Below are 54696 nucleotides of genomic sequence, written 5' to 3' on the forward strand. Positions count from 1 at the left end.
GGTACGCCGTGTAGGCGACACCCGACGCGACCGTGATGAGCAGGATGCCGGGCAGCAGGTAGTTCACGTACGACTCGCCGCTGCCGGTCTGGATCGCCCCGCCGAGCACGTACACGAACAGCAGCATGAGCGCGATCGGCGTGACCGCGGTCGTGATGATCGTGTCGGGGCTGCGGAGGATGTGGGTGAGCGACCGACCGGTGAGCACACCGGTGTCGCGGATCACGTGGGTGGTCATCGCGGGTCTCCTTCCGATGTCGCGCGCTCGGATGTCGCGCGCTCGGCGGGTTCCGGCTCTCCGACGAGCGCCAGGAACACCTCCTCGAGCGTGGGCTGCTTCTCGACGTACTCGACCTTCGCGGCGGGCAGCAGCCGCTTCAGCTCGGCGAGCGTGCCGTTCTGGATGATCACCCCGCGGTGGAGGATCGCGATCCGGTCGGCGAGCTGCTCGGCCTCGTCGAGGTACTGCGTGGTCAAGAGCACGGTGGTGCCGGATGCCGCGAGCCCGGTGATCGCCTGCCACACCTCGATGCGCGCCTGCGGGTCGAGCCCGGTGGTCGGTTCGTCGAGGAAGATGACGGGCGGGTCGCCGATGAGGCTCATGGCGATGTCGAGCCGGCGGCGCATGCCGCCGGAGTAGGTGCCGGCGCGGCGGTCGCCCGCGTCGGTCAGCGAGAACCGGGCGAGCAGGTCGTCGGCGATCGCCCCCGGCTCCTTCAGGTGCCGGAGCTTCGCGACGAGCACGAGGTTCTCGCGCCCGGTCAGCACCTCGTCGACGGCGGCGAACTGCCCGGTGAGGCTGATCGACTCGCGCACGTCGCCCGGCGCCGCGCCGACGTCGAACCCGTGCACCGACGCGGTCCCCGCGTCCGGCTTCAGCAGCGTCGACAGGATGCGGACGAGGGTCGTCTTGCCCGCGCCGTTCGAGCCGAGCAGCGCGAAGATGCTCCCGGGCTGCACGTCGAAGTCGACGCCGCGCAGCACCGGCACCTCGCCGAACGACTTCTCGACGCCCTGCACCCGGATGGCGGGGGCGGTGGCGGTTGCGGTGGTCATCGCGGTTCCTTCCGTTCGGCGTCGTCGATCGCCGTGATGAGGCGTGCGCGCTCCTTGTCGATCCAGCGGGTGCCGCCGTAGGCCTGGGCGAAGGTCTCGGCGAACTCCACGGGGTCGTCGCCGACGATCTCGCGGAGCGGCATCCGGTCGGTCGCCGCCCGCTCGAACAGGTCGGCGAGGTCGACGAACATCGTCACGAGCGTGTCGCCCTCGGTGATGCCGCCGTAGTACATGAAGTACCGGTGCAGGGCCTGCGCGGCGGCGCGGTAGGGCTCGGGGAGCCCGTCGATGCGAGCCTTGGCCTGCTTGTACTGCTTCTTCTGCTCGAGCGAGCCGGTGAGGGCTTCGATCCACTTGGCGGCCATGTCAGTCGTCTCCTTCGGTGTCGTCGTGGAGCTGTCCGATGCGCTCTGCGAGGAAGCTCCAGGTCCTCCAGAACTCGTCGAGGTACGCGCGCCCCTGCGGGTTGAGCGAGTACACCTTGCGGGGCGGCCCCTTCTCGGAGGGCACCTTCTCGACGTCGACGAGTCCGCGCTGTTCGACGCGGACGAGCAGCGCGTACACGGTGCCCTCGACGATGTCGCTGAACCCCTGCTCGCGCAGTCGTGCGGTGATCTCGTAGCCGTACGCCGGCCGGTCGGCCAGCAGCGCGAGCACGATGCCCTCGAGCGTGCCCTTCAGCATCTCGGTCATCTGCTTGCCCATCAGCGCCTCCTCTCGGTACTCGGTGTCACTGGGTACTGGTAGATAGTAAGACGGAGTACCGGTAGATAGCAAGACTGAATACCGAATCCGTTCGGTCGGCGGATGGATCCGCAAGCCCCTGCCCGCGATCAGGCGGCCCGCCTAGCATCGGGGCATGTTCTTCTTCGTCGGCGTCTTCCCGCGCGAGCGGCAGATCGCCGCCGCAACGCTGCGCTGCGAGCACTGCCACGAGGTGGCCCAGCAGCGATTCCTCGAGGCGGGCAGTCGCCTCTGGGTGTTCTTCATCCCCGTGTTCACGTTCGGCCGCACCTACGTGATGGTCTGCTCGAACTGCGGGTGGGCGACCGAGCTCAGCCGCGACGCGGCGATGCGCGCAGCGGCGGTGACCGGGGCGCGCTGACCGTGGGCGAGCGGATGACGCGACGCGGGGGAGTCCTCGCCGTGGCCGCGACCGCGTGGGTGCTGCTCGGGTGCGCGCCGAGCGGGCCGCCGTCGAGCGGGTCCGATGCGACGCCGGACCGACCCCCGGCATCCGACCCGGACGACCCGGACCGCACCGGCGGCTCGTTCGCCGCGGTCGGCGACTCGATCACGGATGCCGACAGCCGGAACTTCGCCGCCGGCGAGATCGGTCCGGCCTCGTGGGCGGCCTACGTCGTCGACGCCGGGGTCGTGTTCGCCGGCGGCTGGGCGGAGTGGGGTGCGACGACCTCGCGCATGGCGGACGCGGCCGCCGCGGTCGACGCGGACACGCTCGTCGTCCTCGCGGGGACGAACGACGTCGCGTTCGGCATCCCGTTCGCCGAGACGTCGGCGAACCTGGAGCGGATCGTGGACGCGGTCGGGATCGACGACGTCGTCGTCTCCTCGATCCCGCCCATGGACGCCTACCCGCAGGGGCCCGTCGAGTTCAACGAGCAGCTCGAGGAGTTCTCGGACGAGCGCGGCTGGCGCTTCGTCGACGCCGCCGCCGACCTGCGCACCTCCGACGGCACGTTCCGGTCGGGGATGTCGTTCGACGGTCTCCACCCGTCCGAGGATGGAGCCCGCATGCTCGGCGAGGCGATCGCCGATGAACTCGTCGCCGGCTGAGCCTCAGGCCGCTACCAGATGACGGCGATGGCCGCGTTGGCGAGCGTCAGCAGGCCGATCGGCCAGAAGATCGCCGGCGAGACCGATCCGCTCTTGCGCTGACGGGCGGCGCCGATGCCGAGCAGTGCGCCGATGATCAGCAGGATCACGAGCTTCGTGCCGATCTTGGCGTAGTTCAGGTCGCCGTCGAGACCCCACGGCGCGGCGAGCGCCAGGCCGGCGACGGCGGCGATCGCGAGACCCCAGTGCATGACCCGCGTGATGCCCCGCTTGCCGTTGACCAGTTCGACGACCCAGGCGCCGAAGAGGACGGCGAAGCCGACGAGGTGGATGAGCACGACGATATCGCGAAGGGTCTCCATACCTGCAGGTTACCGGGAACGGGCGGGCGGGCCGTGCAATGTTCGCGCGTTTGACAGCGTTCGCACTAGTGAGAATAATGGGTGCGACGACGAAAGGACTCCGCCATGGCCGACATCCGCCTCACCGACGGACACCTCGAGGTGGCACTCACGCGCCGCGAGAAGATCGCCGGCCTGCTCGGCGACCTCCGTGTTCCGGTAGCCGCTATCGGCCACGTCGACGTCGTCGACAACGCCTTCGACGCCGTCCGAGGGCTGCGCGCCCCGGGCCTCGCGATTCCCGGGCTCACCCGCGTCGGCACGTGGCGCGGTCGCGGTCGCCGCACCTTCGTGGTCGCGCGCGCCGGGCAGCCGGCGCTCGTGGTCGACCTCGAGGGGCAGCGATACGACCGGCTGGTGCTCTCGACGACGGATGCCGCGTCGCTCCGCGACCGGCTCCGGGCGGCGGTGCGCTGAGCGATGGCCGGCCCCACCGACACCGTCGAGCTGGTCCTGCACCCGGTCCGGCTCCGCATCATCCAGGCCCTGCTCGGCGGGCGCCGGCTCACGACCGCCCAACTCGGCGACGAGCTGCCGGGCGTGACGACCGCGACGCTCTACCGGCAGGTCGCCACGCTCGCGGAGGCCGGCGTGCTCGTCGCCGTCGACGAGCGCCGGGTCCGCGGCGCCGTCGAGCGCACGTGGGAACTGCAGCTCGACGCCGCCCGCATCACCGGCGACGACCTCGCCGGGATGACGCCCGAGGAGCACCGCCGCGCGTTCGCCGCGTACGTCGCCGGGCTGCTCGCCGGGTTCGACGGGTACCTCGCCCGCGGCGACGTCGACTTCGAACGCGACCGCGTCGGCTACCGGCAGGTCGCGCTGTGGATGACCGACGACGAGACGGACGAGTTCATCGCCGGCCTCCGCGATCTCGCCTCGCGCTACGCCGGCAACGGCCCGGGCGACGGCCGGGTTCGCCGCGTGCTGTCGACGGTCCTCATCCCCGACGCGACGGACGCCGACCCGGCACCCGCGCCCACCTCTTCCGCCTCTTCGACCTCGACGGGAACGACATGATCACCGCCTCGACCCCGACCTTCACCGAGACCGCCGTCGACGTCGCCGTCGGCGACGTGCGCCTCGCCTGCACCCTCGCCCTCCCCGCCGAAGCCCCGCGCGCGGCGGCGCTGCTCGTTCCCGGGTCGGGACCGGTCGACCGCGACAGCGACCACCCGCGCATGCGCCTCGGCATCACGCGTGAACTCGCGCACGCGCTCGCCGGTGCCGGCGTGGCGAGCCTGCGCTACGACAAGCGCGGCGTCGGCGCGTCCGGCGGCGACTTCCTGAGCGCCGGGCTCAGCGACAACACGTCGGATGCCGCTGCCGCCCTCGCCGCGCTCCGCGAGCGCCTGCCCGGGGTGCCCGTCGTACTGGTGGGCCACAGCGAGGGCGCGATCATCGCGACCCGCCTCGCCGCGAACGAGCCGGACCTGGCCGGCACCGTGCTCCTCGCCGCACCGGCCGTCGTGGGGGAGCGGATGCTCGCCTGGCAGGCCCGGCAGATCCTGCCGACGATGCCGAGGTTGGTCCGCGGCATCCTGCGGCTGCTTCGCATCGACCTCATCGAGAAGCAGCGCCGCAACGTCGAGCGCTTCCGGCAGAGCACGACCGACGTGATCCGGCTCGAGGGTCGCCGGGTCAACGCCAAGTGGCACCGGGAGCTCATCGCCTACGACCCGGCTCCGGACCTCGCGCGCATGTCGATGCCCGTCCTCGCGATCACTGGCGACCACGACCTCCAGGTCGACCCCGACGACCTGGAGCGCATCGCCGCGACGGTCGCGGGCCCCGTCGAGATCGACCGGCCCGAGCGCCTCACGCACCTGCTGCGACGCGACGCCGGCGACACCGCCTCGTTCGCGGCGTACCGGTCGCTCGTCAAGCAGCCCGTGGACCGCGAGCTGCTCGACCGGGTCTCGTCGTGGGTCGCGGCGCGCGGCCACGCGTCCGACGGGGGCGCGGCCGGCGCCTGACGGCTCTTGACGATCGCCGCTGCCGGGTCGAGGCTGATCGCATCCGTCATCCGCGAAGGCGCGGATCACACGGGAGGGAGCGACCTGCATGGACGTCATGACCGAGGAATCGACCGAGAAGATCGCCCGAGCGTTCTCGAGCCACCGCTTCGACGTCGCGCTGCCCCGCCTCGCCGACGACGTGATCTGGACCGTCGTCGGCTCCGATCCGATCGTGGGGCGGAAGAAGGTGAAGAAGGCCGTCGAGCGCACGGCGGCGCAGCTCGCGGAGGTCACGACCGAGTTCCAGCGGTTCCGCAGCGTCGTCGGCGAGGACAGCGTGGTGGTTGACAGCCTCGCGCGGTACACGGATGCCGCGGGCGACGTGTCAATCGTGGCATCCTGCGACCTCTACGACTTCGACGGCGACGGATGCATCACCGAGATCGTGTCGTACACGATCGAACTGCCCAGCTGATCGGGCTCCGGGGGCGCCGCTCGGTCAGAGCGGCAGTGCCCGGTCGTCGACGACGGTCTTCATGACCAGCGTCGACTGCACGCGCGCGACGCCCGGCAGTGCCGAGAGCTTCTCGTCCCACAGGCGCTCGTACGCGCGCAGGTCGGCGACCGCGACCTGCAGCAGGTAGTCGGGGTCGCCGAACAGGCGCAACGCCTGGGTCACCTCGGGGATCTCGGCGACCGCCGCGTCGAACGCGGGCACGGTGTCGCGGTTGGCCTGCGCCATCGTGACGAACACGAGCGCGCCGAAGCCCATGCCGACCGCGTTCGGGTCGATGACCGCCCGGTACCCGGTGATCGCACCGGACGCCTCGAGCGCCCGCAGCCGGCGGTGCGTCGGCGACATGCTGAGGTTCACCCGCTCGGCGAGCTCCGTGAGGCTCAGCCGGCCGTCGCGCTGCAGCTCGGCAAGGATCTTCCGGTCGATGGCGTCCACAACGTGAATTCTTCCACGAATGCCGCGCGGCGAGGTTGAATACGGCAGCGGCTGCTCTCGCGGCATCCGTACCGTTCTCGTGTGGACATGCAACTGCTGATCGCCGCCGCGGTGATGATGGTGCTGATGGTCGTGCTGCCCGGGCCCGACTGGGCGTACCTGATCGCGTCGGGGATGCGCGAGCGGAGCGTGCTGCCGTCGCTCGCCGGCATCCTGCTCGGATACCTCGCCACGGTCGCGGCGGTCGCGCTCGGCGTGGGTGCGGCGGTCGCGGCCCTGCCCGGGTTCATCGTCGCGCTGACGTTCGCCGCGGCGATCTACCTCACCTACCTCGGCGTGCGCGTGCTGCGGCAGCCGCCCGTCGCGGTCGCGGTCGCGGGCGCCGGCAGGATCGGGGGAGCGGTCGCGTCCGCCGCCGGCGACGTGCCCGCGGCATCCGCTCGACCGTGGCTGCGCGTGCTGCAGGGCGCCGGCGTCAGCGGGCTGAACCCGAAGGGGCTGCTCGTGCTCGTGGTGCTGCTGCCGCAGTTCACGGATGCCGCGGGCGCCTGGCCGATCCCGGTGCAGCTCGCGGTGCTCGGCCTGATCTTCGTCGGCGCGTGCGCGCTCGTGTACTCGCTCGTCGGCTACGGCGCGCGAACGGTGCTGCGGCTGCGCCCGTCGGCGATGCGGCTCGTCTCGCGCGTCTCGGGAGCGGCGATGATCGTGCTCGCCGTGGTGCTCGTGGTCGAGCAGGCGGCGCACCTCGTGGCGTGAGCCGCGGGGTGCCGCGCGACCGGGTTGGGCCGATCGCCGCGTCGCGGCCGGGAAGCAGTTCGTCCTCCTCGGAGTCGGTACCGAAGTACCGGGCGAGTGCAGCCGCGCCGTCCGCGCTCGGCCGGCCGGTCAGGTCGTGACGTCGCGCGGACGCGTCCGCCGCCAGGCGAGCACCGCCATGACGACCCAGCCGAGGGCGAGGACGGCGCAGCCGACGGCCCAGACGCGTGCATCTTCCGTCAGTCGTGTCTCCGGCCTGGTCAGTCGAGCTCGCGCAGCACGGTGGTGCGCTCGCTCGGGGTGTCGCCGGTGTTCACGACGCCCTGCGGTTCGATCAGGATCGCCGAGACCTCGCCATCCGCCTTCGGGCAGTGCTCGACGCCGCGCGGCACGACGTAGACGTCGCCGGGGCCGAGCTCCACGTCGCCGTCGCGCAGCTGGATCACGAGCTGACCCGACAGCACCATGAACAGTTCGTCGGTGTCGGGGTGCGAATGCCAGGTGAACTCGCCGAGGACCTTCACGACCTTGACGTCGTAGTCGTTCACGCTCGCGAGCCGGCGGGGTTGCCAGTGCTCCGAGAACGAGTCGAGGGCGGCGTAGACGTTGCGGACCTGAGCGCTCATCGTCCGATCGTCGCGCGGGGCGGCGCCGGTTCGCAATGCTCGGGTTCGGCGGCCTCGGGTTCTGGGGCCTCGGGTTCAGCGGCGGCGGGTTCGGCGGCGCGAACCTGCCGGCGGGCCGGCGCGTTCGCGATGAAGACGCCCGCCACGAGCACCGCGCCGCCGACCGTCTCCCACACGTTCGGCACCTGGCCGAGCAGCAGCGCCGCGGAAGCCATCGCCACGACGGGGGCGAGCAGCACCCACGGCACGACCGACGCCGAGCGGTTGCGGGCGAGCAGCCCGTTGAAGATCGCGTAGCCGATGAGGGTGCAGAGCCCGGCGGTGTACAGCGTCGAGAGGATGGGTCGCCAGCCGAACGCCGCGATCCCGGCGGCGATCGCGTCGGGGCCCTCGATGATCGCCGACAGGCCGAGCGCCGGAAGCGGCACGACGAGCGCCGACCACACGGTGAGCGACAATGCCCCGAACCGTCGGGCCGGTGCGACCGGCCCGGCCCGGCGCGCGATGACGTTGCCGACCGCCCACGAGAGCGCGGCGAGCAGGCACAGCACGACGGCGAGCGCCGGAGCGTCGCCGCCGCGTCCGAACGCCACGACGCCGAGCCCGACGGTGCCGATCGCGACGCCGGCGGCCTGCAGTCGGGTGGGCCGCTCGCGGAGCGCCAGCGCGGCGACGACGATGGTCAGCACGACCTGCGCCTGCAGCAGCAGCGCGGCGATGCCGGGCTGCAGACCGAGTGCGATGGACGTGTAGAGCAGCGCGAACTGCCCGAGGCTCATGAACAGTCCGACGCCCACGACGGTGCGCCAGCTCGCCAGCGGGCGCGGCACGACCACGACCGCGAGTGCGACGACGGCGAAGCGCACGGCGACGAAGAACACCGGGGGGATGCCGGCCATGCCCCAGTCGATCACGACGAAGTTGAACCCCCACATCGTCGCCACCAGCGCAGCCAGCAGCATGTCGCGTCTCGTCATGGCACTACTCCAGCGCGTGGCATCCGGAAGCACCAGCGTTCATTTCTTCATCTGAATCGGTAGCATCGCTGCATGATCGATCTCGAAGGCGTGGTCGCGCTGCGTGCGGTGGCCACGAACGGCAGCGTCGCCGCTGCGGCCGACGCGCTCGGCTTCACGCCGTCGGCCGTGTCGCAGCAGATCAAGCGCCTCGAGCGCGGCACCCGGGTCGCCCTCCTGGAGCGCGCCGGTCGCGGCGTCGTGCTGACGGATGCCGGTCGGCAGCTCGTCACGTCATCCGCGAGCGTGCTCGCCGACCTCGAACGCATCGAGGCCGACCTGCAGCTCGCCGGCGGGTCGCGAGCCGACAGCGCGGAGCGTCGGATCACTGGGGAGGTGCGCGTCGGCGCCTTCTCGACCGCGGTGCGCGGGCTGCTCGTCCACGTCCTCGCCGACCTGCAGTGTGCGCATCCCGACCTGCGCGTGCCGCTGCGCGAGAGCGAACCGTGGGAGACCGTCGCGCTCGTGGCATCCGGTCAGCGCGATCTCGGCATCGTGCACCGCTGGGGCGGCGTGGCGCTCGCGATGCCCGGGCACCTCGTCGAGACGCCCCTGTTCACGGATGTCGCGGACGTGATCCTTCGGCGCGAGCACCCGCTCGCCGACCGCGCCGAGCTGACGCCCGCCGACCTCGCCGACGAGCGCTGGATCGCGACCTTCGACTCGACCATCTGCCGCCAGTGGCTGCGCCGCCTGTTCGACGGCGTCTCGAACGCGCCGCGCATCGTGCACGAGTCGATGGAGTTCGAGAACCACCTCGAGCTCGTTCGCGCGGGCCTCGGGGTCGCCCTCGTGCCGCGCCTCGGCCGGTCGCCGCTGCCCGACGACCTCGTGGCGATCCCCACCGCCGACCCCGCATCGGTGCGCGACATCGCCGCCGTGCACCGCCGCAGCCAGGCGGATTCGCCCGCGCTGCAGGCGGTGCTCGACGCGGTGCGAGCTGCGGTGCGGGGGCGCGCACTGATCGGGCGTTGACACGGCACCGCGTTGCACGCAGGGTGGCTGCATGAACCGTCCTGTGCGGATCCTTTCCATCGACGGCGGAGGAATCCGCGGCTACATCCCGGCGCTCGTGCTTGCGGAGGTGGAGCGACGGGCAGGCGTTCACGCCGCGACGCTCTTCGACCTGGCCGTGGGAACGTCGACGGGGGCCATCATCTCCATCGGGCTCTCGGCGGGCATCCCGGCGACCGAGCTGGCTGAGTTCTACCCGCGATACGGCGCGCGCATCTTCGGTCCTGAGGCTGACACGTTGAGCGGGCGCGGGATGACCTTCTTCGATCGGATGAACAACGCCGGGCGGACGGTCGGCGCTCCATTCGGAGGAAACGCAAGGTTCGGCGGAAACGCCCGGCACGCTGCCGCGGGCCTGGAGGGTGTCCTCCAGGAGGTGCTCGGTGATCGCAGCGTCTCGAACGCAGGGCTCGAGCTCGCGGTCACCAGCTTCGATGCAGAAGCCAACCGCCCTGTCGTCATCAGTCGGCGAGACGCGGTCGCCGACCCCACGTGGGATATGCCGCTCTGGGCGGCGGCTCGCGCGACGTCGGCCGCCCCGACCTACCTGCCCCCGTACGTGCGCGAGTGGGCTGGTCGAGAGTGCCGCTTCATCGACGGCGGGGTCTGGGCGAACAACCCTGCGGGCGTCGCTCTCGCCGAGTCGTTGCCGCTGACGGCGGCTCGCGGGTTGACCGGGGACTCCGTCGTGATGCTGTCGCTCGGCACCGGTGTGCCGAAGAGCTCGGCAGTGTTCGACGAGACAGGCAGCTGGCTGGGATCGGCGCAGGACCTGGTGAGGATGGCGACGGCCACCACGGCCGGGCACACGCTCGCGGTCCGGGCGCTGGGCCCCTCGCAGGTCACCCGACTCCAAGTCGAGGACGATCGCGTCGCGGGGAAGATGGACGACCCATCGCCTGCTCGCCTCGGCATCCTGAAGGCCGCGACCGACGAACTGCTTGCGCGAAGCGGCGCCGCGATCGACGCCGTGCTGGCACGACTCCGCGCGAGCTGACGTCGGACTTCCGGAGCTATGGCGACCGTCGTTCGCTCACGCCCCGGAGTTGCTCCGGCAGCCCCTTGAGCGCCTCGACGATGTCATTGAGTGCCTGCGTGTCGAATCCGTTTTCGGCGAGCGTCATCGCGCCGTCGCCTGCGCCGCCGATGCCCGAGAGCAGGCCTCCCCAGGCCGCAAGACGCCGGGAGGCCAGGTCAGGCCCGAGCTCGAGGATCTGCGGCAGCCTCGTGACGAAGTCGTTCACCCGCAGCGCGACATCGAGCGCGTCCACCGCGAGGCTGGCGAGTTGCTCGGGCTGGACCCATCCGCGCGCTTCGCCGACGACCGGATCGGCGACCAGCCACTGCCGGCCGTGTTGCGTGTCGAACGCCATGAGCAGCCGGCGGCTCAGGTCGCCAGCCGTACTCGCTTCGAGCATGGAGTACACGTCCGGCCAGTGTCTGGCGAGGAGCCCGGCCAGCGCATCGCCGTAGTCGGCTCCGCCGAGCACCGAGAGCAGGCCCTCGGGAGCGGAATCGATGCAGGCGGCGTGCAGATCGAGATCCTCAGTGGCCGCGATCCGGTAGACGCAGAGACGCACGGGCAGGGCGGAACCCGAGCGGTCCTGCAGTTGCAGCAGCAATTCGCTGAACCATTCGAAATGTTGGGCCTTCAGCCCCGGACCTATCTGTTCGACCTTCCCTCGCTCCGGAGGATCCTCCACGGCGGCGAACAACAGGCGTGGCGCCCGCGGGTCGTCGAGTTGCAGGAATAGTGGATCGCAGACCTTCATTCGCTCGTGCATTCGGGCACCCCTGCGCCGAGTTTCGCGTGGCGGTGTGGCCTTCGGCACGCAACTCGGTCCAATTGTCCAGCGACGGCCGCCGGCCACGGTTGAGGTGGATGTCGTGCGCGGTCATGCTGGTCGTATGGCCCGCCATTCGGGTTCGGACCGCGACCTGGCGATCTACGAGGCGCAGCGCGCGCACGAGCTCGAGCTCAACAAGGCGACCGCTGCATTCGAGCATGCGGTGTCCTCGCCGCTGTTCCTCCTGAACGGCGGCGCCGCCGTCGCGTTCCTCACCCTGCTGGGCGCCGTGTCGGCGCCCGACTCGACGCTCGCACTGCGGGTCGAGTTCGTCGCTCCCGCGGTGTTCGCCTGGGTCCTGGGTCTGACGGCCGGAGCGGCGTGCGTCGGCTTCGGCTACCGGGCGCAACGCGAGTTCACGAAAGCGGTCTCGTTCCGGCGCAGGCACTTCGAGCGGGCGCTCGTCGACCGCTCCCCACTCGACTTGGGGCCGCTGGCTGAAGCGGACGAGCTGATGCGCGCGGGTAAGCGCATGCAACGGTGGTGGTGGCGGATGTACGTGGTGAGTCTCGCGTTCTTCGTCGTGGGGGTCGCGGTCGCCACGCTCGCGGTGGTCCGACTACCGAGTTGACCCTCGGCGCTCAGCCGGGCCCGCGCCGCCCGAACACCCCCGCGAACACCGCATGCAGCAACGGCACGACGGATGCCACGATGAGCGCCACACCCCAGCCGGGCTCGTCGTCCCGCAGCAGGATGCCGCCGAGGAAGAGGCCGACGAACACCACCGCCGACACGATGCGGCCGGCGACGCGCTCGAGGCGTGTCATCCGCTGCTCGATTCGAGGCGACTGCGCAACGAGCCGGCCCGACTCGACGCGGTCGACCAGCCCTTCGAGGCGGCCCGGCAGCCGCCAAGCGGTGCCGGCCACCGACAGTGCCTCGCGCCCGACGGTCTGCACGAGGCCGCCGCGCTGGTCGCGCAGCAGCTGCGCGGCGTAGGGCTCGACGGCGTCCCACAGGTTGAACTGGGGGTCGAGGGTGCTGCACATGCCCGAGGTCAGCGACATGGCGCGGATGATGAGCAGGAAGTTCTCGGGCAGCTGGAACGGCAGCGACCGCACGACCTCGCCGAACTCGATCGCGAAGCTGCGCAGCTCGCGCTCGTCGACCTGGGCGAGCTCGGCGAAGCCCATGCCGCCGAACCGCGCGAACAGCTCGGTCATGGCCCGCTCGAGCTCGTACGTCTCGGCGGTCGGCAGCAGGAAGCCGACGCCCTGGATGGCCTGCACCAGGCGTTTCCCGTCGCGCGCGGCGACCGCGAGCATGAGCTGCTGCAGGCCGCGGCGCAGGCCGTCGGGCACCTCGCCCATCATGCCGAAGTCGATGAAGGTGAGCTGCCACGCCGGCGCCGCGGCATCCGTCGCCCCGAGCGATGGCGAAGCCGAAGCGGATGCCGCGGGCCCGGCGACCGGCGTCACGAAGATGTTGCCCGGGTGCGGGTCGGCGTGGAAGTACCCGTCGCGGAACAGCTGGTCGAACATGACGGCCGCGAACTGGTGCGCGACCTGCTTCGGGTCGATGCCCGCCGCGACGAGCGCCGCGCGGTCGCTGATCTTGATCGCGGTCACGTCGGCGAGCGTGAGCACGCGGCGGGTGGTGCGCTCCCAGACGACCTCGGGGGCGGCCACGCGCGGGTCGTCGGCGAAGTTCGCGGCGAACCGCTCGGCGTTCTGCGCCTCGTGCAGGTAGTCGATCTCCTCGAGGCTGGTGGTGGCGAACTCCTCGACGAGCGCCGGCAGGTCGACGCGGTTCGCGACGAACCGCACGCGGCTCAGCCATCCGGCCACGCGGCGCAGCGCCGCGAGGTCGACGTCGACGATCACCTCGATGCCGGGCCGCTGCACCTTGACGACGGCCTCGTCGTAGCCCATGTCGCCGGCGTCGACGGGTGCGAGCCGGGCGCGGTGGGCTTGGCCGAGGGATGCCGCGGCGAGCGGCGTCGGGTCGAACGACGCGTACGCCCGCTCGAGCGGCACCCCCAGCTCGGCCTCGGCCAGGCGCCGGATGTCGTCGAACGGCACGGGCGGAACTTCATCCTGCAGCCCGGCGAGCTCACGCGTGATCTCGGGCGGCAGCACGTCGAGCCGCGACGACATGTACTGGCCGACCTTGATCATGAGGCCGCCGAGGTCGACGGCGAGCACGTGGAAGCGCTGCGCGATGCGCGTCATCCGTGCCGTGCGCCCGCGGGCGACGAACTTCGTCAGCCCGAAGCGGGTCAGGACGAGCTCGTACCACCACGTCTGGACGATGTAGCGCGCGGCGAACCGCAGGATCCTCCGGTAGCGGGCGCGCGTGTTCCCCACATCGGGCATCCTGCCTGTCGGATGCCGACGTGTCGAGGCCACCGAGCGTCAGTCCTGGGCGAGGATCGAGTAGAGCCGTCGACGCGCCTCGTCGAGGATGTCGACCGCCTGCTGCACCTGCTCGGGCGTGCCCGTGCGTCCCACCTGGGCTGCGGCCTGCGCGAGGTCCATGCCGGACTTGGCGAGCGGCCCGGCGTGACCGAAGTCGCGACGGCTGCTGCTGCCGCTGCTGGTGCTGCCGGTCGGCCACGGCGCGCGGTCAGCGGATGACGCGGCCTCGGCCCTGCCCATCTCGGTGAGCGTGTACGTCTTGCGGCCGCCCTCCTCTTCGGCGGTGATGAGTCCCTCGTCGGCGAGCAGCTGCAGCGTCGGATACACCGAGCCCGCGCTCGGCTTCCACACGCCGCCGCTGCGCTCGGAGATCTCGCTGATGATCTGGTAGCCGTGCATCGGCTTCTCGGCGAGGAGCGCGAGCACCGCTGTGCGGACGTCGCCCTTGCCCATGCGCGGCGCGACCTTCTGCTCGAACATGCCGCGCAGCTGCTCCATCGCCTCCCACAACCCCTGGCCGGGGCCGCCCTTGCCGCCCCAGTTGCTCGAGCCGCTGCCGAACGTGCTGCCGAATGGATCGCTCATGATGACCTCCCTGAACCGGGGCCCTGATCGGGTCTCGACGATATGTCAACGATATATCGGTGAGTGACTGCGGTGGTCGTGAATTGGCTGGGAGACCCGGGCGTCCTAGTTGGCGTCGTCCATGCCGGTGGCGTGCACGGATGCCCCGTGGCATCCGGCCTGCTTCCAGTCGTAGTCCTCGCCGAGCGGTTGGTCGGGGGCGCCCCACATGGCCTCCTCCCACCCGGGAGTGCGGGCGTCGTTGAAGGCGTCGAGCTCGTCGACCACGTCGAACGTGTCGCCGTTCTCCCAAGTCTGCCATATTGCGACGTAGGCAGCCTTGAACCCCTTCTCGGCCATGCACACGGCGTCGAGGTGATTCTGCATCAGGATCGTTTCGACATCGACGTCCCCCCACTCCTCGACGAACTCCGCTGACGGCCGCGGAATCAGGGCGAGGTCGGAGGTCTCGTCGTACACGGTGTACCCCAGGATGGTGGCGATGCCTCCGGGCTCGGGTTCGACCGCAGCGGCTGCCGGTGCCGGCGACGCACTCGGATCAGCTCCGGTGGTCGACGGCGTCGGGACCGCCGCCGAGTCGGGCGCGGGCGGTGACGTGTCCGAAGCCGACGCGAACGCAGCGGTCTGCTGTTCGAATCCGTTGATCTCGGCGACGGCGGCCGCGGTGAGCACCCCGCCGGTTCCGAGGACGATGGCGGCGCCGACGGCGCCGACCGCGAGCGCGACGCGGTGGCGCGGTGTCCATCGCTTCGTTCGCTGTTCCTCGCGGCGTCGTTCGTCGTCGAGCAGGTGCTGCAGGTTCATCGGGTTTCCTCTCCGGCGGGTAGGGATGCCGCGGACGCTGCCGAGGAACGGCGCACCGGGTTCGACCAGTAGGCGGCAGCGGCGAGGCAGAGGATCGCGACGCCCGTGCCGATGGCGTAGGCGGCCGTTTCAAGCCACGTCACTCCGTTGATCACGAGGAGCGCGGTCGCGCTGATGTAGTACAGCGCCTGAACGCTCTTCGCGAAGATCAGCACCCCGGTGACGGCGAGCACCGCCGCGCCCCAGTGCCGGGTGCGTCGGTGCCCGAGCAGCGCGACGGCGATGAGCGCGACGGAGCCGAGGGCGATGGTGAGCGCGGCCGAGTCGGGAATGGAGCTGATGTCGTCGATCACCAGTGCACGTACCTGCCGGGCCGCGATGAACGCGCCGACGGCGACCTGCACGACGCCGATGACGGCGACGGCGGCGAGGAGGAGCCCGTCGACCCGGAGCGGCACCAACCGGATGCCCTCACGTCCGGTGAGCTGCGTGCGCCGCCAGCTGAGATCGGCCGGGATGCCGCGAAGCATCCGCCCTCGGAGCGCTCGGGCGGTCGCACGCCGGCTGATACCGCTCTCGGCTGCCCACGTCGTGTGCTCGTGCAGATCGGAGAGGATCTCCTGCTGCCGGCGGGCGGCGATGACCGGGTCGAGCCCGGCCGTGTACCGGAGCGACCAGCGCAGGGACGAGCGGGCCGCGCGTTCCACCGCGCGGCCGTCCAGGCCGGTCACGCGAGGGCCTCGCCGGTCACGGTGCCGCGCTGCTCGGCGCGGACGGCCGCGCGAAACGCGGCCTCGCCGGCCCCGGTGACCCGGTAGAGGCGGCGGCGCGGGCGCCCCTCGGCCTCGGCCCGTTCAGGCGCTTCCCACTCGGATTCGAGCAACCCCGCGGTCTCCATGCGGTTCAGGGCGCGGTACAGGGCGCCCTGCGAGACCAGAGCGGAGTCGTCCCGTTCGGCGAGCGTGCGGGCGAGCGCGAAGCCGAAGAACGAGCCTTCGCGCGGCTGGATGGTGAGGCCCGCATCGAGGATCGCGAGCTCGATCGGGAGGAGCACTCCCGGGCGTCGTCGTGGCATGGAGGCGACTATACGCACCTATGTGCGTATAAGACAAGGCCGAGAAATGACCACGCCCTCTCGACGCGGTCGGCGCCGCACGTCAGGCTGGGCGACAACGACGAGAACGGAGCACTTCGATGACCATCACGCAGTCTGACCGCAGCACCGGTGACATCCTCGGTTTCGTCGTGTCCGGCGACGTGACGAAGGCCGACTACGAGGTCCTGACGCCCGCGGTCGAGGCCGCGGTCGAGGAGCACGGCGAGGTGAAGCTGATGCTCGACCTCACCGATTTCCGGTGGGAGAAGGTCGGCGCGTGGGGTGCCGACCTGCGCTTCGGTCACGAGTTCCACGAGAAGGTCGCGCGCATGGCGATCGTCGGCCACAAGAAGTGGGAGGAGGGCCTGGCGCATCTCGCCTCCCCGTTCTACGCGCGGGAGGCGGCGTACTTCGAGGACGAGGATGCCGCCTGGGCGTGGCTCCGGAGCTGAGCCCGGGTGGCCGGATGTGTCGTTGCACGAGGGCCAGGGCTCACGCGGTGGCGAACGCCGACTGGGTGAGCCGCTCGGACGCCTCCCAGACCCGGGCGGCGTCAGCCGCACTGCGTAGCGGCGGGTAGAGCCGCTGCACGGCCGGCGGTCCGCCGAGGTGACCGAGTCCGCGCGGTCCGTACAGGGTTCCGCCTTCGGCCGACGGGTCGGTCGCGGCCATGAGCGCCGGCAGCGACGCGGAGTCGAGGGTGCCGATCACGATCCCTCGGGCCGAGAGCGCGCGGATCAGCCGGATCGCCCGCGTGTCCTCGTGGCGGTCGAGCTCGGGTCGCGCGGCGAGCAGGCTCGTCGGTGCCACCCCCGGGTGCGACAGGTTGCTCGTGATGCCCCACCCGCCCGCGCGACTCCGACGGTCGAGTTCCAGGCCGAACAGCCCGAACGCGATCTTGGATCGGCTGTACGCACGTTGACCGTCGTAGTGGCGCTCCGAGTCGAGGTCGTCCCAGTCGATCGCACCCCGTCGCGCCGCGATGCTGACCTGCGATGTCACCCTGGCTCGCCCCGCACGCAGCAGCGGCGCGAGCCGGGCGACGAGGGCGAAGTGGCCGAGGTGGTTGGTGCCGAACTGCAGTTCGAAGCCGTCGGCTGTCACCTGCCGCTCCGGTGGCGTCATGACCCCCGCGTTGTTGATGAGGATGTGGATGGGCTGCCCCTCGGAACCTAGGGTGTCCGCGAGCGCGGCGACCGAGGCGAGCGACGACAGGTCGAGGTGTCGGAGCGACACCTCGGCGCCCGGAACGCGCTCGCGAATACGCGCGACTGCCTGCTCGCCCTTCGCGGGGTTGCGGACCGGCAGGATCCCCTCGGCACCCGCCGCAGCGAGTCGCTCGGCGATCCTCAGTCCCATGCCGTCGCTCGCCCCGGTGACGACCGCGCGCTTCGCGGTCAGGTTGGGAATGTGGATGTCGATCGTTCGCCCGGTCATTCGAGTCCTCCTCGTTCGTGGTCATCCCACGGTCGACCGTCCCGGACGCGGCATCCAGAGACTGTCGATCCTCGGTTCGCGACGCCCAGGTACCGCCGCGGATGGTGGGACGGATGATCCGTGGTTCCGGGCATCCGAGCGAGGTAGAAACGAAGCAGCACTGCGAGACGAGGTTCACCATGATCGATCGGGCCGGGTTGGCGGAGTTCCTCCGCAGCCGTCGTGAAGCGCTGCAGCCCGAGGATGTCGGCCTGCCTCGCGGTCCACGCAGGCGGACGACCGGGCTCCGACGCGAGGAGGTCGCGTCGCTGTGCCACATGTCGACCGACTACTACTCGCGCCTGGAACAGGAACGCGGACCGCAGCCCTCGCCCCAGATGCTTGCGTCGATCGCGCTCGGTCTGCACCTCTCGCTCGACGAGCGCGACCATCTCTTCCGGCTCGCAGGACAGAACCCGCCAGCGCGCGGCGAGGTGAGCACGCATATCAGCCCCGGATTGCTGCGCATCCTGGACCGCTTGAACGACACGCCCGCCGAGATCGTCACCGAACTCGGCGAGACGCTGCGGCAGACGCCGATGGCGGTGGCGCTGACGGGGGATGCCACGTCGTACACGGGGCCCGCCCGCAGCGCGGGGTACCGATGGTTCACCGACCCGGCCGCCCGAAATCGATACGCGCCGGAGGAGCACGCGTTCCTCAGCCGGATGTACGCATCGGGCCTTCGCGAGATCGTCACGATGCGCGGGCCGGACTCACGTGCCGCGTATCTCGCGGGGTTGCTCCTCGAGCAGAGCGACGAGTTCAGACGCGTGTGGGACGACCATGAGATCGGCGTGCGCCCGCACGAGGTGAAGCACTTCATCCACCCCGAGGTGGGAGCCCTCGAGCTGACATGCCAACGGTTGATGGACCCCGATCAGGGCCATTCGCTGCTCGTGTACACCGCGATCCCCGGAAGCGAGAGCCACGACCGGTTGAGCCTGCTCGCCGTCATCGGCGCCCAGACGCTCAGCTGATGCCGGGTACCGGCGACACGTGCGTGCCGCCAGGTCCGAGCGTCGAGATCAGCCGGCCGCCGTGGCCACCGGCGGACGCGGGTCGCGCGCGAGCCACGCCTCGATCACGCCGAGCGCCGAGCCGGCGATACCGGCGCCGACGACGTCGAGCGGGAGCCCCTCGTAGGCGGGGGTGCCCGACGTCGCGATGCCCTCCTGCACGATCGACTCGATCCGCGCGCGCAGCCGCGCCATCACGACCGCCGAACCCTGCGGCCCGAGGACCCGGCGATACACCTCTGCGTTCTCGTCGAGGTGGGCGAGGTAGTCGACGAGGGCCTGGGGCGGGTCGGCGGTGGGCTCGGGGGTCTCCGGCAGGTTCGCCCGCGCGAGTCCGGCCGCGGCGTCGAGCGCGTCGGCGAGCAGGGTCTCCTTGTCGGAGTAGTGCTGATAGAAGCTGCTGCGGTTCACGCCCGCGCGGGTCGCGATGTCGGCCACCGTGACCTCCTCGAGCGGATGCTCCCGCGCGAGCGCGAACAGCGCCTCCTGCAGTGCGCGGCGGGTGCGCTCGACTCGGACGTCCACAGGGTGATTCTGGCAGTCGCACCGCTGCGGAGTCTGCGACTTCGCCGACGGATGTCGGATTTCCGACATCCGTCGGGTACTCTCGTTCGGGCTCGACGGTGCGCCGAACACCTCGTGATCCGGAAGGCGGCTCCGACATGGCAGAACTCCTCTACCGACTCGGTCGGCTCGCCTCGCGACGGTCCTGGACAGTGATCACCGGATGGATCGTGACCCTCGCGCTCGCCGCCGGCGCGTTCCTCGCCTTCGGCGGCACGCTGACCACCACCATGAACATCCCCGGTACCGAGACCGAGCGGGTGACCGAACAGCTCACCGATGAGCTCGACGGTCTCGGGGGAGCGACCGGGACGGTCGTCTTCCGAACGGAGGATGGCAGCACCTTCACCTCGTCGCAGGAGGAGCAGATCGGCGAGCTGCTCGACGGCATCGCCGGGATCGACCGGGTCGACGACGTCGTGAACCCCTTCGCCGCGGCATCCGAGCGCGCCGAGCAGGAGCAGCAGCTTGCCGACGGCGCCGCGCAGCTCGACGAGGCGGAGCAGCAGGTCGCCGACGGCAGCTCCCAGCTCGACGCCGCCGAGGCGCAGCTCGACGCCGGACAGGCCCAGCTGGACGCGGCCGTCGCGCAGGCGCAGAGTGACGGCACGTACGCGTTCGCCGAGGCGCAGTTCGCGGCGCAGCAGGCCGAGCTCGACGCGAACCGCGCGCAGCTGGACGCCCAGCGCGCCGAGCTCGAGGCCGGTGCGGCCGAGCTGCCCGGCCAGCGGAGCCGGCTCGAGGACGGGCAGCGGCTCGTCGACGCGGCATCCGAGATTCGCACCGTCTCTGCCGACGGCGCGACCGCGGCCGGCGCCGTGTTGTTCGAGGACGAGCTCTTCTCGCTGTCCGATGAGACGAAGGCGGCGGTCGCCGGTGAGCTCGACGGCGCCGACATCGACGGCGTCTCGATCGACTACTCGTCCGAGATCGCGTCGAGCATCGAGGGTCTCCTCGGGCCGGGTGAGATCGCCGGCGTCGCGCTCGCGCTCCTCGTGCTGATCCTCATGTTCCGGGCGTTGCTGCCCGCGGTGATGCCCATCGTCTCGTCGATCATCGGCGTGGGCTTCGGCGTCGCGGGCTCGCTCGCGTTCTCGGGTGTCGTCGACATGACGTCGGTCACGCCGGTGCTGGGCGTCATGCTCGGGCTGGCCGTCGGCATCGACTATGCGCTCTTCATCATGAACCGCCACCGACGGCAGGTGCTCGCGGGCATGGAGATCCGCGAGTCGATCGCCCTCGCCAACGGCACCTCCGGCAACGCGGTCGTGTTCGCCGGCTCGACCGTGCTCGTCGCGCTCCTGGCGCTGAACGTCACGGGCATCCCGTTCCTCGGCGTGATGGGCACCGTCGGCGCGGTCTGCGTGCTCATCGCCGTGCTCCTCGCGGTGAGCTTCACGCCCGCAGTGCTCGGGCTCATCGGCATCCGGATCGTCAACCGCCGTGCCCGCGCGCAGATCGGCCACGAGTCGCACGCGCGACCGGAACTGAAGCCCATGGGCACCGGTCGCGCACTCCTGCGCGCGGCGCTCGCGATCATCGTGCTGCTCGTGGTGGCGATCCCGGCCCTCTCGATGCGGCTCGGCCTGCCCGACGGCTCGTCCGAGGCCACCGACTCGACCCAGTACCAGGCGTACGCAGCGGTCGCCGATGCGTTCGGCGCCGGCCAGAACGGTCCGCTCCTGGTCACCGCGGCCCTGCCCGACGGCATCGCCGAAGACGAGGTGACGGCGACGCAGGCGGACCTCGCCGACCTGCTCCTCGAGCAGGAGGATGTCGTCGCCGTCGCGCCGGTCGGCGTCTCCGACGACCGCGACTTCCTGGCCTTCCAGGTCGTGCCGGTCGACGGCCCGTCGAGCGTCTCGACCGAGCAGCTCGTGCACGAGCTCCGCGACCTCTCACCAGTGTCCGGCGAGGCGGCGGGTGCGGATGGCGACATCGAACTCGGCGTCGCCGGCCAGGCGAGCGGCAACATCGACATCTCGGAGAAGCTCGCCGGCGTGCTGCCGGTCTACCTGGCGCTCGTCGTCGGGCTCTCGCTCATCATCCTGGTGCTCGTGTTCCGGTCGATCCTCGTGCCGCTCGTCGCGACCGCCGGCTTCGTGCTCTCCCTCTTCGCGGCGTTCGGCGCGATCGTCGCCATCTTCCAGTGGGGATGGCTCGGCGCCGTGTTCGGCGTGCACGACCCGGGCCCCGTCCTGAACTTTGCGCCGATCATCATCATGGGCGTGCTGTTCGGGCTGGCGATGGACTACCAGCTGTTCCTCGTCTCGGGCATGCGCGAGGCGTACGTGCACGGCGTGCCCGCGCGCACGGCGGTGGTGGCAGGTCTCCGGAACGGCCGAGTGGTCGTCACCGCGGCGGCGATCATCATGACGGCCGTGTTCGGCGGGTTTGTCTTCTCGCACCTCGCGATGGTGCGACCGCTCGGCTTCGGCCTCGCGATCGGCGTGCTCTTCGACGCGTTCATCGTGCGGATGCTGCTGATCCCGGCCGTCATGCACCTGCTCGGTCGGTCGGCGTGGTGGCTGCCCAACTGGCTCGACCGGATCCTGCCCAACGTCGACGTCGAGGGTGCCGCGCTCGAGCGGTCGCACCCGGTGCACGGTGCTTCGGCGGCCGCAGTGGGCGGCGGGAGCGGCGACGCGGCGGGCGTCGAGCTCGCGGGGGAGGATGCTGCCGGGGCGCGCATCCGGAGCTGACGTCGGGGCCGACGCCGCGCTGTTCAGCGTGTCGCCGCGAGCGCGCGCACGGCGCGCTCGACCGCAGGACAGACATCGAGTTCGGGATCGATCGTGAGTCGATGCAACACCAGGCCGTCGCCGAGGGCCATGAGGGCGCGCGCCGCCGGCACGGGGTCGGGGATGCCGGCCGCGGCGACGAGCCGGTCGGTCCACTGCTCGAACCTCGGCGGTGCGGGCCATCGCGTTGCTCGAGCGGGCGGATCGCGGCGTGGAGTTGACGGTCGATTGAAGATGGCGGTCGCAGTTGCATCTTGATTGCGATCAAGTTGGATGTCGACCGCCGGTAGAGCTGACGGACGCGCAGTCCAGCTGGCGACCCTCGTCGTCACGACTTGGCGTGAGCCCCGGCGGTCACGAGCGCTCCCGGCATCGCTGCGCCGCTTGAGTAGTCAACAGTGCGCAGGCGCCGGTGAGAAGTCGATGACATCGCGCACAACCGCGACCGTGTTCAGTTGCCCGGCGATCGCGCGGTCGCCTCGACCACATTCGTGCAATCACCCGTCGGGTGCGCTGGTCGCATGCTCATCGAGCTGCGCCATCGTGGAGTCGCATCCGCTCGCAGGCGCCCTCTGAGCTCAGGGGACCGCCTGACTCTAGGAACGCGAGTCGAACAGTACCGAAGAGGCGACGACATCGCCTGCCTCCTCAATGTCAATCGCCTCAGACCGTGTTGCGGTCCCTACCCGCCACACGGCAGGACGCGAACTCACCCGCGGTGCTGCGACAAGAAGGCAAGCCAGGGAGAAGATCTTTGGTCCTGACGGGGCGAAGAGCAGACGATAGCGCAGACCAGCCGAGAAGCTGAGCGACTCAAGCGCGCCATATGGTTCGGCAAGTGATCGCACGTCGTAGTGAAAGAGAGCCGAATTGGCGGGCGCGTCGAAAAGAGGGGTGTGCATCCGTGCCGCCTCCGCTGCGAACCGAGCATCCTCGCTATCGCTGACGAACGCCCATGTCTTCGTGGGCTCCACCAATTCCGTCAGACCCAACGCGCGATGCGGCTCAAGTCCCAGACCTACGACGAGGCCGACGGGAATCGAAGGCGAGCGAAGCTCGCCGGCGAAGTAGTCCGAAACTGGCCCAGCGTTGAGCGCCTCGACTCGCCTCGCAGCCTTCGAGCTGGAGTCAAATGTCGCCGGACAGTATAGGAACTGAACTTCGAACGGGTGTTGGGCGGACAACGTCCAGAGGACCTCGACTACGGTTGCAAGCGTGCGGCGCGCCATGCTGCTGATATCGACACAAATTCGACCGGCGCCGCCGCGTCCCGCCAAGGCGCGGTGAAGAGCCTCGCGCAGGCTGGACGCTGCTATGAAAGTCCATCCCTCGATCTCGTAGAGCAGCCGGTTCGCCTCTAAGGCGCCGCCGGCAGGCGACTTGTACGTCACTGCGAGCTTGGTGCCGCCCTCCACCCCTAGACGGGCCACGTAGGAGGAACGGGTCTCGTACCCGCATACAGCAAGCACGACATCGAAACTTGAGCCGCGTTCAAACGGATGGTCGATGGGCTTCATTCGATCTCCAGCTCGAGCGGTACTGAGTCAGGATGCGCAGTCGGGCGCCGCCTCTCCATCTGCTTGACGATGCGACTCAGACTTACGTCCTTCCCTAGGCGAAGCGGAAACTCCTTGCGGTCTCGGATTGCCAGAAGGTAAGCGAGTCGGAACCGCTGACCGTGGAAATCCGAAAGTACCGCCGGGCTTCGCCGATCTCGTACATGAACGAACGCTCCGGCGTAAAGGCCCATGATCAAAGAATCAATCGCGGATTGACCCACCGCGCGATCGACAGTGAATCCATTCTGTGGGTCTGCCGTGAATTCCGAAGAGTTTTGAGCATGAAGATGCACCGCGATCGCGTCAACGAGATCGACCACTGGGATCGCTGGAGCTGCAGTTTGCTTGCTCGGGAGTACGCGGAGTAAGGCCTCGAATCGATTTGCCAAGGACACTAGGGCGTCATACTGGAATCCCGGTCCTACAGTTTGGGTACTTTCGTCGAAATAGTTGAGCATCTGTGCGAAGGCCGTTTTGATCCAACGCGGGTTTCCCTCAAGCATCGTCATTACGGCGTCGGCGCCGGTAAATGGTTCGAGATGCTTCTTTCGGCTCCTCCGGACTGGATGTCCGTGCCTGAAGTCCAACACCGAATTCCTGAAGACCAGAAGGGGGAAGACTTTACGGACTGTGGCGGAGCGCTGATTGTAACTCAACGTCTCGAGCGCGTTTACGTCGATATGACGGTCGCGTAACCATCGCGAGAATGCGGCGTCCTGCCGCTGCGCTTCAACAATGACTCGCTTCATCTCCTCCTCGGTCGTGCGACGCGCGCGAGGGTCTCGAGACAGAAACGACGTGCCGAGTGCACGTGGCATCGAAACCCAGGGAATTCCTCGGGAGCGAAGGCTCTCGCGCCACAGACCACTCGTGAAGCTGTAGATATCCCGTCGATCTTGGCCGGAGAGGTAGACGGTTTGAAAATCGTGACCCGGAACCGGTGACCCGCTGGACCCGTAATAGTGCATGTACCGATCGAACGGGCTCATCGAGATTTTCAGGATCAAGTCGCCGGCGCCACCCCGAACGAACCGCGTTACAAGAGCGTGAATCTCGCCGGGTGCCAACTCCATCTCATCAAGAAGCAGTGCCCAGCGTCTGTCGCGCTCGCCAGTCAATCGGTTGAAAGCCCGGATACCGATAGTCAATAGTGCGAAGCTGTCAGCGCTCGCGATCGGGTGCGTCTCGAAGGACTCTCCGCCTGCGAGACGGGCGATGATTAGATCGAGAGCAGCCTGAAGGCCAAGGAAGCTCGGATTCGACTCCGTCAAGCCCCAAGCGGAAGCACACTGTCGAGCGAGAGCGACCTCCTCATCATGGGTCAGCAATACGGGAAGATGGGTAGACGCCCGCTGGACGCGGTGCGCCTTTGCTCGATACATCATCGTGTCGACGAGGGCGTACAGCATCTGCGCCGTAAACGCAGCTCTTGCGTTCGTCCGGGTCACTTGACTTGCCCACAACTCGTCTGCGGGCAGGAAGACCGAGGCATAGTCAATCTGTTCGCGGAACACCTCGGACTCGCTGCCGCTCCACGCCATAAGACTTTCGCCCGTCAACATTCGGAGAAGCGTGGTCTTGCCGCTTCCTCTCGGGCCGATCACATAGCAATGGTCGCCCCCGGCGATAGATGCGAATGATGGCGGCATTACGAAAGAGTTTGCAATTTCTCCAGCGGTAAGCCGTTTTGCATTGAAGGTGTCGAAGCCTGGGACGTTCTGCACCGTTCTCACGTCCTCCGTGATAGTTGAACAATTTGCTGTTGACGATCCCTTGTGAACATGAACCCCCGTGCCTCCAGGTGGTCCTCGAGGTGCGTGAAGTCTCGCGGCAACATATACGGAAGCTGTGGTACGGCTGCAGTCAGTTCCTCATAGGACACGAATTCGAGGGCATCGGTGTCCATATGTTGGATCAGTCGGTCGCCCACCTGCCTAAAATCTTCGGCGCATCCGAAACCACTCGTGCCAGGTAACCCGGCACCAGTACGTTCCGACAGATGCCAACCCTCGCCGTACCCCCAGGTGAAACTGCGCACTGTCCCGACGATGCTAGGAGTCTGCGGATCGGAATCAGCGATCACGTCAACGAAATGAAACTGATTCCGGGTAACCGTGTTGACCGGGCTCCACAATTTTGCGCCCAGGCTTGCGGCGCACATTACCAGCGGGCCATTACTCGAAGCGCTCACTGCATTTACAAGTTGGGGGATGTGTTTGTGGCCGTGGATCACGATCCAGCGGCCAGCCAGAGGGTGCCGGCTGAGCAGATCGATCAGATCACTTCCTCTGCGCATCGGCCCGTAGCCGTCATGGAGATAGCTGCGGAGCTGATGCTCCACGGGATGGTGGTGCACGACAGCCACGTTTAGCTTCTCGGTCGACGAGCGCAGATATGCATCGATTTCGTCTTCCATGGTCTCCGGGAAGCCGCCCCTGTCCACCGTGGTCATGTACTCTTCCCATTCTGCGTCACCTTCGCTCGCGTGGGCTGGGAAAGGAGGGAAATCGGCGGTTGAATCAATAAGGAGGAAACGGTGGTCGGCTTCCTCGATGACCGCCCAGCCATGTGCCCAGAAGGAGTCGTCTAGTGCAGGATCGCCTGTTGGAAAGGTCGGAATTAGATTCTTGAGGAGTGCGCGAGGATCTGACGCGGGGCTGTGCGAGACCACGTCATGGTTGCCGGGCACAGCTATTAGCTTCGCCTGCAGCTGTCGCGCCAGTGCCTGAGCCCTCCGCCACCCGTACGACAGTCCAAGAGCCTCAGCCTGATTGGCGATATCGCCAGGGGCGATCAGATAGTCGCACTGCAGCTGGAGTTCTTCAACGAGCTGAGTTAGGTCGCTCAGAGGTTGTTCGCCACGCCGGGCAACAGGCGGCTCCGACAGGACATGCGTCCATTCGCCGTTCCGTTCTCCGGCGTGTATGTCCGACATGATTGCTATCGTGAGCCTAGCCACGCATCATTCCTTCGACCAGGGCATCGCTCAGTACCAGCAGTTCGGCGCTCGGGCCACGCATAGACGAGCGAGCGGACATGCTCGAATATCGTACCGCCGACTGCATCACGAACCCGTCATACAACTCGCGCACCGACGGATGGTCGGCGTTGGATAGGAGTACGAATACGCCGCGGTCGTTTAGTTTCCGAACAACGGACGCGAGTCGGCGCTGGTCCTCCCACCGGAAGATGCGGGCGTTGTAATCGACGAAGCCGTTCGAGCGATGGCCGGCGACATACGGCGGGTCGAGGTACACCAGGTCACCCTCGGCACAATTCTCTAGGGCCTGTTCGAAGTCGCCTGTCTGCAATCTGGCTTGGTGGAGAGCGCGGGACGCCGCGTTCAGGTTCTCTCTCGTAGCGACGATCCCCGACTTGGGGCGCCCATAGGGAACGTTGAACTTGCCTTGCTGGTTGACGCGATACAGCCCGTTGAAGCAGAGCTTGTTCAGGTAGATGAATTGCGCGGCTGAGTCGACGGGATCGGCGAACGTTGTCGAGCGGATCGTGTAATACGATTCACGATCAGTTTCCCAATCCTGAATTCGGTCGTACACTGCATCAGGATTCAGTTGGACCTGCCTATAGCAGGAGATCAGCGGCTCGACCGTGTCGGACAGGGTCGCTGGCTGGCCCTCCGCGATGGAAAAGAAGACGGCACCGGAACCCACGAAAGGTTCGTAGTAGTGCCCGAAGCCCTTCGGAAGCAGATCGGTAAGGGCTGCCAGCAGCCACCGCTTGGACCCCGCCCACCTTAGAAATGGAACGGTACTGACCTGCAGGTCCGCCACGCGACCTCCCACGGTTCGACCTGCTGTCACGCAATTCGTAGACATCCTATCCATCGATCCGCCCGGGGATAGCCGGGAATACCCCGGTCATCCCTGCGTTGAACTTGAGCGTACCCAACTCAAGTTCCCAGGAGGACCTAGGTGCCCGACAACTTCAACGAGGCCGGCGCGAGCTCGTTCGACGAGTTCCTGAGCCGCTACCTCGCGGGTGAGCAGGCCAGGCAGGCGCGGTCGATCGACCTCAGCCGGTTCCTGACCTCGCGCACCCAGAGCATTCTGCAGCGCGCTGGACGCTTCGCGCTCGAGCGCGGGCAGACCGAGCTCGACGCACTGCACATCCTGCGCGTCATCGTCGAGGACGAGTCCGTCGCGCAGGCGATCACGCGCGTCGGCGCGAGCCCCGAGCGCATCATCACGGCGACCGAGGCGCGGCTGCCCGCGGCATCCGACACCGCCGACGCCAACGCGGCCATGATCACCCCCAGCGCCAGCCGCGCGCTGTTCCACGCGTACCAGGTCGCCCGCTCGAGCGGATCGACGTACATCGATCCCGAGCACGTGTTCTTCGCGCTCGTGCTCGGGCAGGACGCCCCCGCCGGGCAGGTGCTCGCGCGGGCCGGCGTCACCGCCGACGCACTCGCGGCCGGGCTCGGCGAGCACGTGGCATCCGCTCAGGGTGACGGCACCGACACCGCGAACGACGGGTACGGCGAGCAGACGGATGCCGCGGTATCCGCCACCCCCATGCTCGACAAGTTCAGCATCGACCTCACCGAGCGCGCCATGAACGGCGAGCTCGACCCCGTGATCGGCCGTGCCGACGAGATCGAGCAGACCATCGAGATCCTCAGCCGCCGCACGAAGAACAACCCCGTGCTGATCGGCGAGGCCGGCGTCGGCAAGACCGCGATCGTCGAGGGCCTGGCCCGCGCGATCGTCGAGGAGAACGTGCCCGAGGCGCTGCTCGGCAAGCGGGTCGTCGCGCTCGACCTGCCCGGCATGCTCGCCGGCACCCGCTACCGCGGCGACTTCGAGGAGCGCCTCACCAAGACGATGGAGGAGATCGCCGAGCACCGGGGCGAGCTCATCGTGTTCATCGACGAGGTGCACACGGTCGTCGGCGCCGGTGGTGCCGGTGAGGGCGGCATGGACGCGGGCAACATCCTGAAGCCCCGCCTCGCCCGCGGCGAGCTGCACCTCGTGGGTGCGACCACGCTCAAGGAGTACCGGACCATCGAGAAGGACCCCGCGCTCGAGCGCCGGTTCCAGCCGGTCAAGGTCGGCGAGCCGTCCATCGAGGACTCCGTGCTCATCCTGCAGGGCCTGCGCCCCGCGTACGAGGACCACCACGGCGTCACCTACACCGACGACGCCCTCCGCGCCGCCGTCGAGCTCAGCGCCCGATACCTCACCGACCGCGTGCTGCCCGACAAGGCCATCGACCTCATCGACCAGGCCGGCGCACGCCTGCGCCTCAAGCTGGGCGTGAAGGTGGATGTCTCGGCGCTGATCGAGCGCCTCGCGGAGCTCGAGGCCGACAAGAACGCGGCCGTCCGCGCCGAGCACTACGAGGAGGCGTCGCGCATCCGCGACGAGATCTCGAAGGTGCAGGCGAAGCTGGATGACGCGACGGCGCGCAACGCTGGTCGAGTAGCGGAGCGAAGCGGAGCGTATCGAGACCCGTCTGGGGAGGGTGATCTCGGTACGGGCGCTGGAGCGCCCTACTCGACCACCGTGGGGGAGCCCGAGATCGCCGCCGTGATCTCGCGGGCCACCGGCATCCCGGTCAATCGGGTTACCGAGGGCGAGCGCGAGCGTCTCGCGAATCTCGAGGGCGAGCTGCACGCCCGGGTCATCGGGCAGGATGACGCGGTCACCGCCGTCTCCCGCTCGGTGCGCCGCAACCGCACCGGCATGGGCGACGCGCGTCGGCCCGTCGGGTCGTTCCTGTTCCTCGGGCCGACCGGCGTCGGCAAGACCGAGCTGGCGCGGGCGCTGGCGTCGTCGCTGTTCGACGACGAGGGCGCGATCATCCGCTTCGACATGAGCGAGTTCGGCGAGCGGCACACCGTGTCGCGGCTCGTCGGCGCCCCTCCCGGCTACGTCGGCTACGACGAGGCCGGACAGCTCACCGAACGCGTGCGGCGCAACCCGTACTCGATCGTGCTGTTCGACGAGATCGAGAAGGCGCACCCCGACGTGTTCAACCTGCTGCTGCAGGTGCTCGACGACGGACGCCTGACCGACGGCCAGGGTCGCACGGTCGACTTCCGCAACACGGTGGTGATCATGACCTCGAACCTCGGTTCGGAGTTCCTCGCGTCGCGATCGGGTGCGCTCGGCTTCGTGGCGTCGACGGATGGCTCGGGGTTCTCGTCTGCCGACGACGTGCGTGCTCGCGTGATGGGCAAGGTGCGCGAGGCCATGCGGCCCGAGTTCCTGAACCGCATCGACGAGATCGTGCTGTTCCAGAAGCTCTCGGCTTCTGAGATCGCGCAGATCGTGCGCCTGATGCTGGGCGCGACCGAGCGTCGACTGGCCGCTCGCGAGATCGGCTTCGAGGTGACGGATGCCGCGGTGGCGCTCCTTGCGGAACGCGGCTACGAGCCCGAGTACGGTGCTCGCCCGCTGCGTCGCCTGATTCAGCGCGAGATCGACGACCGCATCGCTGACCTCCTCGTCACCGGCGCCCTCGGCGACGGCGAGGCGGTGCGGGTGGATGCCGCCGACGGCAAGTTCGTCGTGGCATCCGTGCCCAACGCGACGGTGTCGCTGCCCAGCGCCGCCTGACCCGCCCGACTCACCGGCGCAATCGTGCAGAAACGGTGCCTCCGCCTCCCGCGGAAGGCACCGTTTCTGCACGAGAGCGGCGCACCGGCGCCCACGACAGCGGGCGGGCGCGCTAGCGTGCCGCCGCGTCGAGGTGCGCGACGATCGCGCCCTCGACGTCGGCCCACGGCGGGTACGGGAAGACGTGGCCGACGCCGCCGAGCCAGAGGTGCGCGGCATCCGGAATCGACGCGGCGAGCCGCCGCGCGTGCTCGAACGGGATGAAGTCGTCGTCGGTGCCGTGCACGACCAGGGTCGGCACTGCGAGCGTCGCCAGGGCGGCGGTGCGAGACCGGGTCGCGGCGACCGCGGCCTGATGCTGGCGGAACGCCCGGAAGTTCAGTCCGTTGCGGTGGCGGAGGTCGTACAGGACCAGCGCGGCGTTCTCCTCGACGTCGACGCCGTCCGGACCGAACGCGCTGATCATCTTCGCGATGCGCTCCTTGACGAGCGCGCGGTCGCCGCCGCGAAGCCGGTACTTCAGCAGCGGCAGGTTCCGGATGGCGAGGAGCGCCAGCTGCCCCACCCGCGGTTCGGGTAGGGTCGGGTCCGTCGGATCGGGTGAGGTCGACATGAGCGTGAGCGACGCGACCCGGTCGGGCGCGAGGATCGCTACCTCCTGGGCGACCATCCCGCCGAACGACAGCCCGACCAGGTGCGCGCGGTCGGTGCCCGTCGCGTCGAGGACGGCCACCGCGTCACGGGCCAGGTCGAGGAGCGTGTACGGGTGCTCGGGACTCCACTCGGGCAGCCAGTCCGACGCGCCGGTGCCGCGCTGGTCGAACCGGATGACGCGATAGCCCGCGCCGGTCAGCGCGCGGAGGAACACGGGCGGCCAGAGCAGCCCGTCGGCCCCGAGCGAGATGAAGAGCAGCACCGTGCCCCGTTCCGGTCCCACCGGCGGGATCGACTCGAACCAGAGACGGATGCCACTGGCATCCGTTTCACCGGTGGTGCCCGTCACCACGCCCGCGAGATCGCTCGCCGCGACGCGGTCGATCACGGCGTCGGTGTCGGCCGGAAGACGCGGGCCGCCGAAACGGATCCACGCGGCGAGGGCGGCGAGGCCGGCGACGAGGCTGCCGCCGACCAACAGCGCCGTCCGGGATCGCCGGACGCGCCGGCCGCGCCGGGTGCTCATGACGTCGTCGACGGCGTCTCGGCGAGCGTGCGTTCCAGCAGCTCGCGCAGCACGCCGCGATCGACGCCCGTGAGTCGCTTGAGGTACAGGCAGACCTTGCTCGCGTCGTGCGGGCCCAGCTGCGAGAGCAGGTCGGGCCAGCGCTCGGCGAAGTGCTCGGGCAGGTAGATCGTGTGCTTCGTCGAACCCGGCGCGAACGCGAGCCGGGGGCTCAGGCCCGTACGCCCGCTCTCGTACCGGTACCGGTACTCGCCGAACCCGATGATGCGGCCCGCCCAGACGACGGGCGGCGCACCGCTGACCTCGCCGAACATCGCGAGCAGCTCATCGGCCTCGGCACGACGCGGACCGGTGGCGCGGTCGAGCACCTCGGTCACCGGCTGGTCCGACGGTGACATCGCGGGCTGCTTCGTCGACATGGGTCCTCGCGATCGTGCTCGACAGCCACAGCGTACTGGGGGCCTCTGGCCACCCGTCGGGCAATCCAGTCGACGTCCCGCGAGCGGGCGAGGCCTCCGCCCGCACGCGTGCCTGCTCTCGTGCAGAAACGAGGCCCTCCGCCGAGCGGAAGGCCTCGTTCTGTGCGCGAGATCCGCGCGAGGGTCAGCGCGAGATCACCTTCGGTGACGACACCGCCTTCAGGCCGTGGATACCGAACTCGTGGCCGTAACCCGAGGCCTTGGTACCGCCGAATGGGATGTTCGGGTTGAGGGCGCCGTGCTGGTTGATCCACACCGTGCCGGCCTGGATGCGACGGGCGATCGCGACCGCCTGGTCCGGGTCATCCGACCAGACCGAGGCGCCGAGACCGTGATCCGTGGCATTCGCCCGCGCGATCGCGTCGTCGACATCGGAGTAGCGGATGACCGGGACGACAGGACCGAACTGCTCCTCGTCGACGAGGGCCGCACCGTCCTCGATGTCAGCCACCACCGTGGCGCGATAGAACAGCGGACCGAGCTCCGGCGCGGGCTCGCCGCCGGCAACGACGCGCGCACCGCGGCCGCGCGCGTCGTCGACGAGGCGCCGCACGATGTCGAACTGCTTCTCGTTCTGCAGCGGGCCGAGCACGTTTCCGGCGTCGAGGCCGCGGCCCATCGGCATGGCGCGCGCCATCCCGGCCAGCGCGTTGACCACGTCGTCGTACACCGACTCGTGCACGTACAGGCGCTTCAGCGAGGCGCACGTCTGCCCCGTGTTGATGAAGCAGCCCCAGAACAGGTTCTCGGCGATCGCCTCGACATCAGTGCCCGGAAGGACGATGCCGGCGTCGTTGCCGCCCAGCTCGAGCGTGAGCCGCGCCAGGTTCTGCGCCGACGACTCCACGATCCGCCGCCCGGTCGCCGTCGAGCCCGTGAACATGACCTTGTCGAGCTCCGGGTGGGCCGCGATCGCGGCGCCCACCTCGCGATCGCCCGCGATCACGGTGAGCACGCCCTCCGGCAGATGTCGATTGAACACCTCCGCCAGCGCCAGCACCGAGAGCGGCGTGTACTCGCTCGGCTTCACCACGACCGTGTTCCCCATGCGCAGCGAGGGCGCGATCTGCCAGACGGAGATCATCATCGGCCAGTTCCAGGGCCCGATCGCGCCGACCACTCCGAGCGGCTCGTAGTGCAACTCGGCGCGCGCAGCGCCGTCCTCGAAGACGACCTCGGGTTCGATCGCGGTGTCCGCCGCGTTGCGGGTCCACACGGCGCAGGCTCCGACCTCGAACCGGGCGTTCGGCCCGTCGAGCGGCTTGCCCTGCTCGCGCGAGAGCAGCACCGCGAGCTCCTCGGCGTTCGCCTCGATCTCGTCGGCGATGGCGTTCAGGATGCGGCTGCGCTCGCCGTGTCCGAGCGCCGCCCACGCGGGCTGGGCGGCACGGGCGGCGGCGACGGCCGCATCGAGGTCGGCCAGGGTGTGCACCGGTGCATGGCCGATGATCTCCCGCGTCGCGGCATCCGGGATCGGACGGCCGGTGGCCTCGTCGGCGGTGATCGCCTCGAGGATGGTGGTGGGCTGCGTGGTCGACATGGGTTCCTCCGGAAGCGTCGTCGCGTGGTCAGTCGGTGGGGTGGGCGGTCTCGTTGAGGACCGTGAAGCGGCTGTCGAACGGCAGGTGCACCGGCGCGAGGGTGGGGCCGTCCCAGCAGAACATGCGACCGATCGAGCGCTCGGCCACGAGGTCGACGACGAGGAACGACTCGACCGGCATGACCGACTCGCTCCAGTGCAGCATCACGATGCCGTCGCCGAGTTGGTACACCGTCGCCGCGTCGACATCCGCCAGTCCCTGCTCGGCGCCCCGGATGCAGTGCCAGACGAACGTGCCGTTGTTGAGGTAGATGTGCTCGTAGTGCTCGGTCGGGCTGTAGCGGTAGTAGATGCGCTTGCCGACGAGCGCGCTCGACCGGCGCGGGGGCTCGATCTCGCCGGTGCCGACGACGCGCCCGGTCAGTACGGCGGTCTGCATGCGCACCGAACCCTGCCGGTCCACGAAGCTCGAGTCGGCGACCGTCACCCGACCGTCGTTGCGGTCGAGCACGATCGAGACATCGCTCGCGTGCGCGCCCTCGCCCTTGATGAAGTCGATGAAGTACAGACCCGGCCGCGCCTCGACGGCCCGGTACGGGTGCGAGCCGGTCATCCCGGTGCCGTCGCCCTCGATGATGGTCCAGGTGACTGCGCCGTCCTCGAAGCGGTGGGCGATGGTCCAGCCGTTGTCGAAGCGGATGTCGAAGGTCGAGCCCTCGAGCGCGTCCGTCGCGCCGATGCTCGGCTCGCCGAACCCTTCGAGCATCGCCGTGACGTCGGGCCATTCATCGGTGGGAACGAAGTCCTGCTCGGCCGGGGTGGAAGCGGAAGTGGAGTTGCTCATGATGAGCCCTTTCAGTTTCGGTGCGGGAACGAAGATCAGGGGGCCGCTTCGACGACCGACTCGTAGTCGATGTCCTTCTTGACCGTGGGCAGCGCGGCGCCCAGGGCGAACGCGATCGGGATGAGCCAGAGCAGGAGCTTGGCGGTGGCGCCCTCGCTGAAGAGCATCGCGTCGTAGTTCTGCAGCGCGATGACGAGCACCGCGACGACCAGCGCGAAGGATGCCGCAGGTGCGGCCTTCGTCGTCCAGAACCCGGTCTCGGCCTTCTCGCGCAGGAAGAACACCACGATCGCGAGCGACGCGAGGGCCATCATCACGATGAAGCCCACCGTGCCGAGCGCGACGAACCAGGCGTAGACCACCTCGATGGCGTCAGCGCCGGCGAGCAGGAAGCCGAGGACGATCACCGCGACGATCACGCCGTTCGCGAGCGCCGCGGCGGCCGGGGCCTGCGCGCGGCGGCTGACGCGTGACAACGGTGCGGGCAGCACGCCGGCCCGCGCGAGGGCGAAGCCGTACCGCGCGAACATGTTCTGCATGCCGATGAGCATCGCGATGAAGCTCGACACGACGAGCACCTGCATCGTGACGTCGAGCCATGGGCCGACGTAGGTTGCGGCGAGCCCGAAGATGATGCCGGCGAGGTCGTCGGTGGCAGCCTGCTGCACCTGGTCCGCGCCGACCGCGAAGCTCACGGCCCACGTGGCGACGGTGTAGAACACCGCGACGAACAGCACCACGGCGTAGAGCGCGAGTGGGATGGTGCGACGCGGGTTGCGCGCCTCCTCGCTGAAGACGGTGGTTGCCTCGAACGTCGTGAAGCACGCGAAGACGAACAGCACGGCAACGCCGAAGCCGGGGTTCGCGAGCTGCGACGGGCTGAAGCTCTCGAGCGAGGGCGGGTTGCCTGCCGCGCCGATCACGATGCCGACGACGAGGATCGCCACGACAGCGATCTCTGCGACGAGCAGGATGCCGAGAACGCGCAGGTTGAGGTCGACGCCGCGCATCGCGAGCGCCGTCGTGAGCACGATGAAGCCGAGCGCCCAAGCCCAGACCGGAAGGTCGATGCCGAGCCATCCGGCCGCCAGCTGCTGTGCGAACACGCCGAACTGCGCCCAGAACCCGACCTGCAGCGCGATGTAGGTGACGATGACGATGCCCGCCGCGCCCGTGGCGGCATGCCGCCCGAGCCCGCGTGCGATGTAGGCGACGAAGCCGCCCGCGTGCACGATGTGCCGGCTCATCTTCAGGTATCCGACCGCGAAGAGCGCGATGACGAGCGCGACCATGACGTACACGAGCGGCACGCCCGGGCCCATGATCGAGAACAGGACGGGGCCGGCGCCGACGAAGGCGGCCATGGGCGCGGCGGCGGCGATGACGAAGAACGCGATGCCGATGAAGCCGAGACTGTTCGGCTTGAGGGACGTGCGGAGCGGGCTCTCCGGCGTCGCGGTCTCGGCTCGTGTGGTGATGCTCATGAGGTCCTCCTTTGGACTTCGAGCGGTGCTCGGGGGCGTTGGGTGGTCGGGAACGCGACGGTCAGGCGCTGACAGCCAGCAGGCGCGCGCCGGCTTCGACGTGCTCCGTGAGGATGCGGCGGGCCTCGACAAGGCCGCTCTCGATGGCGCCGTCGATGAAGCCGCCCCAGCCGTGGGCGTAATCGGACCCCGCGAAGCGCAGCCGGCCGACGCCGGCGTGGAATCCGGGAAGAGCCCGGGTGAGGTAGCCCGGACGGTGCATCGGCCAGGTTTCCCCGGCGAAGGGATCGGCGACCCAGTCGTGACCTCTCACGTCGGTGACGCGTGCGCCGGGGATGAGCCGGCCGATGACGCGCTCGATCGCTGCGCCATCGGTCGGATCGATCGCGGAGGCTTCGGGCCCGAATCCGATCACGATGATCCCGTCGCCATCGGGGTACTCGCCTTGGAAGAAGTTCAGCGGCCAGTCCTTCTCTCCGAATGCGACGAACGGTTCGGTCACGCCCTCGAGGCGGAACCAGACCTTGGTGCCGAGACCCGCCTGCCCCTGGTGCACTGCCTCGAGCATCGGGTCGGGAAGTTCGGGCACCATCCGCACCCGTGAGAGCGCTGCGAGTGGAAGCGTGGAGATCGAGTGGCGCGCGGTGTGGGTCGTGCCGTCGGCGGTCGTCACACGGACGGCGTCCTCGTCGTGCTCGACGGAGACGACCACGGCGCCGAACCGCAGCTCGGCGTCGGTGTCATCCGCGATCGCGTGCGCCAGGCGGCCCGTGCCGCCGTCGATCTTGAACGAGGCGCACGCCTCGAAGTTCACCGCCCAATCGCCGTTGGTCAGGGCGACCCAGCGCAGCGCCTGCGAATAGGCGGCCGCATCGATCGACCCGTTGACGTTCAGCGTCCAGAACGTCTCGAGCAGCGCGCGGTCCGCCTGCGGCAGGCCGAGGGCGGCGATGCGCTCGGCGACCGTCTCCTGGTCGACGGCCTCGACGAGGGCGGCCCGCTTCAACGGGTGGAACGGCTCGGGGAAGACGAGCCTGGCCTCGGCCGTCAACCGGCGGTTCGGCTCGTCGAGGCGGGCGAGGAGTTCGAGCGGCTCGCCGGATCTCGGCCTGCCGTCCTCCCACCAGTGCGCGATGACAGGCTCTGGGCTCGGTACGGTGCCGATGCCGTAGCGGGCGAGTTCGGCCCAGACGTACGGCTGGGTCCAGTGCACCCAGGTGCCGCCGAGCTCGAGCCTCCGCCCGAGGCCGTCGGCGAACCAGGTCCGTCCGCCGAGGCGGTCCCGCGCTTCGAGGATGCGCACGGAGAGGCCGCGCTGAGTGAGTTCCCGGGCGGCCGTGAGGCCGGCGAACCCGGCGCCGAGGACCAGGACATCGACCTCGGGCGGGCGAGAGGTCGGTCGTGCATGCGTGTTCAGAGACATCGTCGTTTCCTTCACGGCGCGGTTGCTGAGCAGTACGGCACGAACTAAGCAACTGCTGAGTATCGGTGGCGGTAAGCTAAGCACATGCTCAGTTCGACGTCAACCGATTCGCGGACGTCCGTTCCGCCGCTGCCTACACTGGAGCGCATGACGGACCCGGCCAAGCGGCCCCTGAACCATGGCGACGGCAAGGAGGCGCTGCTCGCAGCAACGGTCCGAGTCGTGGCCACCAAGGGCTTGCGCGGCATGACGTTCCGGGCGGTCGCGGACCAGGCGGGCGTCAACAACACGCTCATCGCGCATCACTTCGGCACGCGCGACAAGCTGCTCGCGGCAGCCCTCGAATGGTCGATGGAGCGGTCGATCGGTTTGGCGAACCTCGGCGAGTACGCCGGCGACCCCGAGTCGTTCCGGTCCGCCCTGGTCGAGAACGTGCTCTCCGAGCCTGCCCTGCAGGTGTTCCAGTTCGAGATGGTCCTCGAGTCGAGCCGGCGGCCCGACCTGCAGCCAGCCGTGCGCACGCTCTACGAGCGATACGTCCAGGAGCTCGCGCACGGCAGGTCCGACCTCGGACTGTCGAGCAGTGCGGGCTTCGACCGAGCGATGTTCGCCGCGCTCGACGGACTGGTGCTGCAGTACCTCGGCCACGCGATCACCGCCGAGCAGCTCTCCGAGGCCGTCCAGGCGCTCGGCGCGGTCGTCGCCGCCGGGCCGCGCGGCTGACCGACCTGCAGCAGCTCAACGGTCGGCCAACCCGTCGTGGCATCGCGAAGGCCCTGGACGAGGGCGTTGCGCCTTCCCTTCCGTGCCTGCCCTCATGTATCGACGAACCGTCAGTCTGTGGTTGCCCCCACGCAGACGGCCCGGCCTTCCCCCGAGGGCCGGGCCGTCGTCACGCGCCCGATCAGTCGGGCAGGTCCACCGAGTCGAGCAGCACGCTGAGCGCGTCGCCCGGCGGGAGGTCCTCGGCGAACGACACCTCGGGGCTGAAGGTGCTGCCGCGCACCACGAGCCAGGCGCCGTCGAGCGGGATCAGGACGACGCGCTCGTCGCCGCCCCACCCGAATGGCGTGCTCTCGACCGCCAGCCAGTTCGTCTCGTTCACCGCTCGGGCATCGATCTGGGTCGCGGTCACCCCGTCGACCGTCACCTCGCGCTGGTCGAGGATCTCGAGGTCGGGGTGCGACAACGTCCACGCCACGGGGTCGGCGGGCACCGGCTCGGGCTCGGTCGCACCCGGGCCGTATGCGGCATCCGGCACATACACGATCACGTCGCCCCAGACCGCGTCGTCGACCGGCACGCCCGGCTTGTCCGGCAGCTGATGGAACAGCACCCCGTCCGCTCGATCGGTGGTGGTCCACGGCTCGGCGAGGGTGCCGATGGCCGCACCCGCGTCGAACTCGAAGCTGCCGTCGATCGTCGCCGGTGCGGCATCCGTCCCGCTGGTCGCTTCAGCGGATGGCGACGCCGACGTGTCGCTGGTCGGGTCCGCCTCGTCGCCCGCCCCGGAGGACGCGCACGCCGTGGTCGCGAGCAGCGCGCAGCCGATCGCGACGAGCAATCCCTTTCGTGTCCCCAGAGTTCTCATGGGCGCACGGTACTGCCGGAGCTGAGGTGCGTCATGGTGGCGCTTCAGCCACTTTCAGCCCACTTCGGGGGTAGCGCGCGCAAGCGCGGAGCCCGATCGTGGACACATGACCAGCGAGCGATTCGCTGCCGACACCATCGCCCTCGCGCGGGCCGCCGCCGAAGGCGCGGATGTCATGGCCGATGCGCTCGCCGTCCTCGACGCGCACGTCGGCGGTTCGACCTTCAGCGTCTCCTCGCTCCGCCTCGCCGATCGCGTGAGCGGAGAGGTCGCACTCCGCGGTGGCGACCCGATCAGCGAACGCGAGCACGCGGACTGGGAGCGGCTGATCGGCACCCACCCGTACTTCCCGCACGTGGTCGGAGGGCCGCAGCGGGCGACGCGCCTGACCGACGTGGTCGACCTCGGCCGGTTCGAGCACACCGAGGTCTACCAGGTGCTCCTGCACCCGCGGGGCAGTCGGTACCAGGCGGCGATGCCGCTGCTGCGAACGCCCGAACGGCTCCTGATGCTCTCCGCGTGGCGCGACGACCACGACTTCGGCGACGCCGACCTCGATCGGCTCGAGCGGTTCCGCAGCGCGCTCAACGCAGGCCTGGAGTTCCGGCGCGCCGTCGTCGCGCTCGGGGTCATGGCCGCGGGCGTCGGCTTCGGCCGCGACCCCGACGGGCTGACGCCGCGCCAGCGCCAGGTCGCCGCACTGGTCGAGCTCGGCCTCACCAACCGCCAGATCGGCGGGCGCCTCGGGCTCACGGAACGGACCGTGCGCAAGCACGTCGCCGATCTCTTCGTCGCCCTCGGATGCGACAGCCGCACGCTCATCGCGGTGCGGTGGCGCGCTCGCTATTCGCGGTGATCCGGCGGGAGGATATGCATGGCTGACATTCGAGAGCACGACGACGAACTCGGCGCGGCCGCCGGCTCCGCCGGCAGCACGAACCCGAGCGGCGCAGCGGGCGGGTACGACCCTGCTGGCCGAGGTGCCGGGTCCGACTGGCCGTTGACCACCTCCGAGAAGGACGAGCATCCGGCCGACGGCGAACCATAACGGCGATCCCGCCCCTGGGGGTGGGCATCAGGGGCAGCCTGCTGGCAGCATTCGACTATTGATCGTGACTGGGGGGTCGCCATGGGGAGAGCTGAGGCTGCGGACGCCGTCGAGGTCGAAGTCGGAGTTGGGACAGCGAACGGAATCGCGGCGTTCGAACCGATCGGCATCGGGAAACCGCTGACGATCTCCATCTCGTCCGTGTATGCGGGCCCCAGCAGGCGTGATCGCGCGCTGCTCGTGATGTCGGCCGTGAAGGACCCGCAGTTCGACGCGCCGGGCGTCGTTGCCATGCATTGGTGGCTCGAGCGCATCGGCGACCGCGCCTTCGTTCCGGTCAACGATGCGGGCATCCGCGGGAGCAAGGTCGTCTACTACAACCCGTCCGTGTCGGAACTCGAGTTGACCGTGTCGGTCAAGCTGAAATTCGACGCGTTCAACCGGCGGGCCTTCGATGAGTGGGTCGACGTCGCGGGCGAGGCTCTCACCCTTCCGGCCTTCCTCGGAGGAACCGCCCTCGGGGGTGGAGTCGGAGCAGCGCTGGGGCAGGCGCTGGTCTCGACAGGGAAGGGCGCCGCTCGAATCGCGATTCGCATGCTCGACGATGCCATCGATGGCGCGAGCCCGAAAAGCATGGACTGGTCGCTCTCGCTCGCCGAACCCGGGCGAACGCCCGTGGGTGCCGGATACGTGCTGCTCGTCGAGGACGACCTGGCCGTCCGATCGGAGGGCGGCGACCGGGGGGCCGCCATCCCGGGCGGCTACGTGACCATTCCCTCCCGGCCGGACGCGGAACGCGAGTATCTCGAACTCGACGGGAATGATTTCGTCGTCGACGGCAAGGGTGTGCTGCGCCACCGTTCCGCGGGAAGCTGGCCCGACGGGTCACCGTACAAGGAGGGTGACCAGGTCAGGGGGCCCTTCCCCTATGCGCTCGTCAAGGTGGACGGCACCGAGCGCCCGGCGCTCAAGAAGTGGAAGCCGGCCGCGATCACCGCCGAGGCGGCGTCGCGGTTCCTGAACCGATCGAAGGAATCCCTTGCCGACCAAGTCAGCGAAGCGCTCGAGGACTTCGGCGACCTGATCCTGCTGCGTCAAGCAGCGGATCTGGAGGCGGCGATGACCGATGCGAAAGGTGCGAAGAAGGCTGCTCTCAAGAAGCAGTTCGACGCGGTGCTGGAAGCGATCCAAGATGACTCGCTGAAGAAGCTGGCGACGAAGTCGTCAGCCAAGTAGCCCGACGACGGCCGCTCATGCTCGCCGAGCGCGGCGAGCCGGGGCCGCGGGCCACCGGGCCATGGTGATCAACCCCACGGGCGAACAGGTGCGCGCGCCGACCGGCCTCAGCCGACGAGCCGCGCCACCGCCGACGTGACCACCTCGCGCACGCGCGCGTCGGAGGCGTCGTCGAGCAGGAGCGGCAGGATCGACGTGAGCACCGTGATCACGGCGAGTGTCTCGTCGGCCGCGAACCGGTCGGAGACGACGCCGGCGGCCTGGGCGTCCGCAATGGCGGCCACCTTCGCGGCATCCGTCGCCAGCAACTCGGGGGAGCGCATGCCCGCACCGCCGCGCTCGAGGCGGTCCCACAGGGCGAGGCGGACGAGCTCGGGGTTCGCGACGTACGAGTCGACGAGGGCGGCGGCGTACTCGTCGAGATGCTCGGCATCGATGGGGTGCGCCGCGACGAGCCGGGCCACGAGTGCGGCGAACACGGCGTCGAAGAGCTGCTCCTTGTTGCCGAAGTACGAGTAGAGCAGGGCCTTGTTGCAGGCGGCTGCGTCGGCGATGCGATCTACTCGGGCGCCGGCGATGCCGCGCGCCGAGAACTCGGCGGTCGCCGCCTCGAGGATGCGGGCGCGGGTCTGCTCAGCGTTGCGGGCCATGCCAATCAGTATATAACCAGTTAGTTGCATTCTCACCTGAGACATGCGACACTCGTTCCATCGCAAGTAACCAAACGGTTAGGAACACCCTCATGGAACGTCACGTCGCCCTGGTGACCGGTGCCTCGTCGGGCATCGGCGAGCAGACCGCCCTCGAACTGCTGCGCCGCGGCTTCACCGTCTACGGTGCCGCGCGACGCGTCGACCGCATGTCCGCCATCGTCGACGCAGGCGGCCACGCCATCGCGATGGACGTGACGGATGACGCATCCGTCGGCGCCGCGGTCGACCGCATCATGGCCGACGAGGGCCGCATCGACGTGCTCGTCAACAACGCCGGCTATGGCTCGTACGGCGCCCTCGAAGACGTGCCCATCGAGGAGGCCCGCCGCCAGTTCGAGGTCAACGTGTTCGGCCTCGCGCGCATCACCCAGCTGGTCCTGCCCGGCATGCGCGCTCGCCGATCCGGGACGATCGTCAACATCTCCTCCATCGGCGGCCGCATCTACGAACCGCTCGGCAGCTGGTACCACGCCACCAAGTTCGCCGTCGAGGGCCTCAGCGACTCACTCCGCGTCGAGCTCGAGCCGCACGGCATCCGCGTCGTGGTGATCCAGCCGGGTGCCATCCGCACCGAATGGAACGGCATCTCGCGCCGCAGCGCCATCGAGCGCTCGGGCGACACCGCGTACGCCGCCCAGGCCCGCGCGCTCGTGCGTGCCCTCGAGGCCGCGGACGCCTCCTCCGCGGCATCCGAACCGCACGTCGTCGCCGCGACCATCGCCAAGGCCGCGACCGCCCGCCGGCCCCGCACCCGCTATGCGACCCCGGTGAGCGCGAAGTTCATCGTGGGCCTCCGGCGCGTGCTGCCCGACCGCGTCTTCGACCTCGTGATCCGCAGCGTGTTCGCGCCGACCAAGGCCGAGCTCGCCGAGCAGCGTGCCGCCGAGCCGCCCGCGGCTGCGCCCGCAGGCCGACGCGAGGCCGACCCGGACCGCGCCGCCGCCTGATCGGGGCCGCCGCCTGCGCTGTCCGCCCGGCGCCGCCGCCCGGCGCTGTCCGCCCGGCGCCGGCACGCCTCAGGGCCACCCCTGACGCGTGCCGGCTCTGCCCACGGGGATGCTGGGCGGATGACCGGAGCACCCTACGGATCCGACGCCTCCGCGGAGCCCGACGCCGCGACCGCACCGCCCGCACCCGTCTTCGACGTGCGAGCCCGCCTCCTCGAGACCGTCGTGCTCGTGGCATCCGTCGTGGCCCTGCGCATCGTGGGGCTGGTGCTCATCGTGCTGTCGGCGTCCGGCCCCGGCAGCGACCCGCTCGGCATGCTGCTGCCGTTCGTCGCGATGGTGGTCGACCCCAACCTGCTGGTATGGGTCGCGCTCGCCGCCGCCGTGCAGTTCGGGCTGCGGTCCATGCCGCGGCCCGGACGGATGGCGCTCGTCGTGGTCGCCGCCCCCGTCGTCGTGCTGCTCGTCGGCACCGTGCGCGCGCTGCCCATGCTGCCGCAATCCGGCCTGGTCGGCCTGCTCGGCAACGGCGTCTCGTGGTTCGATGCGGGCATCCTGACCGTGGTCGTCGCTCTCGGCGTCGCCGTCGTCGCGGCGGCCGGAAGCGCGCCCGTCGCCGGGGCGCGTCGCTGGGCGGCACCCGTGGCCGGCGGGCTGCTCGCCCTCGGCGGCCTGCTGGTGCTGATCCTCGCGTGGCAGGCGATCGAGGCGTACTTCACGCTCGGGGGGACGCCGGTCGTCGTCACGCCCGAGCAGGGCGACCGCTACCTCGTCACCGCGGGCCTCACCGTGGTCGCGTTCGCGGGCGCCGTCGTGAGCGCGGTGCTGAGCCGACGCCGTTGGCTGGTCGTCACATCGGTCGTCGTCGGCGGCGTCGGGCTGATCCTCGCGTTCGTCCTGCAGGTCCCCACCGGTCGGTTCCTTCCCGGGCCCGCGCAGGAGCCCGCGCCCGGCCCCGGCGGCTCCAGCTGCTACGGCGAGGGCGACCCGAACTGCATAGGCGGGTAGCGGGAGGGCCGCACACTCGCGGCCGTCGAGTGTCGAGGTATCTCGTGCACCAACCGGGCTTCGGCAGGCCGTCGAGTCCCCATCCGGTGCACGAGCGGCGTCAGCGACCTCCGCGCGCCCCACGCTCGTGCGCCCAGATCGCGAGCTCGACGCGGTTGCGGGCGCCGATCTTCGCCATGATGCTCGCGATGTGCGTCTTCACGGTGCTGAGCGACACGTGCAGCTCGCGGCCGATCTCGACGTTGCCGAGGCCCCGCGCGACGCCGGCGAGCACGTCCTCCTCGCGGTCGGTGAGCGGGGTGGATGGCGCAGCCGGCGCGCGCCCGGGCACGGGGCCGGCCCCTGGCGCCCGACCCGCGAACGCCTCTATCAGTCGCACCGTCACGTTCGGGTCGATGAGCGCGTCCCCGCGCGCCGCGGCGTGCACGGCCTCACGCAGGATCGTCGCGCCGGCGTTCTTCAGCAGGAACCCGCGCGCCCCGGAGCGCAGTGCGGCGTAGACGTACTCGTCGAGGTCGAACGTCGTGATCACCACCACCGGCAGCGGGTCGGTGACATCCGGACCCGCCAGTTCGCGCGTCGCCTGCAGGCCGTCCATGACCGGCATCCGGATGTCGAACAGGCACACGTCGGGCCGCAGCTCGCGGGCCATCGCCACCGCTTCGGCGCCGTCGCGCGCCTCGCCGACGACCTCGATGTCGGGCTGCGCGTCGAGGATCATCCGTAGCCCGGTGCGCACGAGGTCATGGTCGTCGGCGATCAGCACGCGCACGCTCATGCCGACCACCCGGCCTTCGGCAGCACGGCGCTCACGAGCCACCCGCCGCCCGGCGCAGGGCCGGCCTGGCAGGTGCCGCCGAGCAGTGCCGCCCGTTCCGCCATCCCGGTGATGCCGAACCCCGGCGCAGCGGATGCCGCGGGCTCGCCGTCGTCGCGCACCTCGAGCCGCACGCCCTCGGCCTCGACCCGCACGTGCACGTCGATGTGCGTCGCGTTGCGTGCGTGCCGGCGGGCGTTCGTCACCGCCTCCTGCGCGATGCGGAACACCGCAGCGCCGACCGCGGGCGGCAGCGCCGCCGCGGCAGGCTCGTCGTCGACCCGCACGTCGACGACCGGGCTGCCGGGCTCGGGCGCCGCCGGCTGGGCGAGCCGCCGGATGTCGGCGATGCCCTGCGCGGGCGCCAGCTCCGCGGCATCCGCTCGTCGCAGCACCCGGACCATCGAGCGCATCTCGTCGAGGGTTCGGGACGCCTCGCCCTCGATCACGCGCAGGACCTCGGCGGCCGCCGCCGGGTCGTGCGGCGCCACGGCAGTACCGGCCTGCGCTTGGATCGCGATCGCAGAGACGTGGTGTGCGACCGTATCGTGCAGGTCGCGTGCGAGCTGCTCGCGCTCGAGCAGTCGCACGCCCTCGAGCTCGCGCTCGCGGGCGCCGGCCTGCCACCGGAAGGCGATGCCGAGCGTGGACGTGGTCACGACCACCGCGAGCCCGCCGATGAGGTCGCCGAGGGCCGGCGGCTGGAACAGGGCCGGGATCACGATGCCCGCGAGCACGAGCGCCGCTCCGCCGACCATCGCCCGGCCCGACCCCCATCGCATCACCGCGTAGACGAGCACGAGGAAGTACGCCGTGGCGAACAGCTGCGGATCGCCGCCGGTCGCGAGGCCGACGGCCGTTCCGACTGCGAAGGCGATCGCGAGCATCGTGAACGGGCGGATTCGACGCCACAGCAGTGTCGGCACGAGCACGACGAGCACGGCCGCCCACGCCCAGCGCCACGGCACGTCCGGACGCGCCGCCGCCTCGATCAGGATGAGCAGCGGCAGCGCCGCGACGAGCACCCAGTCGCGCCCCACCCGGCGGGGCGCGGGCGGCTGCGCGGGCGGCGCCGACCAGAGTGCGCGCACCGGGCTCGTCATGGCCTCATGATAGGTGCGCACTCGCGGCCGCCGACCGGACGTCATCGCGTTCGTCGATGGCCGCCACGCGCGCGACGGGGGCGCGACGGATGCCGCGGCCCACCCGCCGCCGGATCACGACCTCCGCGACCGCAAGGTTGATGACCCAGCCGGCGCCCATGAGCACCGCGTGCACCGGCTCGCTCGGGGGGCCGAAGACGAGCGTCCACGGCAGGAACGTGAAGACCTGCGTGCCGGCGCCGAGCCCGATGGCGTAGGCGCGCGTCATCCACGCGCTGTGCGTGCGCACGTCGCCCCGACGGATCGCGAGGAACGCCACGACGATGCCGGCCGCCATGGCGGTGCCGAATCCGAGCCGCATCACGAGCAGCGCCGTCCCGCTGGGCTCGGGGAGGTCGTAGGCGACCGCCATCCACATGCCCGACAGGGCGGATAGCACGCCGGCCGGCACCAGGATGCGCCCGGCGTACCGGTGCCAGCGCCGGCTGCGCAGCGCCGGCGCGAACTGCAGCGCCCCCAGCAGGAGGAACACGACCGAACCGACGATGTGCACGACCACCGGCACGGGGGAGTCGAAGAACCGCGCGTTCTCGGGCGTGACGGCCGCGCCGCTCGCGAGCTCGGTGAGGCGGAACGCGCCGGCGGCCATCGGCACGAGGCTGAGCGCGATGAGCCCGGCCGGCGCGAGCCACTGGGGGCGCGGGCGGCGGCCGGTGCGGGGTGCGGGCAGTGAGGTCTGCGTCATGTCTCGATGCTCGCGCCGGGCGGGCCCGCCCACATCGGCCGCGCGGCCCGAGCTTGCTCAGCCGATCGGCCGATGCGCGCCGACCTCTCGCCGGTTCCGCCGGTCATCGCCACCGCGACGCTGCTCCCGGAGCCGGGCGGCGCGACTCGACGCGTCGGCAAGCATGATCCGTCCGCGAGATCCGGTACCGAAGTACCGAAGTACCGGCGGAGCCGGCGCGAAACCGTCTCGCCCGAACGGGGAGCACCCGCCCGGCGAGGCTAGGATCGCGCCATCGGGTCCGTCAGGCGACACCCCGTGCGATCCCGCGCGGCGTCAGGGGCGAGCGGATGCCGCCTGCAGCTCGGCCGCGATCGACGACGCCCATGCGTCGATGGCGTCCCACTCGCGGAAGTCGCCCTCGGGCATGAGGTCGCGGATCGCGGGCATCCACACGATCATCCGGTCGGCGCCGCGGATCTTGTCGTGGTCGTACGCACCACGGAACACCTGCATGCCGCGCGGATGGATGAGCTTCTCGTACTCCTCGAACTGCTTGGGCTTCGCGCCCTCGAGTACGTCGTTGCCCTCCTTGTCGACCGTTTCGGTGCCGAGCGGGCCGCTCGAGAACAGCCACGTCGGCTTCGCGGCGAGCACGTCGGCGTTGCGTTCGACGAACTGCCTGGCCGACTTGCGCCAGTTGAACGCGTAAGTGGCCGACCCGACCACGTAGGCGTCGTACCCGGCTGCCGCCTCCAGGTCCGTGCACCTGACGACGTCGACCTCGAGGCCGTGCCCGGTGAGCGTCTCCCCGATGCGCCGCGCGATCCCCTCGGTGGCGCCGTACTTGCTGGCGTACGCGACGAGCACCTTCATCGCGATCCCTCCTTCGTCGCGGTTCGTGCGTTCCAATGGGGCACGCTACGCCGCACGGCCGGAGGCGTCGGTGACCAAGGTCACTCGGGCCGGACCGATCGATCCACCCCGTCAGGGGCTCGTCGTCGCGTCGGCGTGCCGGTGCACGACCTTCCACCCGTCGAGTTCGCGCCGGTAGACCTGGGTCGCGCGCAGCGAGAACTCGCGCTGCCGACCATCCATCGTCGTCGTGACGCGCTCGTAGCCGAGCGTGTATGCGAGATCGCCGCGCACGTCCCACGAGATCAGCTCGAGCGCGTACGCGGTGCAGTTCGAGAAGCTCGACGCGAGCACGTCGAACACCTCGACCAGTTCCTGGCGGTTCGACGCGGTGCGCCACGCGCCCAGCACGGTGACCGGCTCCTCGCGCGACCAGATCTCGCGCCGGGGGCCGGCGTCGCCGTCGAACATCGCCCGTTCGGCCTGCGCGAGCGATGTGTAGACCCAGTTCAGGAACTCCTCGCGGTCGTTCATGGGTCCAGCATGCTCCTGACCGGCACCCCGGCGCGAGGGCGGATGCCGCATCCGCTGTCGGGGAGCCGGGATCCGGTTCGCGTCTGCGGTCTCAGGCGAAGCGCTCGAGCACCGCGAGCGCCGTGCCCGTGCCGTCCTCGTGCGACATCCGCTCGGCGACGGATGCGACGGCCGCCTCGTGGGCGGACGCCTCGGCCAGCGCCGACGCCAGCCGCTCGGCCGTCAGGCGCCGCTGCGGGATCGGCGCCGGGCCGAGGCCCCGGCGGTGCAGTTGCGCACCCCAGAACGGCTGGTCGGCGATGAACGGCACGATCACCGAGACGATGCCCGCGCCCATCGCGGCCTGGACGGTGCCGATGCCGCCGTGGTGCACCGCCACGGCGGCGCGCGGGAGCACGGCCGCGTGGTCGACCGAGCGCGTCACGAGCACGTCGTCGCCACGGAGGCCGTCGGGCACGGCGATGCCGCCGAGCCCGGTCGCGACGAGCAGCCGCAGCCCGCGCGATCGCGCCGCCTCGACGAGGGCCCGCCCGCGCTCGGCCGGGTCGCCGGCGGCCATCGAGCCGAATCCGGCGTACGCGACGGGGCCGGCCCCGAGGAACGCCTCGACCGCCGAGTCGGGTGCTGCGGCATCCGTCGACGTCGAGCGCCACGGGCCGGTGAGCACCGTGGTGTCGGGCCAGTCCGCCGGGGCCGGCAGGATAGCCGGACTGATCGGCAGCAGCGTCGCCGACGCCGGCGATGATCGCCGTGGGGGAGTGACGCCCATGACGGATGCCGCCTCGGCGACCTCGCCGCGGAACATTGCGCCGGCCGCGCCCGCCATCCGGTACGTCAGCGGGTTCAGCGGCCCGAGGCTCCGCGTGACCGTCCCCGCGGCCGGGAACTCGTGCGTCGGCGTCATCACCGGGACCATCTCCACGGCCACGTGCGGAATGCCGAGCGCATCCGCGATGAGCGGCGCCGACAGCACCTTCGGATGCCACACGACGACGTCGGGCCGGAACTCGCGGGCCGCGTGCGCCGCGTTCACGATGACCCCGCGCATGACCGGCCGGACCACCTCGCGGAGGTTCCGCATCGCGGCGAGCGGCGACACGCCCTGCGACTCGATCATCGCGGAGAAGTCGACGCCGAGGCTGCGCACGTCGAGCCCGTCGAGGTCGACGCCGGAGCGGTCGGGGAGGGCCAGACGCACCTCGTGACCCGCGCCCACGGCTCGGCGCGCGAGGGCCGCGAAGGGTTCGACGTCGCCGCGTGAGCCGGCGGTCACCAGCAGGATCCTCATCGTGCCTCCTCCGGGGCCAGCCCGGCCGCGGCGAGGAGCCGGTCGTCGGTCGTGAGCCCATGGGTGTAGAGCTCGGCCAGCGGCACCGCGACCCGACGCAGACCGGTCTCGGCGTCGCCGCCCGCCCAGGCGGCGAGCCGATCGAGCATGAGGAAGGGGGCGACCCCGAGCAGTACGAGTGCGGCGGCCTGCGCCTCCGGGTCGCGCGAGGCGCGGAGCCATCCGCTCGCCGAACCGTCGGCGATCATCGCGCGCGACACCTCGAGCAGTCGTTCGAACAGCGCGTCGGATGCCTCGCCGCCCTCGCCCAGCATGCGCGCGAGGTACGGCCCGAAGGTGCCGAGCACGTCGCCGAGCACGTCGGACGCAGCCGTCTCGACGCGCTGCTTCTCGACGATGAACCGGACGACCCGCGCGTCGCACTCGGCACGGAGGGCCTGCTTGGTACCGAAGTGATGCGTGACGAGGGCCGTGCTCACGCCCGCGCCGGCCGCGATGTCGCGCATGGTCGCCGCCTCGTAGCCGTGCGCGGCGAACCGCTCGAGTGCGCTGCCGACGATGCGGGCGCGCGCCGTGAGGTCGCGATCTTCGACGGAGGCTGTACGCATGTACAGCATTCTGGCACAGCGTCCAGGCGCTCGGGCCGAAACGTTCACGGGCCGGTCACGTGCCCGTCACGCGACCCTTGACGCCCGTGAATCTGGAAGCCATATTCTTACGAAGCCCTAATCAAGGAAATGATTTCCAGAGAGCCGGAGGCCCGAATGCCGACCCCGTCCGTCCACCGCGAGCGGAGCCGTCGCAGCTCCGCTCTTCTCATGGCGAGCGCGCTCGCCGTGGGGTCCCTCGTCCTCGCCGACGGCGTCGAGGCGAGTGCCGCGCCGCCGCCCGTCACCACCGCGCGCGTCGTCGCCGCCCCGGACACCGGGGGTCTCGACCTGGCCGGAGGCGACTCGTCTCTGCTCACCGCCGAGACCGAATCGCTGGCTCCGGGCCTCGCGCTCACCGACTTCCGGCGATTGCAGCCGGCAGGCTGGGTCGCCGGCCACGTCATGCGGGCCGACCTCACCACGCCGACCCTCGAGCTCGAGGTGCTCGACTCCGGCACGGTCACGGGCGGCGCCACGGTCACGGAGCAGATCGAGGGCACCGGCGCGGTCGCCGCGATCAACGGCGACTACTTCGACATGAACGCCTCCGTCGCGCCCGTCGGCACGAACGTGTCCGCCGGCGACGGCGTGCGGACGGCGAGCACCGCCCCGCGACCGGCGTTCACCATGGCCGACGGCCTCGCCGCCGTGCAGGAGCTCATGGCGGAGGGCACGCTCTCGATCGACGGGGTCGAGACGGCCATCCGCGGCATCAACACGCCCGCGCTGCCCACCGGCGGCATCGGCTGGTACACGTCGGCGTGGGGCGAGCATCCGCTCAGCCGCCCGCTCGGCGGACCGGGCTCGCTCGCGGCATCCGTCGCCATGGTCGTCGTCGCCGACGGCGTCGTGCAGTCGGTCACGACCGATCCCGCCGCCCTCTCCGCCCCCGCATCGATCGCCGAAGGCACGGGGGTGCTCATCGGCCGCGATGCCGGCGCCGCGACGCTCGCCGCCCTCGCACCCGGGCAGCCGGTCGAGGTCGAGGTCGGGGTGAACGCCGACGTCGATCTCGCGGTGAGTGGCGCCCAGCGCCTCATCGTCGACGGCGCGCAGACCGACGCCGACCAGGTCGAGGCTGCGCGCACCGCGATCGGCGTGAACCGCGACGGCACCGAGGTCACGATCGTCACGATCGACGGCCGCGCGGGCGACAGCCGCGGGATGACGCTGCAGGAACTCGGGGACCTGATGCTCGACCTCGACGTGCACAACGCCGTCAACCTCGACGGCGGCGGCTCGACCACGCTCGCGGCACGCGCCGCCGGCACCACCGAGGCCGCCATCGTGAACCGCCCCTCGGACGGGTCGGAGCGCGTCGTCGCCAACAGCCTCGCGTTCTTCTCCACCGCGCCGGCCGGCGAGCTCGCCGACGTGCGCATCGCCCCGGCCTCCGACCTGCCGGACGCCGACGCGGTGTTCCCGCGCCTCGGCCGCACCGTCACGGCGACCGGATTGGACGCGAACCTCGCGGGGGTGCCGGTCGACGGGAAGTTCTCGGGCAACCGCGGCATCGACGTCGACGCGGTCGACGGCAGCACCGCGATCGTGCGGGGTACTCGCCCGGGCGAGAGCACGGTGCGATTCCAGACGCGTGGCCACACGGATGCCACGGACCTGCGCGTGCTCGGTGACCTGGAGCGGCTGCGTCCGAGCCGCACCGTCGTCGCCCTGCCCGACCCCGGACAGACGGCGGAACTCCGGATCACGGGGCTCGACGCCGACGGCCACGAGGCTCCGATCGAGACGACCGACCTCACCGTCGAGCACGGCGACGACGTCACCGTGACCGCCGAGGGCCGGGATGGGTTCCGCATCGCGCCGAACGTCGACAGCGGGTCCGCGACCGTCACCTTCACGGCCGGCGGCCGGAGCGTCGACGTGGCCGTCACCATCGGCTACCGCACCCTCTCGGTCGCCGACTTCTCCGACGGTGCCGCATGGAAGCCCGCCGCCGACCGCGCGACGGGCACCCTCACGACGACGACCGGCCCGGGCGGCGTCCCCGCGCTCGCCCTCGACTACGACTTCACCACGAGCACCGGCACGCGGGGCTACTACGCGGTCGCACCCGAGATGTCCACGCCCGGAAGCCTCGGCCGCGAACTCGAAGGACAGCCCCAGGCCCTCACCATGTGGATCAACGGCGACGGCAGCGGCGCGTGGCCGCGCATCCAGATGAAGAACGGCGCCGGCACCACCATCAACCTCGATGGACCCAACGTGACCTGGACCGGCTGGCAGCAGGTGCGCTTCCCGGTGCCTGCCGGCACGCCCTACCCGCTGCACCTGCAGCGCGTGCGCCTGCTCGAGACGCGATCGGCCGTGCAGTACCACGGGCACGTCGAGATCGCCGGACTCGAGTCGGTGGTGGCACCGGATGTCGCCCAGCCCGCCGCACCCGTCGTGCACGATCCGGTCATCGTCACGGATGGCACGGTCGCCGACCGGCCGCAGCGCATCGCGGTCATGAGCGATGCCCAGTTCGTCGCCCGGGCACCCGAAAGCGGCGCGGTCGAGGGCGCCCGCCGGACCCTGCAGGAGATCCTCGCGACGGAGCCCGACCTGCTCGTCATCAACGGCGACTTCGTCGACGAGGCGAGCGAGGCCGACTTCGCGTTCGCGAAGCGGATCCTCGACGATGAGATCGGCGACCGGCTGCCGTACGTCTACGTCCCCGGCAACCACGAGATCATGGGCGGACCCATCGAGAACTTCGAGGCGGCCTTCGGCGACACCGCCCGAAGCGTCGACCTCGGCCGCACGCGCATCATCACGCTGAACAGCGCCGCCGGGTCGTTCCGCGCATCCGATCCCGCCCAGCTCGCGTTCCTCGAACGCGAACTCGCCGACGCGGCCGCCGACGGCGACACGTCGGGCGTGCTCGTGTTCGCGCACCACCCGGCCGACGACCCGCTCCCGTCGAAGGCGAGCCAACTGGCCGACCGGGTCGAGGCGGCGGCGTTCACCGACGCGCTCGGGGCCTTCCGTGCCGAGACGGGCAAGTCGATCGCCGTGGTCAACGGCCACGTCGGGGTCTTCCACGCCGACGCCGTCGACGGGGTGTCGCGCCTCGTCAACGGCAACTCGGGCAAGGGCCCGGCGGGCACGCCCGAGACCGGCGGCTTCACCGGGTGGACGATGCTCGGGGTCGACCCCGCGCACGGGAAGGTCGGCCGCGGCGCGACCGCCGACGCCGATCGCACCCGCTGGCTCACCGCCGAGGTGCACGCCCGGGTCGACGCGATCGAACTCGACGCGCCATCCGTCATGGTGGTGGGGGAGACGGTCGCAGCCGGCGCGAACATCGAGCAGGACGGTGGGCGCACCGTGCCCGTCGGCTGGCCCATGAGCGCCGACTGGTCCGGGAAGGGCGTGACGATCGTCGACGGTCGTACCGGCACGGCCGAGCGAGCGGTCGCGGCATCCGGCGTGCTGCGCTTCGACCCGGCCACGGGCGAACTGACCGCCATCGCGCCGGGAACGGGCACGCTCGAGGTCGTCGTCAACGGCGAGCGGGCGACCGTCGACGTGCGCGTCGCGGCGGCGACGCCGGCCGGCTAACCCGGCCCAGCCGCACGGGGTCCGTGCAACGCCGAGGCGTCCGCAGCAGCGGAACGCCCGGACGTTGCACGGACCCGATGTGCGTGGCGGGTCAGGACGCGCGCGTCGGCTCCGGCTCCTCGCCCTTCTGCACCGCGACGGTCATCGTCGTCGTGTCGGTGAACTCCTGCTGGATCTCGTCGTCCTCGCGGTAGGTCACGAGGCTGACGACGACCGAGACGACCAGCGCGAGCACGAAGCCGGGGAGCAGCTCGTACACGGGCGTGCCGAGCAGCGGCCAGGTGAAGACGACCACGGCGCCGGTGACCATGCCGGCGAGTGCGCCCCACGCCGAGAGGCGACGCCAGAACAGGCTGAGCAGGATCAGCGGGCCGAACGAGGCACCGAAGCCCGCCCAGGCGAACCCGACGAGACCGAGGATCGTGTCGTTCGGCGTGATCGCGAGCACCGCCGCCACGACGGCGACGATGAGCACGCACGCGCGGCCGAGCACGACGAGCGAGCGGCCGCCGGGCGGGGTCTTGCGCACGACCCGGTAGAGGTCCTCGACGAGCGCCGACGAGCACACCACGAGTTGGCTCGAGATGGTGCTCATGATCGCCGCGAGCACCGCCGCGAGCACGAGGCCCGCGATGATCGGGTGCAGCAGCACCTGCGACATCTGCAGCACGACCGTCTCGGGGTTGTCGAGGCCGCCGTTCTGGTCGAAGAAGGCGATGCCGACGAGGCCCGCGAGCACGGCGCCGGCCATCGAGAGCACCATCCAGGTCATGCCGATGCGCCGGGCGGGCGTCGCCGCCTGCGCGCTCGGCAGCGCCATGAAGCGCACGAGGATGTGCGGCTGGCCGAAGTAGCCGAGGCCCCACGCCATCGCCGAGATGATCGCGATCAGCGTGAGTCCGGTGAGTCCCTCCCCGCCGGTGAGCGACACCGCGTCGGGTGATGCCGCCGCGATGGCGGCGCCGACCTCGCCGAACCCGCCCACGTTCGCGATCGCCACGATCGGCACGAGGATGAGGGCGGTCATCATGAGCAGGCCCTGCGCGACATCCGTCAGCGACGCCCCGAGGAACCCGCCGAAGAGGGTGTACGACAGCGTGACTGCCGAGACGAGCAGCATGCCCACGAGGTACTCGCCGCCGAAGGCACTCTCGAAGAAGACGCCGCCCGCGACCATGCCCGCCGAGATGTAGAGCGTGAAGAAGACGAGGATGATCACGGCGGAGATGATCCGCAGCAGGTGCGTGCGGTCCTTCAGCCGGTTCTCGAAGAAGCTCGGCACGGTGATCGAGTTGTTGCTGACCTCGGTGTACGCGCGCAGGCGCGGTGCCACGAGCCGCCAGTTGAGGTAGGCGCCGATGGTCAGGCCGATCGCGATCCACGCCTCGATGAGGCCGGCCGCGTAGATCGCCCCGGGCAGGCCCATGACGAGCCAGCCCGACATGTCGGACGCGCCCGCGGAG

58 protein-coding genes (2 of these 58 running past the window's edge) are annotated in these 54696 nt (G+C 70.2%); 21 read left to right on the top strand and 37 right to left on the bottom strand.

The genetic code is table 11. The features are described 5' to 3' along the window. The 4 genes in view from AVP42_RS03805 to AVP42_RS03820 are tightly spaced (at most 1 nt apart) and all read right to left on the bottom strand, a layout consistent with a single transcriptional unit that may run on beyond the window. On the bottom strand, window positions 1-238 hold the start of the coding sequence (locus tag AVP42_RS03805) for an ABC transporter permease (RefSeq protein WP_067946246.1). The gene continues 527 nt to the left of window position 1, outside the view; the window shows 238 of its 765 coding nt (coding positions 1-238); its start codon is at window positions 236-238; its stop codon lies beyond the left edge, outside the window. Beyond that, entirely contained in the window at window positions 235-1056 is an 822-nt protein-coding gene (locus AVP42_RS03810) for an ABC transporter ATP-binding protein (protein WP_067946249.1), read from the bottom strand. The genes AVP42_RS03805 and AVP42_RS03810 overlap by 4 nt, the downstream gene beginning before the upstream one ends. Then, complete coding sequence (locus AVP42_RS03815) at window positions 1053-1421, bottom strand: DUF1048 domain-containing protein (RefSeq protein ID WP_067946251.1); 369 nt, start codon at window positions 1419-1421, stop codon at window positions 1053-1055. The genes AVP42_RS03810 and AVP42_RS03815 overlap by 4 nt, the downstream gene beginning before the upstream one ends. Before the next feature lies 1 nt (window position 1422). Continuing rightward, window positions 1423-1761 (bottom strand): PadR family transcriptional regulator, encoded by a 339-nt coding sequence (locus AVP42_RS03820; RefSeq protein ID WP_067946253.1) that lies wholly within the window; start codon window positions 1759-1761, stop codon window positions 1423-1425. A 154-nt stretch (window positions 1762-1915) separates the two neighbouring features. Here AVP42_RS03820 and AVP42_RS03825 point away from each other — a divergent pair, with 154 nt between their 5' ends. Both AVP42_RS03825 and AVP42_RS03830 read left to right on the top strand, forming a co-directional pair. Beyond that, window positions 1916-2161: a zinc-ribbon domain-containing protein gene (locus AVP42_RS03825; protein ID WP_067946255.1), complete on the top strand. Its 246-nt coding sequence runs from the start codon at window positions 1916-1918 to the stop codon at window positions 2159-2161. Window positions 2162-2175: 14 nt separating this feature from the next. Further along, window positions 2176-2853 (top strand): SGNH/GDSL hydrolase family protein, encoded by a 678-nt coding sequence (locus AVP42_RS03830; RefSeq protein ID WP_157356702.1) that lies wholly within the window; start codon window positions 2176-2178, stop codon window positions 2851-2853. 11 nt (window positions 2854-2864) lie between these two features. Here the strand turns inward: AVP42_RS03830 and AVP42_RS03835 are convergent, their stop codons facing one another. Next, window positions 2865-3215, bottom strand: a complete 351-nt coding sequence (locus AVP42_RS03835) for a Fe-S protein (protein ID WP_067946259.1) — start codon at window positions 3213-3215, stop codon at window positions 2865-2867. Window positions 3216-3320: 105 nt separating this feature from the next. On the opposite strand from AVP42_RS03835, the gene AVP42_RS03840 reads away from it, so the two are divergent. The 4 genes from AVP42_RS03840 (at window position 3321) to AVP42_RS03855 (ending at window position 5687) form a co-directional block, all read left to right on the top strand. Next, window positions 3321-3671 (top strand): hypothetical protein, encoded by a 351-nt coding sequence (locus tag AVP42_RS03840; RefSeq protein WP_067946261.1) that lies wholly within the window; start codon window positions 3321-3323, stop codon window positions 3669-3671. A 3-nt stretch (window positions 3672-3674) separates the two neighbouring features. Beyond that, the gene (locus AVP42_RS03845; protein WP_067946263.1) at window positions 3675-4274 is read left to right on the top strand and encodes a helix-turn-helix domain-containing protein; all 600 of its coding nucleotides are present in this window, start codon (window positions 3675-3677) and stop codon (window positions 4272-4274) included. Continuing rightward, window positions 4271-5230, top strand: a complete 960-nt coding sequence (locus AVP42_RS03850; RefSeq protein WP_067946264.1) for an alpha/beta hydrolase — start codon at window positions 4271-4273, stop codon at window positions 5228-5230. The genes AVP42_RS03845 and AVP42_RS03850 overlap by 4 nt, the downstream gene beginning before the upstream one ends. An 88-nt stretch (window positions 5231-5318) precedes the next feature. Beyond that, on the top strand, window positions 5319-5687 hold the full coding sequence (locus AVP42_RS03855) for a nuclear transport factor 2 family protein (RefSeq protein WP_082846965.1): 369 nt from the start codon (window positions 5319-5321) through the stop codon (window positions 5685-5687). A 24-nt stretch (window positions 5688-5711) separates the two neighbouring features. On the opposite strand, the gene AVP42_RS03860 is transcribed toward AVP42_RS03855, so the two are convergent. Further along, window positions 5712-6164 carry an Lrp/AsnC family transcriptional regulator gene (locus AVP42_RS03860; RefSeq protein WP_067946266.1) on the bottom strand — a complete coding sequence of 151 codons (453 nt, stop codon included), beginning with the start codon at window positions 6162-6164 and terminating at the stop codon, window positions 5712-5714. 87 nt (window positions 6165-6251) lie between these two features. On the opposite strand from AVP42_RS03860, the gene AVP42_RS03865 reads away from it, so the two are divergent. Further along, on the top strand, window positions 6252-6920 hold the full coding sequence (locus tag AVP42_RS03865; RefSeq protein WP_067946511.1) for a LysE family translocator: 669 nt from the start codon (window positions 6252-6254) through the stop codon (window positions 6918-6920). A gap of 260 nt (window positions 6921-7180) precedes the next feature. Here AVP42_RS03865 and AVP42_RS03870 read toward each other — a convergent pair whose 3' ends face one another. Continuing rightward, window positions 7181-7546, bottom strand: coding sequence for a cupin domain-containing protein (locus AVP42_RS03870; protein ID WP_067946268.1), 366 nt, complete (start codon window positions 7544-7546; stop codon window positions 7181-7183). Beyond that, window positions 7543-8523 carry an EamA family transporter gene (locus tag AVP42_RS03875; RefSeq protein ID WP_082846966.1) on the bottom strand — a complete coding sequence of 327 codons (981 nt, stop codon included), beginning with the start codon at window positions 8521-8523 and terminating at the stop codon, window positions 7543-7545. Before AVP42_RS03875 ends, AVP42_RS03870 begins: the two co-directional genes overlap by 4 nt. Before the next feature lie 72 nt (window positions 8524-8595). Between AVP42_RS03875 and AVP42_RS03880 the strand changes: the two genes are divergently transcribed. After that, window positions 8596-9537, top strand: coding sequence for a LysR family transcriptional regulator (locus tag AVP42_RS03880; protein WP_067946270.1), 942 nt, complete (start codon window positions 8596-8598; stop codon window positions 9535-9537). A 31-nt stretch (window positions 9538-9568) separates the two neighbouring features. Continuing rightward, entirely contained in the window at window positions 9569-10573 is a 1005-nt protein-coding gene (locus tag AVP42_RS03885; protein ID WP_082846967.1) for a patatin-like phospholipase family protein, read from the top strand. Between the two features lie 16 nt (window positions 10574-10589). On the opposite strand, the gene AVP42_RS03890 is transcribed toward AVP42_RS03885, so the two are convergent. Then, a complete protein-coding gene (locus AVP42_RS03890; protein WP_157356703.1) occupies window positions 10590-11360 on the bottom strand; it encodes a hypothetical protein in 771 nt (256 codons plus the stop codon). Between the two features lie 34 nt (window positions 11361-11394). On the opposite strand from AVP42_RS03890, the gene AVP42_RS03895 reads away from it, so the two are divergent. Next, window positions 11395-11994, top strand: a complete 600-nt coding sequence (locus tag AVP42_RS03895; RefSeq protein ID WP_157356704.1) for a hypothetical protein — start codon at window positions 11395-11397, stop codon at window positions 11992-11994. Window positions 11995-12004: 10 nt separating this feature from the next. Here the strand turns inward: AVP42_RS03895 and AVP42_RS03900 are convergent, their stop codons facing one another. The 5 genes from AVP42_RS03900 to AVP42_RS03920 form a co-directional block, all read right to left on the bottom strand. Further along, window positions 12005-13738, bottom strand: a complete 1734-nt coding sequence (locus tag AVP42_RS03900) for an AarF/ABC1/UbiB kinase family protein (RefSeq protein WP_067946278.1) — start codon at window positions 13736-13738, stop codon at window positions 12005-12007. Between the two features lie 39 nt (window positions 13739-13777). Next, complete coding sequence (locus AVP42_RS03905; RefSeq protein WP_067946280.1) at window positions 13778-14365, bottom strand: PadR family transcriptional regulator; 588 nt, start codon at window positions 14363-14365, stop codon at window positions 13778-13780. A gap of 105 nt (window positions 14366-14470) precedes the next feature. Continuing rightward, entirely contained in the window at window positions 14471-15169 is a 699-nt protein-coding gene (locus tag AVP42_RS03910) for a hypothetical protein (protein WP_067946282.1), read from the bottom strand. Then, a complete protein-coding gene (locus AVP42_RS03915) occupies window positions 15166-15900 on the bottom strand; it encodes a hypothetical protein (RefSeq protein ID WP_067946284.1) in 735 nt (244 codons plus the stop codon). The genes AVP42_RS03910 and AVP42_RS03915 overlap by 4 nt, the downstream gene beginning before the upstream one ends. Beyond that, window positions 15897-16244, bottom strand: a complete 348-nt coding sequence (locus AVP42_RS03920; protein ID WP_082846968.1) for a PadR family transcriptional regulator — start codon at window positions 16242-16244, stop codon at window positions 15897-15899. Before AVP42_RS03920 ends, AVP42_RS03915 begins: the two co-directional genes overlap by 4 nt. Window positions 16245-16363: 119 nt before the next feature. Between AVP42_RS03920 and AVP42_RS03925 the strand changes: the two genes are divergently transcribed. Then, window positions 16364-16717 (top strand): STAS/SEC14 domain-containing protein, encoded by a 354-nt coding sequence (locus AVP42_RS03925; RefSeq protein ID WP_067946288.1) that lies wholly within the window; start codon window positions 16364-16366, stop codon window positions 16715-16717. 40 nt (window positions 16718-16757) lie between these two features. Here AVP42_RS03925 and AVP42_RS03930 read toward each other — a convergent pair whose 3' ends face one another. Continuing rightward, entirely contained in the window at window positions 16758-17702 is a 945-nt protein-coding gene (locus AVP42_RS03930) for an SDR family oxidoreductase (RefSeq protein ID WP_067946290.1), read from the bottom strand. Window positions 17703-17881: 179 nt separating this feature from the next. Between AVP42_RS03930 and AVP42_RS03935 the strand changes: the two genes are divergently transcribed. Further along, window positions 17882-18721, top strand: a complete 840-nt coding sequence (locus AVP42_RS03935; protein ID WP_067946513.1) for a helix-turn-helix transcriptional regulator — start codon at window positions 17882-17884, stop codon at window positions 18719-18721. 48 nt (window positions 18722-18769) lie between these two features. On the opposite strand, the gene AVP42_RS03940 is transcribed toward AVP42_RS03935, so the two are convergent. Next, window positions 18770-19285: a TetR/AcrR family transcriptional regulator gene (locus AVP42_RS03940; protein ID WP_067946292.1), complete on the bottom strand. Its 516-nt coding sequence runs from the start codon at window positions 19283-19285 to the stop codon at window positions 18770-18772. 137 nt (window positions 19286-19422) lie between these two features. On the opposite strand from AVP42_RS03940, the gene AVP42_RS03945 reads away from it, so the two are divergent. Further along, the gene (locus AVP42_RS03945; protein WP_067946294.1) at window positions 19423-22026 is read left to right on the top strand and encodes an MMPL family transporter; all 2604 of its coding nucleotides are present in this window, start codon (window positions 19423-19425) and stop codon (window positions 22024-22026) included. Between the two features lie 23 nt (window positions 22027-22049). Here the strand turns inward: AVP42_RS03945 and AVP42_RS17050 are convergent, their stop codons facing one another. The 5 genes from AVP42_RS17050 to AVP42_RS03950 all read right to left on the bottom strand — a co-directional run bounded on the left by AVP42_RS17050 (window position 22050) and on the right by AVP42_RS03950 (window position 27415). Beyond that, window positions 22050-22397: a hypothetical protein gene (locus AVP42_RS17050; RefSeq protein ID WP_369798129.1), complete on the bottom strand. Its 348-nt coding sequence runs from the start codon at window positions 22395-22397 to the stop codon at window positions 22050-22052. A gap of 264 nt (window positions 22398-22661) precedes the next feature. Next, window positions 22662-23582, bottom strand: a complete 921-nt coding sequence (locus AVP42_RS16380) for a hypothetical protein (RefSeq protein WP_157356705.1) — start codon at window positions 23580-23582, stop codon at window positions 22662-22664. Further along, the gene (locus tag AVP42_RS16385; protein ID WP_157356706.1) at window positions 23579-25357 is read right to left on the bottom strand and encodes a hypothetical protein; all 1779 of its coding nucleotides are present in this window, start codon (window positions 25355-25357) and stop codon (window positions 23579-23581) included. Before AVP42_RS16385 ends, AVP42_RS16380 begins: the two co-directional genes overlap by 4 nt. Then, a complete protein-coding gene (locus AVP42_RS16200; protein ID WP_157356707.1) occupies window positions 25354-26559 on the bottom strand; it encodes a metallophosphoesterase in 1206 nt (401 codons plus the stop codon). Before AVP42_RS16200 ends, AVP42_RS16385 begins: the two co-directional genes overlap by 4 nt. A gap of 16 nt (window positions 26560-26575) precedes the next feature. Continuing rightward, window positions 26576-27415, bottom strand: a complete 840-nt coding sequence (locus AVP42_RS03950) for a Dam family site-specific DNA-(adenine-N6)-methyltransferase (protein WP_067946296.1) — start codon at window positions 27413-27415, stop codon at window positions 26576-26578. 141 nt (window positions 27416-27556) lie between these two features. Here AVP42_RS03950 and AVP42_RS03955 point away from each other — a divergent pair, with 141 nt between their 5' ends. Beyond that, on the top strand, window positions 27557-30205 hold the full coding sequence (locus tag AVP42_RS03955; RefSeq protein ID WP_067946299.1) for an ATP-dependent Clp protease ATP-binding subunit: 2649 nt from the start codon (window positions 27557-27559) through the stop codon (window positions 30203-30205). 112 nt (window positions 30206-30317) lie between these two features. On the opposite strand, the gene AVP42_RS03960 is transcribed toward AVP42_RS03955, so the two are convergent. From AVP42_RS03960 to AVP42_RS03985, 6 genes are all read right to left on the bottom strand, one after another. Continuing rightward, window positions 30318-31385: an alpha/beta fold hydrolase gene (locus tag AVP42_RS03960; protein ID WP_067946300.1), complete on the bottom strand. Its 1068-nt coding sequence runs from the start codon at window positions 31383-31385 to the stop codon at window positions 30318-30320. Further along, the gene (locus AVP42_RS03965) at window positions 31382-31783 is read right to left on the bottom strand and encodes a DUF1801 domain-containing protein (protein WP_231878534.1); all 402 of its coding nucleotides are present in this window, start codon (window positions 31781-31783) and stop codon (window positions 31382-31384) included. The genes AVP42_RS03960 and AVP42_RS03965 overlap by 4 nt, the downstream gene beginning before the upstream one ends. A 205-nt stretch (window positions 31784-31988) precedes the next feature. After that, complete coding sequence (locus tag AVP42_RS03970; protein ID WP_067946304.1) at window positions 31989-33404, bottom strand: aldehyde dehydrogenase family protein; 1416 nt, start codon at window positions 33402-33404, stop codon at window positions 31989-31991. A 28-nt stretch (window positions 33405-33432) separates the two neighbouring features. After that, window positions 33433-34248: a MoaF C-terminal domain-containing protein gene (locus AVP42_RS03975; RefSeq protein WP_067946307.1), complete on the bottom strand. Its 816-nt coding sequence runs from the start codon at window positions 34246-34248 to the stop codon at window positions 33433-33435. A 35-nt stretch (window positions 34249-34283) separates the two neighbouring features. Continuing rightward, a complete protein-coding gene (locus AVP42_RS03980) occupies window positions 34284-35732 on the bottom strand; it encodes an APC family permease (protein ID WP_067946309.1) in 1449 nt (482 codons plus the stop codon). A 61-nt stretch (window positions 35733-35793) separates the two neighbouring features. Next, on the bottom strand, window positions 35794-37155 hold the full coding sequence (locus AVP42_RS03985; protein WP_067946311.1) for an NAD(P)/FAD-dependent oxidoreductase: 1362 nt from the start codon (window positions 37153-37155) through the stop codon (window positions 35794-35796). Window positions 37156-37302: 147 nt separating this feature from the next. Here AVP42_RS03985 and AVP42_RS03990 point away from each other — a divergent pair, with 147 nt between their 5' ends. Next, a complete protein-coding gene (locus AVP42_RS03990; protein ID WP_067946312.1) occupies window positions 37303-37878 on the top strand; it encodes a TetR/AcrR family transcriptional regulator in 576 nt (191 codons plus the stop codon). A gap of 181 nt (window positions 37879-38059) precedes the next feature. On the opposite strand, the gene AVP42_RS03995 is transcribed toward AVP42_RS03990, so the two are convergent. Next, window positions 38060-38746 carry a hypothetical protein gene (locus AVP42_RS03995; protein ID WP_157356708.1) on the bottom strand — a complete coding sequence of 229 codons (687 nt, stop codon included), beginning with the start codon at window positions 38744-38746 and terminating at the stop codon, window positions 38060-38062. Between the two features lie 106 nt (window positions 38747-38852). On the opposite strand from AVP42_RS03995, the gene AVP42_RS04000 reads away from it, so the two are divergent. The 3 genes from AVP42_RS04000 to AVP42_RS04005 all read left to right on the top strand — a co-directional run bounded on the left by AVP42_RS04000 (window position 38853) and on the right by AVP42_RS04005 (window position 41030). Next, window positions 38853-39602: a LuxR C-terminal-related transcriptional regulator gene (locus AVP42_RS04000; protein WP_067946316.1), complete on the top strand. Its 750-nt coding sequence runs from the start codon at window positions 38853-38855 to the stop codon at window positions 39600-39602. Between the two features lie 18 nt (window positions 39603-39620). After that, a complete protein-coding gene (locus AVP42_RS16390; protein ID WP_157356709.1) occupies window positions 39621-39794 on the top strand; it encodes a hypothetical protein in 174 nt (57 codons plus the stop codon). Window positions 39795-39875: 81 nt separating this feature from the next. Continuing rightward, a complete protein-coding gene (locus tag AVP42_RS04005; RefSeq protein ID WP_157356710.1) occupies window positions 39876-41030 on the top strand; it encodes a hypothetical protein in 1155 nt (384 codons plus the stop codon). 107 nt (window positions 41031-41137) lie between these two features. On the opposite strand, the gene AVP42_RS04010 is transcribed toward AVP42_RS04005, so the two are convergent. Then, the gene (locus AVP42_RS04010; protein ID WP_067946320.1) at window positions 41138-41680 is read right to left on the bottom strand and encodes a TetR family transcriptional regulator; all 543 of its coding nucleotides are present in this window, start codon (window positions 41678-41680) and stop codon (window positions 41138-41140) included. Between the two features lie 92 nt (window positions 41681-41772). Here AVP42_RS04010 and AVP42_RS04015 point away from each other — a divergent pair, with 92 nt between their 5' ends. Then, complete coding sequence (locus tag AVP42_RS04015) at window positions 41773-42690, top strand: oxidoreductase (protein ID WP_082846973.1); 918 nt, start codon at window positions 41773-41775, stop codon at window positions 42688-42690. A 120-nt stretch (window positions 42691-42810) separates the two neighbouring features. Beyond that, window positions 42811-43698 carry a hypothetical protein gene (locus tag AVP42_RS04020; RefSeq protein WP_067946322.1) on the top strand — a complete coding sequence of 296 codons (888 nt, stop codon included), beginning with the start codon at window positions 42811-42813 and terminating at the stop codon, window positions 43696-43698. Window positions 43699-43798: 100 nt separating this feature from the next. On the opposite strand, the gene AVP42_RS04025 is transcribed toward AVP42_RS04020, so the two are convergent. The 7 genes from AVP42_RS04025 to AVP42_RS04055 form a co-directional block, all read right to left on the bottom strand. Next, complete coding sequence (locus tag AVP42_RS04025; RefSeq protein ID WP_067946515.1) at window positions 43799-44476, bottom strand: response regulator transcription factor; 678 nt, start codon at window positions 44474-44476, stop codon at window positions 43799-43801. Continuing rightward, the gene (locus AVP42_RS04030; protein ID WP_067946323.1) at window positions 44473-45618 is read right to left on the bottom strand and encodes a sensor histidine kinase; all 1146 of its coding nucleotides are present in this window, start codon (window positions 45616-45618) and stop codon (window positions 44473-44475) included. The genes AVP42_RS04025 and AVP42_RS04030 overlap by 4 nt, the downstream gene beginning before the upstream one ends. Before the next feature lie 4 nt (window positions 45619-45622). Continuing rightward, window positions 45623-46363 (bottom strand): DUF2306 domain-containing protein, encoded by a 741-nt coding sequence (locus tag AVP42_RS04035; RefSeq protein ID WP_067946325.1) that lies wholly within the window; start codon window positions 46361-46363, stop codon window positions 45623-45625. Between the two features lie 315 nt (window positions 46364-46678). Further along, window positions 46679-47218: a flavodoxin domain-containing protein gene (locus tag AVP42_RS04040; protein ID WP_067946327.1), complete on the bottom strand. Its 540-nt coding sequence runs from the start codon at window positions 47216-47218 to the stop codon at window positions 46679-46681. A gap of 111 nt (window positions 47219-47329) precedes the next feature. Next, window positions 47330-47731, bottom strand: a complete 402-nt coding sequence (locus tag AVP42_RS04045; RefSeq protein ID WP_067946329.1) for a nuclear transport factor 2 family protein — start codon at window positions 47729-47731, stop codon at window positions 47330-47332. Between the two features lie 91 nt (window positions 47732-47822). After that, window positions 47823-49019, bottom strand: a complete 1197-nt coding sequence (locus AVP42_RS04050) for a glycosyltransferase (protein WP_067946331.1) — start codon at window positions 49017-49019, stop codon at window positions 47823-47825. Continuing rightward, window positions 49016-49627, bottom strand: a complete 612-nt coding sequence (locus AVP42_RS04055; protein WP_197466946.1) for a TetR family transcriptional regulator — start codon at window positions 49625-49627, stop codon at window positions 49016-49018. The genes AVP42_RS04050 and AVP42_RS04055 overlap by 4 nt, the downstream gene beginning before the upstream one ends. A 210-nt stretch (window positions 49628-49837) precedes the next feature. Here AVP42_RS04055 and AVP42_RS04060 point away from each other — a divergent pair, with 210 nt between their 5' ends. Next, on the top strand, window positions 49838-53233 hold the full coding sequence (locus AVP42_RS04060) for a phosphodiester glycosidase family protein (protein WP_067946336.1): 3396 nt from the start codon (window positions 49838-49840) through the stop codon (window positions 53231-53233). A 91-nt stretch (window positions 53234-53324) separates the two neighbouring features. On the opposite strand, the gene putP is transcribed toward AVP42_RS04060, so the two are convergent. Further along, a protein-coding gene (gene putP, locus AVP42_RS04065) for a sodium/proline symporter PutP (protein WP_067946338.1) crosses the window boundary here: on the bottom strand, window positions 53325-54696 show its 3' portion. It continues 146 nt past the right edge of the window; 1372 of the gene's 1518 nt are visible here — the last part of the coding sequence; the start codon falls outside the window, past its right edge; it ends in the stop codon at window positions 53325-53327.

The sequence above is a fragment of the Agromyces sp. NDB4Y10 genome, assembly GCF_001620055.1.
Taxonomy (GTDB): Bacteria; Actinomycetota; Actinomycetes; order Actinomycetales; family Microbacteriaceae; genus Agromyces; species Agromyces indicus.

Coding starts and splice junctions, on each gene's coding strand:
- AVP42_RS03810 (WP_067946249.1), bottom strand. CDS start 1,056: ATGACCACCGCAACCGCCACCGCCCCCGCCATCCGGGTGCAGGGCGTC.
- AVP42_RS03815 (WP_067946251.1), bottom strand. CDS start 1,421: ATGGCCGCCAAGTGGATCGAAGCCCTCACCGGCTCGCTCGAGCAGAAG.
- AVP42_RS03820 (WP_067946253.1), bottom strand. CDS start 1,761: ATGGGCAAGCAGATGACCGAGATGCTGAAGGGCACGCTCGAGGGCATC.
- AVP42_RS03825 (WP_067946255.1), top strand. CDS start 1,916: ATGTTCTTCTTCGTCGGCGTCTTCCCGCGCGAGCGGCAGATCGCCGCC.
- AVP42_RS03830 (WP_157356702.1), top strand. CDS start 2,176: ATGACGCGACGCGGGGGAGTCCTCGCCGTGGCCGCGACCGCGTGGGTG.
- AVP42_RS03835 (WP_067946259.1), bottom strand. CDS start 3,215: ATGGAGACCCTTCGCGATATCGTCGTGCTCATCCACCTCGTCGGCTTC.
- AVP42_RS03840 (WP_067946261.1), top strand. CDS start 3,321: ATGGCCGACATCCGCCTCACCGACGGACACCTCGAGGTGGCACTCACG.
- AVP42_RS03845 (WP_067946263.1), top strand. CDS start 3,675: ATGGCCGGCCCCACCGACACCGTCGAGCTGGTCCTGCACCCGGTCCGG.
- AVP42_RS03850 (WP_067946264.1), top strand. CDS start 4,271: ATGATCACCGCCTCGACCCCGACCTTCACCGAGACCGCCGTCGACGTC.
- AVP42_RS03855 (WP_082846965.1), top strand. CDS start 5,319: ATGGACGTCATGACCGAGGAATCGACCGAGAAGATCGCCCGAGCGTTC.
- AVP42_RS03865 (WP_067946511.1), top strand. CDS start 6,252: ATGCAACTGCTGATCGCCGCCGCGGTGATGATGGTGCTGATGGTCGTG.
- AVP42_RS03870 (WP_067946268.1), bottom strand. CDS start 7,546: ATGAGCGCTCAGGTCCGCAACGTCTACGCCGCCCTCGACTCGTTCTCG.
- AVP42_RS03875 (WP_082846966.1), bottom strand. CDS start 8,523: ATGACGAGACGCGACATGCTGCTGGCTGCGCTGGTGGCGACGATGTGG.
- AVP42_RS03880 (WP_067946270.1), top strand. CDS start 8,596: ATGATCGATCTCGAAGGCGTGGTCGCGCTGCGTGCGGTGGCCACGAAC.
- AVP42_RS03885 (WP_082846967.1), top strand. CDS start 9,569: ATGAACCGTCCTGTGCGGATCCTTTCCATCGACGGCGGAGGAATCCGC.
- AVP42_RS03890 (WP_157356703.1), bottom strand. CDS start 11,360: ATGCACGAGCGAATGAAGGTCTGCGATCCACTATTCCTGCAACTCGAC.
- AVP42_RS03900 (WP_067946278.1), bottom strand. CDS start 13,738: ATGCCCGATGTGGGGAACACGCGCGCCCGCTACCGGAGGATCCTGCGG.
- AVP42_RS03905 (WP_067946280.1), bottom strand. CDS start 14,365: ATGAGCGATCCATTCGGCAGCACGTTCGGCAGCGGCTCGAGCAACTGG.
- AVP42_RS03910 (WP_067946282.1), bottom strand. CDS start 15,169: ATGAACCTGCAGCACCTGCTCGACGACGAACGACGCCGCGAGGAACAG.
- AVP42_RS03920 (WP_082846968.1), bottom strand. CDS start 16,244: ATGCCACGACGACGCCCGGGAGTGCTCCTCCCGATCGAGCTCGCGATC.
- AVP42_RS03925 (WP_067946288.1), top strand. CDS start 16,364: ATGACCATCACGCAGTCTGACCGCAGCACCGGTGACATCCTCGGTTTC.
- AVP42_RS03930 (WP_067946290.1), bottom strand. CDS start 17,702: ATGACCGGGCGAACGATCGACATCCACATTCCCAACCTGACCGCGAAG.
- AVP42_RS03935 (WP_067946513.1), top strand. CDS start 17,882: ATGATCGATCGGGCCGGGTTGGCGGAGTTCCTCCGCAGCCGTCGTGAA.
- AVP42_RS03945 (WP_067946294.1), top strand. CDS start 19,423: ATGGCAGAACTCCTCTACCGACTCGGTCGGCTCGCCTCGCGACGGTCC.
- AVP42_RS16380 (WP_157356705.1), bottom strand. CDS start 23,582: ATGAAGCCCATCGACCATCCGTTTGAACGCGGCTCAAGTTTCGATGTC.
- AVP42_RS16200 (WP_157356707.1), bottom strand. CDS start 26,559: ATGTCGGACATACACGCCGGAGAACGGAACGGCGAATGGACGCATGTC.
- AVP42_RS03960 (WP_067946300.1), bottom strand. CDS start 31,385: ATGAGCACCCGGCGCGGCCGGCGCGTCCGGCGATCCCGGACGGCGCTG.
- AVP42_RS03965 (WP_231878534.1), bottom strand. CDS start 31,783: ATGTCACCGTCGGACCAGCCGGTGACCGAGGTGCTCGACCGCGCCACC.
- AVP42_RS03970 (WP_067946304.1), bottom strand. CDS start 33,404: ATGTCGACCACGCAGCCCACCACCATCCTCGAGGCGATCACCGCCGAC.
- AVP42_RS03975 (WP_067946307.1), bottom strand. CDS start 34,248: ATGAGCAACTCCACTTCCGCTTCCACCCCGGCCGAGCAGGACTTCGTT.
- AVP42_RS03980 (WP_067946309.1), bottom strand. CDS start 35,732: ATGAGCATCACCACACGAGCCGAGACCGCGACGCCGGAGAGCCCGCTC.
- AVP42_RS03985 (WP_067946311.1), bottom strand. CDS start 37,155: ATGTCTCTGAACACGCATGCACGACCGACCTCTCGCCCGCCCGAGGTC.
- AVP42_RS03990 (WP_067946312.1), top strand. CDS start 37,303: ATGACGGACCCGGCCAAGCGGCCCCTGAACCATGGCGACGGCAAGGAG.
- AVP42_RS03995 (WP_157356708.1), bottom strand. CDS start 38,746: ATGAGAACTCTGGGGACACGAAAGGGATTGCTCGTCGCGATCGGCTGC.
- AVP42_RS04000 (WP_067946316.1), top strand. CDS start 38,853: ATGACCAGCGAGCGATTCGCTGCCGACACCATCGCCCTCGCGCGGGCC.
- AVP42_RS16390 (WP_157356709.1), top strand. CDS start 39,621: ATGGCTGACATTCGAGAGCACGACGACGAACTCGGCGCGGCCGCCGGC.
- AVP42_RS04005 (WP_157356710.1), top strand. CDS start 39,876: ATGGGGAGAGCTGAGGCTGCGGACGCCGTCGAGGTCGAAGTCGGAGTT.
- AVP42_RS04010 (WP_067946320.1), bottom strand. CDS start 41,680: ATGGCCCGCAACGCTGAGCAGACCCGCGCCCGCATCCTCGAGGCGGCG.
- AVP42_RS04015 (WP_082846973.1), top strand. CDS start 41,773: ATGGAACGTCACGTCGCCCTGGTGACCGGTGCCTCGTCGGGCATCGGC.
- AVP42_RS04020 (WP_067946322.1), top strand. CDS start 42,811: ATGACCGGAGCACCCTACGGATCCGACGCCTCCGCGGAGCCCGACGCC.
- AVP42_RS04025 (WP_067946515.1), bottom strand. CDS start 44,476: ATGAGCGTGCGCGTGCTGATCGCCGACGACCATGACCTCGTGCGCACC.
- AVP42_RS04030 (WP_067946323.1), bottom strand. CDS start 45,618: ATGACGAGCCCGGTGCGCGCACTCTGGTCGGCGCCGCCCGCGCAGCCG.
- AVP42_RS04035 (WP_067946325.1), bottom strand. CDS start 46,363: ATGACGCAGACCTCACTGCCCGCACCCCGCACCGGCCGCCGCCCGCGC.
- AVP42_RS04040 (WP_067946327.1), bottom strand. CDS start 47,218: ATGAAGGTGCTCGTCGCGTACGCCAGCAAGTACGGCGCCACCGAGGGG.
- AVP42_RS04045 (WP_067946329.1), bottom strand. CDS start 47,731: ATGAACGACCGCGAGGAGTTCCTGAACTGGGTCTACACATCGCTCGCG.
- AVP42_RS04050 (WP_067946331.1), bottom strand. CDS start 49,019: ATGAGGATCCTGCTGGTGACCGCCGGCTCACGCGGCGACGTCGAACCC.
- AVP42_RS04055 (WP_197466946.1), bottom strand. CDS start 49,627: ATGCGTACAGCCTCCGTCGAAGATCGCGACCTCACGGCGCGCGCCCGC.
- AVP42_RS04060 (WP_067946336.1), top strand. CDS start 49,838: ATGGCGAGCGCGCTCGCCGTGGGGTCCCTCGTCCTCGCCGACGGCGTC.